A 57,671-nucleotide genomic window follows, 5' to 3' on the forward strand; every position below is an offset into this window, starting at 1 on the left:
TTCATCAGACAATCTGTGTGAGCACTACAAAGAACGTTTCTTTAAGGTAAGGAGGTGATCCAACCGCAGGTTCCCCTACGGTTACCTTGTTACGACTTCACCCCAGTCATGAATCACAAAGTGGTAAGCGCCCTCCCGAAGGTTAAGCTACCTACTTCTTTTGCAACCCACTCCCATGGTGTGACGGGCGGTGTGTACAAGGCCCGGGAACGTATTCACCGTGGCATTCTGATCCACGATTACTAGCGATTCCGACTTCATGGAGTCGAGTTGCAGACTCCAATCCGGACTACGACATACTTTATGAGGTCCGCTTGCTCTCGCGAGGTCGCTTCTCTTTGTATATGCCATTGTAGCACGTGTGTAGCCCTACTCGTAAGGGCCATGATGACTTGACGTCATCCCCACCTTCCTCCAGTTTATCACTGGCAGTCTCCTTTGAGTTCCCGGCCGAACCGCTGGCAACAAAGGATAAGGGTTGCGCTCGTTGCGGGACTTAACCCAACATTTCACAACACGAGCTGACGACAGCCATGCAGCACCTGTCTCAGAGTTCCCGAAGGCACCAAAGCATCTCTGCTAAGTTCTCTGGATGTCAAGAGTAGGTAAGGTTCTTCGCGTTGCATCGAATTAAACCACATGCTCCACCGCTTGTGCGGGCCCCCGTCAATTCATTTGAGTTTTAACCTTGCGGCCGTACTCCCCAGGCGGTCGACTTAACGCGTTAGCTCCGGAAGCCACGCCTCAAGGGCACAACCTCCAAGTCGACATCGTTTACGGCGTGGACTACCAGGGTATCTAATCCTGTTTGCTCCCCACGCTTTCGCACCTGAGCGTCAGTCTTTGTCCAGGGGGCCGCCTTCGCCACCGGTATTCCTCCAGATCTCTACGCATTTCACCGCTACACCTGGAATTCTACCCCCCTCTACAAGACTCTAGCCTGCCAGTTTCGGATGCAGTTCCCAGGTTGAGCCCGGGGATTTCACATCCGACTTGACAGACCGCCTGCGTGCGCTTTACGCCCAGTAATTCCGATTAACGCTTGCACCCTCCGTATTACCGCGGCTGCTGGCACGGAGTTAGCCGGTGCTTCTTCTGCGAGTAACGTCAATCACTGCGGTTATTAACCACAATGCCTTCCTCCTCGCTGAAAGTACTTTACAACCCGAAGGCCTTCTTCATACACGCGGCATGGCTGCATCAGGCTTGCGCCCATTGTGCAATATTCCCCACTGCTGCCTCCCGTAGGAGTCTGGACCGTGTCTCAGTTCCAGTGTGGCTGGTCATCCTCTCAGACCAGCTAGGGATCGTCGCCTAGGTGAGCCGTTACCCCACCTACTAGCTAATCCCATCTGGGCACATCCGATGGCAAGAGGCCCGAAGGTCCCCCTCTTTGGTCTTGCGACGTTATGCGGTATTAGCTACCGTTTCCAGTAGTTATCCCCCTCCATCGGGCAGTTTCCCAGACATTACTCACCCGTCCGCCACTCGTCACCCAAGGAGCAAGCTCCTCTGTGCTACCGTTCGACTTGCATGTGTTAGGCCTGCCGCCAGCGTTCAATCTGAGCCATGATCAAACTCTTCAATTTAAGTTTGATGCTCGTGAATTAAACTTCGTAATGAATTACGTGTTCACTCAGAGACTTGGTATTCATTTTTCGTCTTGCGACGTTAAGAATCCGTATCTTCGAGTGCCCACACAGATTGTCTGATAAATTGTTAAAGAGCAGTGCCGCTTCGCTTTTTCTCAGCGGCGCGGGGTGTGCATATTACGCCATCCCGCTACAGAGTCAAGCGTTTATTTTCGCCTTTCTCCGCTGACCCGGCGGTTTGTAATCCGTTGTTCCGTGTCAGTGGAGGCGCATTATAGGGAGTTATTTCAGGCTGACAAGGGGAAATTTAAAATAACTTTCCGAATGCGTGTTTTTTCAGCAAAACCACCATTAACATGCCATAAAATAAGCAAATTGCCGCTTTTGCAGCCGCAATAACGCTTCCAGGTGGCATACTAATGAATAGGAAATAAAGTAAGGAAAACCATTCATGCCGTTAAATGCCCAACAGCTAGCCGCACAGAAAAACCTGTCCTACGTTCTGGCCGAAAAGCTGGCTCAGCGAATATTAAAAGGTGAATACGCACCGGGCGCTATATTGCCTGGCGAAATAGAGCTGGGCGATCAGTTTGGCGTGAGTCGTACCGCGGTAAGAGAAGCGGTAAAGACGTTAACGGCAAAAGGTATGGTATTACCGCGCCCGCGTATTGGTACACGCGTCATGCCGCAGGCAAACTGGAACTTCCTCGACCAGGAGCTGCTCACCTGGTGGATGACAGAAGATAATTTCTCTCAGGTCATTAAACATTTTCTGGTGATGCGTATCAGCCTGGAGCCTCAGGCGTGTTTACTGGCGGCGACTATAGGTACGGCAGAACAGAAAGCGCATCTCAACACGCTGATGGAAGAAATGGTCGAGCTGAAAAGAAACTTCAGACGCGAGCGTTGGATTGAGGTTGATATCGCCTGGCATGAACACATCTATGAAATGAGTGCGAACCCGTTCCTTATCTCCTTCGCGTCACTCTTCCATTCCGTTTACCAGACCTACTTTACCTCTATTACCTATAACGACGTGGTCAAGCTGGATTTACACCAGGCCATTGTCGACGCAATAGATGAGAGCGATGGCGATCGCGCCTTCGCTGCCTGTCAGGCATTGCTGATAGCACCGAACGTGCTACCGGATAAATAATATGTCAGAAAAGAAATCACGCAGTATGGCCGGGCTACCGTGGATAGCAGCCATGGCCTTTTTTATGCAGGCACTAGACGCCACGATCCTCAATACCGCCTTACCCGCAATAGCACACAGCCTTAACCGCTCTCCGCTCGCCATGCAGTCAGCCATTATCAGTTACACCCTGACGGTCGCGATGCTGATCCCGGTGAGTGGATGGCTGGCAGACAGGTTTGGTACCCGGCGCGTCTTTATGATAGCTGTTAGCCTGTTTACGCTGGGTTCGCTGGCCTGTGCGCTGTCCAGCTCCCTAAGCGAACTGGTGATTTTCCGCATCATTCAGGGCATTGGCGGCGCTATGATGATGCCCGTTGCCCGTCTGGCATTATTGCGTGCTTACCCCCGCAGCGAACTGCTTCCCGTGCTTAACTTCGTAACCATGCCTGGACTTGTGGGGCCGATTTTAGGTCCGGTATTGGGCGGTGTACTGGTCACGTGGGCCAGTTGGCACTGGATCTTCCTGATTAATATTCCAATTGGGGTTGCCGGTATCTTCTATGCCCGCAAATATATGCCGAACTTCACCACGCCGCGCCGCGGTTTTGATATGACCGGTTTCTTTCTGTTTGGTTTGAGCCTGGTGTTGTTTTCCAGCGGGGTAGAGCTGTTCGGTGAGAAGCTTGTCGAGACCTGGATAGCGCTCAGCATTATTCTTGCCAGCATTCTGTTACTGCTCGCCTACATTCGCCACGCGCGTCGTCACCCAACGCCGCTAATATCGCTTCCTATATTTAAGACCCGAACTTTTTCCGTCGGGATCGCCGGAAACCTTGCCACTCGTCTGGGTACAGGGTGCGTGCCCTTCTTAATGCCGCTGATGTTGCAGGTAGGCTTTGGATACCCGGCGCTGATAGCCGGTTGCATGATGGCGCCAACGGCGCTGGGATCAATCCTGGCAAAATCAATGGTGACGCAGGTGTTGCGCCGGCTCGGCTACAGAACCACACTGGTGGGTGTTACGGTATTTATCGGCCTGATGATTGCGCAGTTCGCATTGCAATCTCCCGCCATGCCGGTCTGGATGTTGATCCTGCCGTTGTTCATTTTGGGTATGGCGATGTCCACCCAGTTTACCTCCATGAATACCATTACTCTGGCGGACCTGACCGATGAAAACGCCAGCAGCGGCAACAGTGTGCTGGCCGTTACTCAGCAGTTATCAATCAGTTTAGGGGTCGCCATCAGCGCAGCCGTTCTGCGTATCTATGAAGGTATGGAAGGAACCAATACGGTCGAGCAGTTCCACTACACCTTTATGACGATGGGCGCTATCACGGTAGTGTCTGCGCTGATGTTCATGCTGCTAAAAGCAAAAGATGGACGTAATCTGATTAAAGAGCGACATAATCCTAAACCGACCCCCGCTCCATCAAAACAGGAGTAAGTTGCAGGCGCTGTTGCTGTAATGCGGGCTGCGCCATCCGGTGGATTAATACATCGATGGCCAGTTCGCCCAGTTCATCTTTTGGTTGATGGATGGTCGTCAGCGGCGGCGTCATATAGCGCGCCAGCTCGATATCATCATAACCCACCACCGCCATATCCTGCGGAATGCGCAATCCCGATTGGTACAGTGCCTGATACGCGCCAACCGCCATGGCATCATTGCCGGTAAAAACGGCCTGCGGTCGCTGTTTATGCGACAGCAACGTTTGCATAGCTTCAAAGCCGCCGCCGAACTCAAAGTCACCGGTAATCTCGTAACCTTCCGGGACCGGCAACCCCGCCCGCTTCATTGCCGCCCGATATCCTTCCAGACGCAAACGCGCCGGAGTTTTATCCAGCGGCCCGGTGATGCAGGCAATGCGCGTAAAACCTTTTTCGATAAGATGTTGAGTGGCTAAATCCCCGCCCAACAGGGAGTTATCCTGGATCAGATCGCTTTCACCATCAAAAGGCGACCAGTCCATCATGACGGTCGGTATAGAAGGATAGCGTTGCATGATCTCCCTGGAAGGTTGATGTGTTTCCGTGCAGAGCAGCAGCAAGCCGTCCACCCGTTTTTGCATTAACGTTTCCAGATTACGGTTCATGCGCTGTTCATCACCTTCAGTGTTGCACAGCACCAGGCTGTAGCCGCGTTCAAAACAACTACGTTCAACGCCGCGCACCAGCTCGGAATAAAAGGGGTTGGTACTGGCAGTGATTAACATGCCAATAGTGTGGGTCTGGTTTAACTTGAGACTACGCGCCAGCGCTGAGGGCGCGTAGTTAAGCTCTTTAATCGCCGCTTCAACTTTGTCAGTGACAGACTCACTGACAAAGCGATCTTTATTAATGACGTGAGAAACCGTCGACGTGGAAACCCCCGCCAGGCGGGCGACGTCCTTCATTGTAGCCAAGCGTTACCTCTGTTGACCTAAAAACGCTTCTATTTCTTCGCGCCATGGAACGGAAGGCTGTGCGCCCTTACGGGTGACCGCAATCGCCGCAGCGGCATGTGCAAATCGGATCGCTTCAGGCAGCGGAGTCTCTTCCAGTAACGCTGTAATTAACGCGCCGTTAAAGGTATCCCCAGCAGCGATGGTATCAACGGCGTCCACTTTAAACCCTGGCACACGCTGACCTTCACCATTTACGCTGGCCCACACCCCGCGACTGCCTAAGGTAATCAGTACAGTATGGATCCCCTTCGCGTGCAATGCCTGCGCAGCTTTGGCCGCGTCTTCATCGTTTTCAACCCGGATCCCCGTGAGCTTTTCAGCCTCGGTTTCATTCGGGGTAATAATATCCACCAGCGCCAGCAGTTCGTCAGAAAGTTCACGTGCCGGGGCCGGGTTAAGGGCTACCGTGGTCTTATTTTGATGTGCAATCTTTGCCGCAGCCAGTACGCTTTCGATCGGCGACTCTAACTGCATCAGTAAGGCAGACGCCTGGGCAATACGCTCATGCTGAGCTTCCACCAGCGCAGGCGAAAGTGCCGCGTTCGCACCAGCATGAATGCCGATGACGTTCTCACCTTCACCATTCACAAAAATCAACGCCACACCGGTCGATTCCCCCGAAATTACGCTAATCGGCGCAATATCGATATTATCTTTAGCTAACTGTTTACGAACACTTTCGCCAATATCATCATCACCCGTACAGGCAATAAATGCGATATTCGCGCCACTACGCCCCGCAGCAACAGCCTGATTCGCGCCTTTACCACCAAATGCGACCTGATAATGGTTACCGGTTACGGTTTCACCAGGTGTCGGGAAAGAGTTAAGGTTGAGGATGTGATCGGCATTGATACTGCCAAGAACAACGAGGTTGCCTGCGGTTTTCATATTTGGTGTTCCAAGTCAAAGTGCGCCACCGGATTAGGGTGGCGCGTGCCCTGCTTTTCTTTTTACGCTTTCATCCCCAAAACCCGATACGGGGATGGCGTCTTTATGTCTCCATCAGGCCGCGAGCGACCTGAATCGGTATTACTGCTTGATGACCAGCTTCAGGTCAACCGGATATTTAGCCTGAACCTTCTCGCCTTTCAGGACTTTATCCGCAGTCTCAACGCCTTTCGCGCCGATCTGATCCGGCAACTGAGCAATGGTCGCAGCCAGTTTGCCATCATTTACTGCTTTTTCGCCATCTGGAGTACCGTCAAATCCAACCACCATCACATCAGATTTACCCGCAGTTTGCAGTGCGCGCAGCGCACCCAACGCCATTTCATCGTTCTGGGCAAATACGGCCTGCACGTCAGGATGCGCGGTAAGCAGGTTCTGCATGACGTTCAGACCTTTGGTGCGGTCGAAGTCGGCCGGCTGGCTGGCCAGTACGTTAAATTTGTGTGCCGCAACAGCCTGCTGGAAACCTTCACCACGCTCACGCGCCGCTGAAGTACCGGCAATACCCTGCAGTTCGATAACTTTCGCGCCTTCACCCGCTTTCTTCGCGATGTAATCGCCCGCAATCTTACCGCCCAGCACGTTATCAGATGCAATATGGCTTACCACTTCGCCTTTGGACGCAACGCGGTCCAGGGTGATAACCGGAATTTTCGCCTGGTTAGCCATCTTCACAGCGTTACCAACAGCATCGGAGTCCGTCGGGTTAATCAGCAGAATTTTAGTTCCACGAACCGTTAAATCCTGAACGTTAGCCAGCTCTTTCGCCGGGTTGTTCTGTGAATCCAGAATCACCAGGTTGTAGCCCAGCTTATCAGCCTCTTTTTGCGCCCCGTCCTTCAAAGAAACAAAGAACGGGTTGTTGAGGGTGGAGACCACCAGCGCAATGGTATCTTTCGCCATCGCATTCGCGCTCACGGTGGCGCTCAGCGCAACAGCAGAAACTAGGGTAGCCAGTTTTTTCATGTTCATATTTAAGATGTCCTGTAATCGTTGTTACTGCTTTTTGTTGTCTACCAGTACCGCCAGCAAAATCACCACCGCTTTGACGATCATCTGGTAATAGGAGGATACACCTAACAAATTCAAACCATTATTGAGGAAACCAAGAATCAATGCGCCGATCAGCGTCCCAACAATACGTCCTTTACCGCCCGCCAGGCTGGTACCACCTAACACCACCGCGGCGATAGCATCCAGCTCATAGCCAGTACCTGCCGTCGGTTGCGCAGAGGAGAGGCGCGCTACTTCAATGATGCCCGCCAGCGATGCCAGCAGACCACACAGGGAGTAAACGATAATTTTGATTTTACTTACGCTGATACCGGACAGGCGCGTTGCCGCTTCGTTACCGCCCAGCGCATAGATATAACGACCCAGACGAGTGTGGTGCAGCATGTACCACGCCGCGAGGAAGACAATCCCCATAATCCACACAGGCGTAGGGACGCCTAACGGACGACCAATACCAAACCAGCCAAACAGATCGGCATTGTCAGTAAACCCGGTATTAACCGGACTGCCGTTGGTGTATACCATGGTCACACCACGCAGCAGCAGCATCATCACCAGGGTCGCGATAAACGCCTGTACCCGGCCTTTCGCGACAATCACCCCGGTTACCGCGCCAATAGCAGCACCGAGCGCCAGGGCCGCAGCGACAGCCACCAGCGCATTGACTTCAATCCCTACAATGGAAGCCGCAACCGCACCGGTAAGCGCCAGCAAAGAACCGACAGACAGATCGATCCCCGACGTCAGGATAACCAGCGTCATGCCAACGGCCATGATGGCGTTCACCGACGTTTGCTGGAGGATGTTGAACAGGTTATTAACGGTAAAAAAGTTAGGGCTCATGGTGGAAACAATCGCGATCAGCACTAACAGAGCGATGAGCGACTTTTGCTCCAGAAGCCATGCTTTAGTGAAATAACGGCGACCAGAAACAGCCTGGGTAGTCATCTTTTTTACTCCTGATTCACGCGATTAAGCTTGCCCACAGCGGCAGCCATTAATACTTCCTGAGTGGCCTGCTCGCGAGTGAACTCACCGCCGAGATGCCCTTCATGCATAACGATAATTCGATCGCTCATGCCCAATACTTCTGGCATCTCAGAGGAGACCAGAATGATGCTCAGCCCATCGGCCTTAAACTGGTTGATAAGCTGATAGATTTCTTTCTTAGCCCCAACGTCAACGCCGCGCGTTGGTTCATCGAGGATCAGGACTTTTGGTCGGGTCATCAGACCGCGCGCAATCGCCACTTTCTGCTGATTACCGCCAGAAAGCAGGCCGATAGCCTGTTCCATCGATGGCGTTTTAACATTGAACAGACGAATAAAATCACCTACCGCCTGCTGCTCGTCTTTATGTTTAAGGCTTCCACCAGCGCGACTGAAATAACGCAGCGCGGTTAGTGACATGTTCTCTTTCACCGACATGCCCAGCACTAAACCATCGCGTTTACGGTCTTCAGAAATATAGACGATGCCGTTAGCCAACCCATCCTGCGGCGAACGGGTGACCACTTCATGGCCATCAAGCGTGACGTAACCGCTGGTGCGCGGCAATGCGCCGTACAACACTTTCATCAGCTCGGTACGTCCGGCACCCATCAGCCCCGATACGCCAAGGATCTCGCCTTTACGTAGCGTGAATGAAACATCGTTTACGCCAGGGCCGCACAGGTTATCGACCTTCAGGCGAATATCACCCGGCGCTTTTTCCAGGCGCGGGTATTGATCTTCCAGCTTACGTCCCACCATCATTTCAATCAGCGAGTCTTCGGTCAGCGAGGCGACTTCACGCTCGGCAATAAACTGCCCGTCGCGAAAAACGGTCACGTCGTCACAAATCTCGAAGATCTCTTTCATGCGGTGAGAAATATAGACAATACCGCGTCCCTGGGATTTCAGTTCGCGAATGACGCGGAACAGGGATTCGGTTTCGGTATCAGTGAGCGCATCCGTCGGTTCATCCATAATGATGACCTTCGATTCAAAGCTCAGCACTTTGGCAATTTCAACCATCTGCTGATCGCCAATCGACAGTTCACCGACCAGTCTGTCGCTTTTAAAGCGCAGATTCAGTTTGGCAAGCAGCAGATCGGCTTCGGCGTACATCTTCTTCCAGTCAATTTTGCCAAAGCGATTAACGAACTCACGGCCAAGAAAAATGTTCTCGGCGATAGTGAGTTGCGGGATCAAATTCAGCTCCTGGTGGATGATACCGATTCCGGCTTCCTGGGAGGATTTAGGGCCGTTAAAGGTGGTATCTTTTCCCAACCACAATAAAGAACCGGCATCACGGGTATAGATCCCGGTCAGCACTTTCATCATGGTGGATTTGCCCGCGCCGTTTTCGCCCACCAGCGCCATTACGCGGCCTGGGTAGACATTCAGCGCGGCGCCGGATAGCGCTTTTACGCCCGGGAACGCTTTATCGATCCCTTTGAGTTGCAGTAATGCGTTCATGATGGCCTCAGAACGTGACGCCAGCACAGAGAATGATATTCGCATACGGAGAACACTCTCCGCTGCGAATTACCGCCTGACTGTCTGCGGTTTGTTTTTTGAATTGTTCATGCGTGGTGTAACGAATTTCTATGGTGTTTCCCTGGTGTTGTTGCAGTTGCTCAATGTGGCTGAGCAACGTTTCGTGGAGTTGCGGATTATGTTGTTTAATTTCCGTCGCGAGAATGGCCGCCTCGACCTGCATTTCACGTGTCACCACATCCAGTACCTGCATAAAAGAAGGTACGCCCTGGGTTAATGCCATATCGATACGCGTTGTGCTATTCGGGATGGGTAAACCTGCATCACACACCACCAGCGTATCGGTATGCCCCAGACGGGAGATCACCGATGAAATTTCAGAGTTGAGTACCGTGCCTTTCTTCATTTTCTTTCCCCACTAGCGAAACGTTTCGCTGAAGATAAGTGTAGAGCGAAGAGTGGAGATAAAACCACCGCGAAGTTATGAAAATGTGATCGTCATCGAAACGTTTCGCAAGGATTATCATTCGATGAAATGAAAACTGGGAGGGACAAAACAAAACGCCCCCTTTCGCGATGAAAGAGGGCGTCGATGAGATTAAATCTCGACCTGAGTACCGAGCTCAATAACCCGGTTCGGTGGGATTTCAAACTGGTCCGGGGCGCGCAGCGCATTGCGTTGTAGTAGCAGATACAGCTTGCCACGCAGACGCAGATACCATGGTCGTTTTCCAACAATCAACGACTCGTGCGACATGAAGAACGAGGTTTCCATCATCCGACAGCTTAAGCCTTCCAGACCGCAGCGATGGAACACTTCTTCAACGTTCGGCGTTTCGCGCCAACCGTAGCTGGCCACCACGCGCCAGAAGGTGGGCGATAACTGCTCAATCTGCACCCTACGCACATTGTGAACATATGGCGCATCTTCCGTGCGCAGCGTCAGCAGAATAACGCGTTCATGCAGGACCTTGTTATGTTTGAGGTTATGCAGTAGCGCAAACGGGATGACGTTCAATGCACGAGACATGTACACCGCCGTTCCCGGCACGCGTACCGGTGGTGATTTCTCCAGAGAGGCAATCATCGCCTCCAGAGAGTTGCCGTGCTCATGCATGCGACGCAGCAGACGGAAACGCTCGCTTTTCCAGGTGGTCATGATGGTGAACATCACCAGACCCAGCGTCAGAGGCAGCCAACCGCCGGAAATCAGTTTATCGAGGTTCGCGGAGAACAGCGGAACATCGACGCACAAGAACGCCACCAGGATCAGGAAGACGAAGTATTTATTCCAGTGCCAGTTTTTGCGCGCCACGGTGGTCGACAGAATTGAGGTCAGCACCATCGTCCCCGTCACCGCAATCCCGTACGCCGCAGCCAGATTGCTGGAGTGTTCAAAGCTCACAATCACAATAACCACTGCGAAATAGAGCATCCAGTTAACGAAAGGAATGTAGATCTGGCCCGATTCCATTTCCGAGGTATGGATTATACGCATCGGCGATAAATACCCCAGACGCACGGCCTGACGCGTCAGTGAGAAGACGCCGGAGATAACCGCCTGTGAAGCGATAACCGTTGCCAGCGCGGCGAGGATCAGGAGCGGTATCAACGCCCAGTCCGGTGCCAGCAGGAAGAACGGGTTTTTAATCGCTTCAGGATGCTTTAACAGCAACGCCCCCTGACCAAAATAGTTCAGTACCAGCGAAGGCAATACCACGGAGAACCATGCCAGGCGAATCGGCAACTTACCGAAGTGGCCCATATCCGCATACAGCGCTTCAACACCGGTAATCGACAACACCACCGCACCCAGCGCAATAAAGGACAACGTTTTGAATTCGAGGAAGAAATGCACCGCCCAATATGGATTGAGCGCCTGCAGCACTTCCGGATTGCCAATAATACTGCGCACGCCTAACACCGCCAGCGTCAGGAACCACAACAGCATAATCGGCGCAAACAGCTTACCGACCATGCCGGTACCGTGTTTTTGAATCAAAAACAGCAGGGTCAGTACGATTATCGAGAGCGGAACAATCCAGGTATCCAGTTGCGGGGCAATGATCTCCAGACCTTCAATCGCCGACATCACCGAGATAGCAGGCGTTATCACCACTTCTCCATAGAAGAAGCTGCCGCCAATCAACCCCATAATCACCAGCATGGAGGTTGTTCGTGCTGAAGTATTACGCCCGGCCAATGACATCAGCGTCAGGATCCCGCCTTCTCCGGCGTTATCCGCGCGCATGACAAACGTCAGGTATTTAATGGAGACAACAAAGATCAGCAGCCAGAAAATCAGCGAGAGAAAGCCAAATACAGCATCACGTTCAACGCCAAAACCAAACTGGCCGGACAAACATTCACGAAGCGTATAAAGTGGGCTGGTACCAATATCACCGTAGACAACCCCAATGGCCGCAAGGGTAATCGCAGACAATGATTGTTTATTATCAGTGCTCATAGACTCGTCTTTCGTTTATACACATCATCTTTCAAGCCACCTCCGCGTGGGCTGCATTCGTTATTCCCCCCATCCCAGAAGAAAACTCCATTGCCGCCTTGGTGCAGCTTGATTGATTTGGTGTATATATAAGAAATGTGTGCGTCGTCCCTTGGCCCACAAAAAGGCGCACAGTATGCACGATTAATCGCAAAATCGTACCCCTAAATGAGACCAGATTAATCTGGCTCAAAGAAAAATAAGCGCACCTTCAGTCTATTACTGCACTGGTGTGAAGCATCTATACTCGCTGTTTATGCAGTACATTTGGCGAAAGGACGCCACTTCATTATGGCTCACCCACATTTATTAGCGGAAAGAATTTCCCGTCTGAGCAATGCGCTGGAAAAGGGACTTTATGAACGTAGCCACGCCATTCGTCTGTGTCTGCTGGCTGCACTTAGCGGCGAGAGCGTTTTCTTATTAGGCCCTCCCGGGATCGCGAAAAGCTTAATTGCCCGCAGACTGAAATTTGCCTTTCAAAATGCTCGCGCCTTCGAATATCTGATGACGCGCTTCTCTACGCCGGAAGAGGTTTTCGGCCCGCTGTCCATTCAGGCGTTAAAAGACGAAGGTCGCTATGAACGCTTAACGGCAGGCTATCTCCCTGAAGCTGAAATCGTCTTTCTCGATGAAATCTGGAAAGCGGGACCGGCGATTCTTAACACCCTGCTGACCGCCATCAACGAACGCCACTTCCGCAACGGCGCGCATGAAGAGAAAATCCCGATGCGCCTGCTGGTGGCAGCCTCCAACGAACTGCCTGAAGCAGACAGCAGCCTGGAAGCGCTGTACGACCGTATGCTGATTCGTCTGTGGCTGGATAAAGTCCAGGACAAGGCCAACTTCCGCTCGATGCTGTTAAGTCAGCAGGATGAAAGCGACAATCCGGTCCCGGCATCGTTACAGGTAACGGATGAAGAGTATTACCAGTGGCAAAAGGACATTGGCGCCATCACGCTTCCCGATCGCGTGTTTGAGCTTATTTTCATGTTGCGCCAGCAGCTGGGCACGCTACCGAATGCCCCCTACGTGTCCGATCGTCGCTGGAAAAAAGCCATTCGTTTACTCCAGGCCAGCGCCTTCTTTAGCGGACGTGATGCGGTAGTTCCCATCGACCTGATCCTGCTGAAAGATTGCCTGTGGTACGACGCACAAAGCCTGAATCTAATGCAGCAGCAGCTGGAAATATTGATGACCGGACACGCATGGCAACAGCAAGCCATGCTGACCCGTCTGGGCAGTATTGTGCAGCGCCGCATTCAGCTCCAGCAGCAGCAAAGCGATAAAACAGCATTCACCGTGATCCGTCAGGGCGGCATGTTCAGCCGTCGTCCTCATTATGATTTACCGCCGGAGGCCACGTCTTCCGTCGTGACATTACTACTGCAAAAGCCTTTAAAGCTGCATGATATGGAAGTAATCCATATTGCTTTCGAACGTAGCGCGCTCGAACTGTGGTTAACCAAAGGCGGTGAGATCCGCGGAAAATTAAACGGCATCGGTTTTGCCCAGACGCTGAACATGGAAGTGGATAGCGCGCAGCACCTGGTTGTACGCGACGTCAGCTTACAAGGCTCTCGCCTGGCATTGCCCGGTACATCACAAGAGAGTATGCCCGCTGAAATAAAACAGGAGCTTGAAGCGCTCGATAACGAGTGGCATCAGCAGCACAGCGCATTTAGCGAGCAGCAAAAATGTCTGTTTATTCATAGCGACTGGTTAGGCCGCATTGAGGCCAGCCTGCAGGATGTCGGGGCGCAAATCCGCCAGGCGCAACAATGCTGACCCTTGATACGCTCAACATCATGCTGGCAGTCAGTGAAGAAGCGATGATCGAAGAGATGATCGTCGCCCTGCTGGCTTCTCCAAAGATGGTGGTATTTTTTAACAAATTCCCTCGCCTTAAAAAAGCGATCACTGACGATATTCCCCGCTGGCGTGAATCTTTGCGTAGCCGCCTCAAAGATACCCATGTACCGCCGGAGTTAGCGGAAGAGGTTATATGCTATCAACAAAGCCAGCTCCTCTCTCATGCGCAGTTTATCGTCCAGCTACCGCAAATATTGTCGCTATTACACCACCTCCATTCGCCATGGGCCGGACAAGCGCAGCAACTGGTCAATGACAACAGCGCGTTTACGCCTGCCCTACATACGCTTTTTCTCCAGCGCTGGCGCCTGAGCCTGGTGGTGCAAACCACAACGCTGAATCAGCAACTGCTGGAAGAAGAGCGCGAGCATTTGCTCAGTGAAGTACAGGAACGGATGACCCTCAGCGGGCAACTGGAACCCGTACTGGCAGAAAATGACAACGCCGCAGGCCGGTTGTGGGATATGAGCGCAGGTCAAATCAAGCGCGGTGATTATCAGTTGATGGTGAAATATGGCGAATTCCTGACGCAACAACCTGAACTCCAGCGTCTGGCTGAGCAGTTAGGCCGTTCCAGAGAAGCGAAATCCGTACCGCGTAAAGATGCGCCAATGGAAACCTTCCGCACCCTGGTGCGCGAACCGGCAACCGTCCCGGAGCAAGTAGATGGCATCCAGCAAAGCGACGATATCCTGCGCCTGCTGCCGCCGGAACTGGCCACGCTGGGCATTACCGAACTGGAATACGAGTTCTACCGACGACTGGTGGAAAAGCAGCTGTTGACCTATCGCCTGCACGGCGAAGCATGGCGTGAGAAAGTCACGGAACGCCCCGTAGTGCATCAGGATTTTGACGAGCAACCGCGCGGACCTTTTATCGTCTGCGTTGATACTTCGGGATCGATGGGCGGGTTTAATGAGCAGTGTGCGAAAGCCTTTTGCCTGGCGCTAATGCGCGTCGCCCTTGCCGATAACCGACGCTGTTTCATCATGCTGTTTTCAACAGAAGTAGTGCGCTATGAGCTATCCGGCCCGGAGGGCATTGAACAGGCGATCCGTTTTTTAAGTCAGCGTTTTCGCGGCGGTACCGATATTGCCAGCTGTTTTCGCGCCATTACTGAGCGCATGCAGGGTCGGGAATGGTTTGATGCTGATGCGGTGGTGATCTCAGATTTTATCGCTCAGCGATTGCCCGATGAGGTTGTCAGCAAAGTGGGGGAATTACAGCGGGTGCACCAACACCGTTTTCACGCGGTGGCGATGTCAGCACATGGTAAACCCGGCATCATGCGCATTTTCGATCATATCTGGCGCTTTGATACCGGGATGCGAAGCCGCCTGCTCAGACGCTGGCGGCGTTAATTCTTACAACAGAGAGGCGACGCTTTCACGTACCTGTGCCGGCCATACGCCACACTGAACCTGACCAATGTGTGGTAATTGCAGCAACAGCATGGTCAGACGCGACTGCCCAATTCCTCCACCAATCGTCTGTGGCATTTCACCGCGCAGCAGCGCCTGGTGCCATTCCAGACTCAGACGATCTTCATCTCCGGTCAGAGACAGCTGATGTTTCAGAGCGTCAGCATCCACACGGATCCCCATAGAAGACAGCTCAAACGCATCCTCCAGTACCGGGTTCCAGACCAAAATATCACCGTTCAGACCGGCGTGACCCAGCTCGGACGCTGAACTCCAGTCATCATAATCCGGCGCACGTACATCATGGCGGTGACCGTCGCTGAGCTTGCCGCCGATCCCCACCAGGAATACCGCGCCCAACTCTTTAGCAATCGCACGTTCACGACCTTTTGCGTCAAGACCAGGATAACGAGATAACAGTTCCTGGCTATGAACAAAGTGAATCTGCTCTGGCAGGAACGGTGCCAGACCAAACTCTTTGCTCACCGCAGCTTCGGTAGCCTTAATTCCCGCCCAGATAGCCTCTACCGTGCTTTTCAGAGTGGAGAATTGACGCTCGCCGTCGCCCATCACGCGCTCCCAGTCCCACTGGTCAACATACACTGAGTGCAGCGGGGAAAGGCGATCTTCATCGGGACGCAGGGCCTTCATATGCGTGTACAGCCCTTCGCCTGCGCTAAAGTCGTGTTGTCCTAATGTTTGACGCTTCCACTTCGCCAGTGAATGAACCACTTCGAATTGAGCGTCTGGCAATGCTTTAACCTTCACCTGCACCGCTTTTTCACAGCCCGACAAGTTATCTTGCGTGCCATCTCCTACGCGGCTGAGGATCGGAGCCTGAACTTCGATCAGACCTAAACGCTCTTCCAGCTGACGAGAAAAATGAGATTTTACGAAGCTAATTTGACGTTGTTTGGCAATGTAAGCGGTTTTCATTATGTGTACTCCTGTGTCCTGTTGCCTATGATTAAGCAACAGAATGTAGGTAATATTCAATAATCAACAAACAAAAAGCCGTCTTCGATTTTGATTCGTTAAAATTAACGTCTAAAATAGAGGGAATCATTAATCTACATAAGAAAAACCTATGGAAAATTATCAGATCGACAATCTGGACCGCGGCATTCTTGACGCCCTGATGGAAAATGCCCGAACGGCCTATGCCGAATTGGCCAAACAGTTCGGCGTGAGCCCGGGGACAATTCACGTTCGCGTAGAGAAGATGAAGCAGGCCGGGGTTATTACCGGCGCGCGGATTGATGTTAGTCCCAAACAGTTGGGCTATGACGTCGGTTGCTTTATCGGCATCATCCTGAAAAGTGCGAAAGACTATCCGTCAGCGTTGGCCAGACTGGAAAGCCTCGATGAGGTGACCGAAGCGTATTACACCACCGGGCACTACAGCATCTTTATAAAGGTGATGTGCAAGTCGATCGACGCGTTACAGCAGGTACTTATCAACAAGATCCAAACAATTGATGAAATTCAGTCCACGGAGACCCTGATCGTCCTGCAAAACCCGATCATGCGTACCATCAAGCCATGATCGCTTTTTTTAATCCCCTATTTTTCCACAGGTAGATCCCAGCTCGCTCACAGCGTACAATACGCCCTCTTTATAAAGGTGGGCGATCATGGCAGAAATCACTCTTATCAGCGGCAGCACGCTTGGCAGTGCGGAATATGTAGCAGAGCATCTGGCTGAAAAACTGGACGACGCGGGTTTTTCCAGCGAAATACTGCATGGGCCAATGCTTGAAGAGGTCCCGACTGATGGGATCTGGCTGATTATTAGCTCCACGCACGGTGCGGGAGACATTCCTGACAACCTGCAGCCTTTATATGATGCCTTATGCGAGCAAAAACCGGACTTTTCACAAGTGCATTTTGGTGCAATCGGGATCGGCAGTCGTGAATATGACACCTTTTGCGGCGCAATCGACAAGCTGGAAGCCGAACTGAAAGCCTGCGGGGCAAAACAGATCGGCGAAACGCTCAGGATCAACGTACTGGAACATGAAATTCCGGAAGATCCGGCTGAAATTTGGCTGGGATCCTGGCATCCATTGCTCAGAGATTTGTAAAGATCGTACTTTTTTATGTGGATAACTCTGGTTAAAAGCTTGGATCAACCGGTAGTTATCCCAAGAACAACCGTTGTTCAGTTTTTGAGTTGTGTATAACCTTTCATTCTGCTCCCAGCTTATACGGGCCAGGATCACCGATCATTCACAGCTAATGATCCTCAACAACCTGTTGATCTTATTCAAAGGATCGCCCTTATCCACAGAAAGTTGCGATCCTAATAAGAGATCACAATAAAACAGATCTCTAAATAAAAAGATCTTCTTTTTAATACCCAGGATCCCAGGGCTTTCTCGATCGACTAAAGTTGAGTAGAATCCACGGCCCGGGCTTCAATCCACTTTCACACCGCGTTATGCGAGGCAATTACCATGTTTTATCAGGATCCTTTTGACGTCATCATCATTGGCGGGGGTCATGCAGGCACCGAGGCCGCAATGGCCGCGGCGCGAATGGGTCAACAGACTCTGCTTTTGACACACAATATCGACACACTGGGACAGATGAGTTGCAACCCGGCGATCGGCGGTATTGGGAAGGGACACCTGGTAAAAGAAGTGGATGCGCTTGGTGGGTTGATGGCAAAAGCGATCGACCATGCAGGTATCCAGTTTAGGATACTAAACGCCAGCAAAGGGCCAGCCGTTCGTGCTACCCGAGCTCAGGCCGACCGTGTGCTCTATCGCCAGGCTGTACGCACCGCACTCGAGAATCAACCCAATCTGATGATCTTCCAACAGGCGGTTGAAGATCTGATTGTTGAAAACGATCGTGTTGTGGGTGCAGTGACCCAAATGGGACTGAAGTTCCGTGCCAAAGCGGTTGTATTAACCGTAGGGACTTTTCTTGACGGCAAAATTCATATTGGTCTGGACAACTACAGCGGCGGCCGTGCTGGCGATCCGCCGTCTATCCCGCTGTCACGCCGTCTGCGTGAACTGCCGTTACGCGTCAGCCGCCTGAAAACCGGTACGCCGCCGCGTATCGATGCACGCACTATTGATTTCAGCGTGCTCGGCCAGCAAAACAGCGATAACCCGATGCCGGTCTTCTCATTCCTGGGCGATGCTTCTCAACATCCGCGTCAGATGCCGTGTTACATCACGCATACCAATGAGAGAACCCATGACGTGATCCGCAATAACCTCGATCGTAGCCCGATGTACGCAGGCGTGATCGAAGGTATCGGTCCGCGCTACTGCCCGTCGATCGAAGACAAAGTGATGCGCTTTGCCGATCGTAATCAGCATCAGATCTTCCTCGAGCCGGAAGGACTGACGTCTAACGAAATTTATCCGAATGGTATCTCCACCAGCTTGCCGTTCGATGTGCAGATGCAAATTGTCCGCTCCATGCAGGGAATGGAAAATGCCAGAATCGTCCGTCCTGGCTACGCGATTGAGTATGATTTCTTCGATCCGCGCGACCTGAAACCCACTCTGGAAAGCAAATTCATCCAGGGTCTGTTCTTTGCGGGCCAGATTAACGGTACTACCGGTTACGAAGAAGCTGCCGCGCAAGGGATGTTGGCGGGTCTGAACGCCGCACGCTTGTCTGCTGAGAAAGACGGCTGGGCACCGCGTCGCGATCAGGCTTATCTTGGTGTACTGGTGGACGATCTGTGTACGCTTGGCACCAAAGAACCGTATCGCATGTTCACCTCACGCGCAGAATACCGTTTGATGCTGCGCGAAGATAACGCCGACCTGCGTCTAACCGAAATTGGTCGTGAACTGGGTCTGGTGGACGACGAGCGCTGGGCTCGTTTCAACGAGAAGCTAGAGCGTATCGAACAGGAACGTCAGCGTCTCAAATCAACCTGGGTAAATCCGTTAGCGGAATCTGCAGCAGAAGTGAATGCTCACCTGGCTACGCCTTTGTCACGTGAAGCCAGCGGTGAAGATCTCCTGCGCCGCCCGGATATGACCTATGCTCAGTTGACCTCTTTATCTGCGTTTGCACCAGCGCTTGACGATGCTCAGGCCGCGGAACAGGTTGAGATTCAGGTGAAATACGAAGGGTATATCGCCCGTCAGCAGGAAGAAATCGAAAGACAACAGCGTAATGAGAACACCCTGTTGCCTGCAACGCTGGATTATCGTCAGGTCTCAGGCTTGTCGAATGAAGTTATCGCCAAGCTGAACGATCACAAACCGGTATCGATCGGCCAGGCATCGCGTATTTCTGGCGTAACGCCTGCCGCCATTTCCATTCTGCTGGTATGGCTGAAGAAACAAGGTATGCTGCGCCGCAGCGCTTGATAACACTATTTTGGCGGCGGGCGCTTCGCCTGCCCGCCCTACCAATTTGTAGTCCCGATAAGCTATAGCGCATCGGGAAATTGATTATGAACAGGTAACGACCGTGCTCAACAAACTCTCTCGTCTGCTGGCTGATGCTGGTATTTCTCTTACCGATCACCAGAAAAATCAGCTGATTGCGTATGTCGATATGCTGCACAAATGGAACAAAGCGTACAACTTGACGTCGGTACGGGATCCCAACGAAATGCTGGTGCGCCATATTCTGGACAGTATTGTCGTCGCGCCGTATCTGAAGGGGGAGCTTTTTATCGACGTGGGTACGGGACCGGGCCTGCCGGGTATTCCTCTCTCTATCGTGCGCCCAGAAGCGCATTTCACACTGCTGGATAGTCTGGGAAAACGCGTCCGTTTCTTGCGTCAGGTGCAGCATGAGCTTGCGCTTACTAACATCACTCCTGTGCAAAGTCGCGTTGAAGAATTCCCTTCAGAGCCGCCGTTCGATGGGGTCATTAGCCGTGCGTTCGCGTCACTTACTGATATGGTGAGTTGGTGCCATCATTTGCCTGGACTGGATGGGCGTTTTTATGCGCTAAAAGGGCAGTTGCCTGAAGATGAAATTGCTTCGTTGCCTGCAGAATTCAGCGTCGAGTCGGTCGAAAAATTACGCGTTCCGCAACTGGATGGTGAACGTCATCTGGTGGTTATTAAGCCAAACAAAATTTAATTTTTATCAAAAAAAATAGAAAAAAAACGGCTATTCAGGTGTTAAAAGTCATAGGGAATAGTGTGGTTAAATGTCGTTACAATTCACTAGCGCCTTACGGTTTTGCATCATAACTATAACGTACCGTTTTTTGTTAAAAGCGAAACAAGTCAGCTGTGAAAATATCAGTCTGCTAAAAATAGAACGTAAGAACCACCCGTTGTGTTAATTTTTTATTATAAATGTCAATGCGTGGTTTTTTTGTTGTTAGCTGTTGTTTTTGAAATAGTGGCTATTTTTACGCTTAAATATCAAAAAGATGAAAAGGCATCATTTGCCACGTAAATAAATTATGCGAAGGTGAATATGTTCAATATGTGATCTGGTGCACGCTTTGCCGCCAGTATTTACGCGGCATTTGCAGTTTTGCATGATCGTTCACAGTTTGCTTAAAAGTGATAAATGTGGGGTAGCGAAAAATATTTAAACATTTATTCACTTTTTAGCTACTTATTGTTTGAAATCACGAAGGCGCACCGTATAATTTGACCGCTTTTTGATGCTTGACTCTAAGCCATAAAGAACGTTTTATACGACACGCGGCATACCTCGAAGGGAGCAGGAGTAAAAACGTGATGTCTATGTCGCTCTTGAGTCGAAACGTTGCTCGTAAGCTTTTGCTCACACAGTTTCTGGCGGTAATAGCAAGTGGATTGCTGTTTAGCCTCAAAGACCCTTTCTGGGGCATCTCCGCATTGTGCGGTGGATTGGCAGTGTTACTGCCTAATGTGTTGTTTATGATATTTGCCTGGCGTCACCAGGCGCATACACCAGCTAAAGGCCGAGTAGCCTGGACGTTCGCCTTCGGCGAAGCCTTCAAGGTGTTAGCTATGCTGGTTTTGCTGGTGGTGGCGTTGGCTGTTTTGAAAGCGGTATTCATGCCGCTGATCGTTACGTGGGTTTTGGTGCTGGTGGTTCAGATACTGGCGCCGGCTGTAATTAACAACAAAGGGTAAAGGCATCATGGCTTCAGAAAATATGACGCCGCAGGATTACATAGGACACCATCTGAATAACCTTCAGTTGGACCTACGTACATTCTCGCTGGTGGATCCGCACAACCCCCCAGCCACCTTCTGGACGCTCAATATTGACTCCATTTTCTTCTCGGTGGTTCTGGGTCTGTTGTTCCTGCTTATGTTCCGTAGCGTAGCTAAAAAGGCGACCAGCGGCGTACCAGGTAAATTTCAGACCGCGATTGAGCTGGTAATCGGCTTTGTGCATGGTAGCGTGAAAGACATGTACCATGGCAAAAGCAAGCTGATTGCTCCGCTGGCCCTGACGATTTTCGTCTGGGTATTCCTGATGAACTTGATGGATTTACTGCCTATCGACCTGCTGCCGTACATCGGTGAGCATATCTTTGGCCTGCCGGCTCTGCGTGTGGTTCCGTCTGCTGACGTAAACATCACCCTGTCGATGGCGCTGGGCGTATTTATCCTCATTCTGTTCTACAGCATCAAAATGAAAGGCATCGGCGGCTTCGCGAAAGAGTTGACGCTGCAGCCGTTCAATCACTGGGCGTTCATCCCTGTCAACTTAATCCTTGAAGGGGTAAGCCTGCTGTCCAAACCAATTTCTCTTGGTCTGCGACTGTTCGGCAACATGTATGCCGGTGAGCTGATTTTCATTCTGATTGCTGGTCTGTTGCCGTGGTGGTCACAGTGGATCCTGAATGTGCCATGGGCCATTTTCCACATACTGATTATCACGCTGCAAGCCTTCATATTTATGGTTCTGACGATTGTCTATCTGTCGATGGCATCTGAAGAGCATTAATTTACCAACACTACTACGTTTTAACTGAAACAAACTGGAGACTGTCATGGAAAACCTGAATATGGATCTGCTGTACATTGCTGCCGCTGTGATGATGGGTCTGGCGGCAATCGGTGCTGCGATCGGTATCGGCATCCTCGGGGGTAAATTCCTGGAAGGCGCAGCGCGTCAACCGGATCTGATTCCTCTGCTGCGTACTCAGTTCTTTATCGTTATGGGTCTGGTGGATGCAATCCCAATGATCGCTGTAGGTCTGGGTCTGTACGTGATGTTTGCTGTCGCGTAGTAAGCGTTGCTTGAATTAAGAGCAATATCAGAACGTTAACTAGATAGAGGCATTGTGCTGTGAATCTTAACGCAACAATCCTCGGCCAGGCCATCGCGTTTGTCCTGTTCGTTCTGTTCTGCATGAAGTACGTATGGCCGCCTTTAATGGCTGCCATCGAAAAACGTCAAAAAGAAATTGCTGACGGCCTTGCTTCTGCAGAACGAGCACATAAGGATCTTGACCTTGCAAAGGCCAGCGCGACCGACCAGCTGAAAAAAGCGAAGGCGGAAGCTCAGGTAATCATTGAGCAGGCGAACAAACGCCGTGCTCAGATCCTGGACGAAGCTAAAACTGAAGCAGAGCAGGAACGTACTAAAATCGTGGCACAGGCGCAGGCGGAAATTGACGCCGAGCGTAAACGTGCTCGCGAAGAGCTGCGTAAGCAAGTTGCTATCCTGGCTGTTGCTGGCGCCGAGAAGATCATCGAACGTTCCGTGGATGAAGCTGCTAATAGCGACATCGTGGACAAACTTGTCGCTGAACTGTAAGGAGGGAGGGGCTGATGTCTGAATTTATTACGGTAGCTCGCCCCTACGCCAAAGCAGCTTTTGACTTTGCCGTTGAGCACCAAAGCGTTGACCGTTGGCAGGATATGCTGACGTTTGCCGCTGAGGTGACGAAAAACGAACAAATGGCAGAGCTTCTCTCTGGCGCGCTGGCGCCGGAAACGCTCGCTGAGTCGTTTATCGCCGTGTGCGGTGAGCAGCTGGACGAAAGCGGCCAAAACCTGATTAGGGTAATGGCTGAAAATAACCGTCTGAATGCGCTCCCGGATGTTCTTGAGCAGTTTATTCATCTGCGTGCAGCCAGTGAGGCTATCTCTGAGGTAGAAGTCACTTCTGCCAATGCACTGAGTGATGAACAGCTTACGAAGATTAGTGCAGCGATGGAAAAACGTCTGTCACGCAAAGTTAAGCTGAATTGCAAAATCGATAAGTCTGTAATGGCTGGCGTAATCATCCGAGCGGGTGATATGGTCATTGATGGCAGCGTACGCGGCCGTCTTGAGCGCCTTGCAGACGTCTTGCAGTCTTAAGGGGACTGGAGCATGCAACTGAATTCCACCGAAATCAGCGAACTGATCAAGCAGCGCATTGCTCAGTTCAATGTTGTGAGCGAAGCTCACAACGAAGGTACTATTGTTTCTGTAAGTGACGGTGTTATCCGCATTCACGGCCTGGCCGATTGTATGCAGGGTGAGATGATTTCCCTGCCGGGTAACCGTTACGCTATCGCACTGAACCTGGAGCGCGACTCCGTAGGTGCCGTTGTGATGGGTCCATACGCTGACCTCGCCGAAGGCATGAAGGTTAAGTGTACGGGTCGTATTCTGGAAGTTCCGGTTGGCCGTGGCCTGCTGGGTCGTGTGGTGAACACTCTGGGTTCCCCAATTGACGGTAAAGGTCCGGTTGATAACGATGGCTTCTCGCCAATCGAAGTTATCGCACCAGGCGTAATCGAACGTCAGTCCGTCGACCAGCCAGTACAGACAGGTTATAAATCTGTTGATGCCATGATCCCAATCGGTCGTGGCCAGCGTGAGCTGATCATCGGTGACCGTCAGACAGGTAAAACTGCGATGGCAATCGATGCCATCATCAACCAGCGTGATTCCGGTATCAAATGTGTGTACGTGGCTATCGGCCAGAAAGCGTCCACCATTTCTAACGTGGTTCGTAAACTGGAAGAACACGGCGCACTGTCCAACACCATCGTTGTTGTGGCGACCGCGTCTGAATCTGCTGCTCTGCAATACCTGGCGCCATATGCCGGTTGCGCAATGGGCGAATACTTCCGTGACCGCGGTGAAGACGCGCTGATCGTTTACGATGACCTGTCTAAACAGGCTGTTGCTTACCGTCAGGTTTCCCTGCTGCTCCGTCGTCCACCAGGACGTGAAGCATTCCCGGGCGACGTATTTTACCTCCACTCCCGTCTGCTGGAGCGCGCATCCCGCGTAAACGCGGAATACGTTGAGAAGTTCACCAATGGTGAAGTTAAAGGTAAAACCGGCTCCCTGACCGCTCTGCCGATTATCGAAACCCAGGCGGGTGACGTTTCTGCGTTCGTTCCGACCAACGTAATTTCCATTACAGATGGTCAGATCTTCCTGGAAACCAACCTGTTCAACTCCGGTATTCGTCCGGCAGTTAACCCGGGTATCTCCGTATCTCGTGTAGGTGGCGCAGCGCAGACCAAGATCATCAAGAAACTGTCCGGTGGTATTCGTACCGCACTGGCGCAGTATCGTGAATTGGCAGCGTTTTCTCAGTTCGCTTCCGACCTGGATGAAGCTACTCGTAAGCAGCTGAGCCACGGTCAGAAAGTAACTGAACTGCTGAAGCAGAAACAGTATGCCCCAATGTCTGTAGCACAGCAGGGTGTGGTGCTGTTTGCGGCTGAACGCGGTTACCTCGAAGATGTGGAACTGGCGAAAATCGGTAGCTTTGAAGCCGCTCTGCTGGCTTACGTTGACCGTGACCACGCTCCGCTGATGCAAGAGATCAACCAGTCCGGTGGCTATAACGATGAAATCGAAGGTAAGCTGAAAGCTATCCTCGATTCCTTCAAGGCAACCCAGTCCTGGTAACGTCTGGCGGTCTGCTTTAGGGCGGACCGCAAGGCATTGAGGAGAAGCTCATGGCCGGCGCAAAAGAGATACGTAGTAAGATCGCAAGCGTCCAGAACACGCAGAAGATCACTAAAGCGATGGAGATGGTCGCCGCTTCCAAAATGCGTAAATCGCAGGATCGCATGGCGGCCAGCCGTCCTTATGCAGAGACCATGCGCAAAGTGATTGGTCACCTTGCGAATGGTAATCTGGAATATAAGCACCCTTACCTGGAAGAACGCGACGTTAAGCGCGTGGGCTACCTGGTGGTGTCGACCGACCGTGGTCTGTGCGGTGGCTTGAACATTAACCTGTTCAAAAAGCTGCTGGCGGATATGAAAGCATGGTCCGATAAAGGCGTTCAGTGCGATATCGCAATGATCGGCTCTAAGGGCGTGTCTTTCTTTAACTCCGTTGGCGGTAATGTGATTGCTCAGGTAACCGGTATGGGGGATAACCCTTCCCTGTCCGAACTGATCGGTCCGGTTAAAGTGATGCTGCAGGCCTACGATGAAGGTCGTCTGGACAGACTGTACGTTGTTAGCAACAAATTTATTAACACCATGTCTCAGACGCCAACCATCACCCAACTGCTGCCTCTGCCGGCATCAGATGATGATGAATTGAAGCGTAAATCCTGGGATTACCTGTATGAGCCAGACCCGAAAGCGCTGCTGGATACCCTGCTGCGTCGTTATGTCGAGTCTCAGGTTTATCAGGGCGTGGTAGAAAACCTGGCCAGCGAGCAGGCCGCACGTATGGTGGCGATGAAAGCCGCGACCGACAATGGCGGCAGCCTGATTAAAGAGCTGCAGTTGGTATACAACAAAGCTCGTCAGGCCAGCATTACTCAGGAACTCACCGAAATCGTCGGTGGTGCATCCGCGGTATAACCAGGTTAATTCGTAGAGGATTCAAGATGGCTACTGGAAAAATTGTCCAGGTAATCGGCGCCGTGGTTGACGTCGAATTCCCTCAGGATGCCGTACCGCGCGTGTACGATGCTCTTGAGGTTATGAATGGTAAAGAGAGCCTGGTGCTGGAAGTTCAGCAGCAGCTCGGCGGCGGTATCGTACGTACCATCGCCATGGGTTCTTCCGACGGTCTGCGTCGTGGTCTGGAAGTCAAAGATCTCGAGCACCCGATCGAAGTCCCGGTAGGTAAAGCAACTCTGGGTCGTATCATGAACGTCCTGGGTCACCCGATCGACATGAAAGGCGATATCGGTGAAGAAGAGCGTTGGGCTATCCACCGCGCGGCACCTTCCTATGAAGAGCTGTCCAGCTCTCAGGAACTGCTGGAAACCGGCATCAAAGTTATCGACCTGATGTGTCCGTTCGCTAAGGGCGGTAAAGTTGGTCTGTTCGGTGGTGCGGGTGTAGGTAAAACCGTAAACATGATGGAGCTGATCCGTAACATCGCGATCGAACACTCCGGTTACTCCGTGTTTGCGGGTGTGGGTGAACGTACTCGTGAGGGTAACGACTTCTACCACGAAATGACTGACTCCAACGTTCTGGACAAAGTATCCTTGGTATATGGCCAGATGAACGAGCCGCCGGGAAACCGTCTGCGCGTTGCTCTGACCGGTCTGACCATGGCAGAGAAGTTCCGTGACGAAGGTCGTGACGTTCTGCTGTTCGTTGATAACATCTATCGTTACACCCTGGCCGGTACAGAAGTATCCGCACTGCTGGGTCGTATGCCATCAGCGGTAGGCTACCAGCCGACCCTGGCGGAAGAGATGGGTGTTCTTCAGGAACGTATCACCTCTACCAAAACCGGTTCTATCACCTCCGTTCAGGCGGTATACGTACCTGCGGATGACTTGACTGACCCATCCCCAGCAACCACCTTTGCTCACTTAGATGCAACCGTGGTACTGAGCCGTCAGATCGCATCTCTGGGTATCTACCCGGCAGTTGACCCGCTGGACTCCACCAGCCGTCAGCTGGATCCGCTGGTTGTTGGTCAGGAACACTACGACACCGCGCGTGGCGTACAGTCTCTGCTGCAGCGTTATCAGGAACTGAAAGACATCATCGCCATCCTGGGTATGGATGAACTGTCTGAAGAAGACAAACTGGTGGTAGCACGCGCACGTAAAATTCAGCGCTTCCTGTCCCAGCCGTTCTTCGTTGCGGAAGTATTCACCGGTTCTCCGGGTAAATACGTATCCCTGAAAGACACCATCCGTGGCTTTAAAGGTATCATGGAAGGCGAATACGACCACCTGCCAGAGCAGGCGTTCTACATGGTTGGTTCTATCGACGAAGCCGTGGAAAAAGCCAAAAAACTTTAACGCCTTAATCGGAGGGTGATATGGCAATGACTTACCACCTGGACGTCGTCAGCGCAGAGCAGCAAATGTTCTCTGGTCTGGTCGAAAAAATCCAGGTAACGGGTAGTGAAGGTGAACTGGGTATTTTCCCGGGTCACGCACCGCTGCTCACCGCCATTAAGCCTGGTATGATCCGCATCGTTAAACAGTTCGGTCATGAAGAGTTTATCTATCTGTCTGGCGGCATTCTCGAAGTGCAGCCTGGCAGCGTGACCGTTCTGGCTGATACCGCGATTCGCGGACAGGATCTCGATGAAGCGAGAGCCCTGGAAGCGAAGCGTAAGGCTGAAGAGCACATTAAGAGCTCTCATGGTGACGTGGATTACGCTCAGGCATCTGCGGAACTGGCCAAAGCGATCGCGAAACTGCGCGTTATCGAGTTGACCAAAAAAGCGATGTAACACCGGCTTGAAAAGCACAAAAGCCAGTCTGGTTGCCAGGCTGGCTTTTTTTATGGTTTTGTTTCAGTGAAAGTGGAACTAAAAAGCTGTTTTATTATTTTGTGATTTGTGTCACAAAAATATTGATCGGTTAAAAAATGAGGCGTAGACTATTTTTTGTGTGATGTGTATCACATAATTAACTCAGATAAAAACAGGATAGCAACATGAAACTGATTAATAAAATCATCGCCCTTTTCAGCAGCATGGAAGTTTAGTCTTCCCGACCTGCTCTGTGGCGCGATGCTTCATACGGTTATCAGCACGCGCCAGCTGTTATTAAATCCCCCTCCTCCGCTTTATCGTTTGTCCTCTTCCCTTTTAAAACTCTATTTTCCCTGTCTGTTTTTTCTGCTTCTCGCTGAATCATATTAATAAAATTATACTTTTCTTTTGTAACTCTTTATTCATGCAGTAAAAAAATAGCAAAAACATTAACCTAGGCTTTAATAAGAGCAGTCTCCTGGTTTTTGGGAGACAAAAGACGCCGAAATAGACGAAAATAGAGAGTTATCAGAGGGGAAATTTCCCCGATTGAACGTTTTATCTTCGGTCCATTTCACGATGAAAAAAATGTAGTATTTTCAATGTGAAACGGTATAAATTCGTTCTCAAATTACAGTCAGGACGTGTATGTTGAATAATGCTATGAGCGTCGTGATCCTTGCCGCAGGCAAAGGCACGCGTATGTATTCCGATCTCCCTAAAGTGCTGCATACCCTCGCAGGAAAGCCGATGGTTCAGCATGTCATTGATGCCGCTAATGAATTAGGTGCGACTCACGTACATCTGGTCTACGGGCACGGTGGTGATTTGCTTAAGCAGACGCTGAAAGATGGCAATCTAAACTGGATTCTGCAGGCAGAGCAGTTGGGGACCGGCCATGCAATGCAGCAGGCAGCGCCATTCTTTGGTGATGACGAAGACATTTTAATGCTCTATGGCGATGTGCCGCTGATCTCTACCGATACCTTACGTAGCCTGCGTGATGCTAAACCGCAGGGCGGCATCGGCCTGTTAACGGTAAAACTGGATGATCCATCCGGCTATGGGCGTATTACGCGTGAGAACGGTAACGTCACCGGTATCGTCGAGCATAAAGATGCAACTGACGAGCAGCGCCAAATCCAGGAAATCAACACCGGTATTCTGATTGCCAATGGTGCTGATATGAAGCGCTGGCTGTCCAAACTCACCAATAACAATGCGCAGGGTGAATACTACATCACCGATATCATTGCGATGGCGTATCAGGAAGGACGCGAAATTGCTGCGGTACATCCGGCACGTATTAGCGAAACAGAAGGGGTGAATAACCGTCTTCAGTTATCCCGTCTGGAGCGTGTTTATCAGTCCGAGCAAGCAGAGAAACTGCTGCTGGCGGGCGTGATGCTGCGCGATCCTGCACGTTTTGATCTTCGCGGTACGCTTATTCACGGGCGCGATGTTGAAATTGATACTAACGTTATCATTGAAGGTAACGTAACCGTTGGGGATCGCGTCAAGATTGGTGCTGGCTGTATCATCAAAAACAGCGTGATTGGTGAAGGTTGTGAGCTTAGCCCATACAGTGTGGTGGAAGATGCCCATCTGGAAGCCGCTTGCACCATCGGTCCATTCGCGCGTCTGCGCCCGGGTGCTGAGCTGCAGGAAGGCGCGCACGTGGGTAACTTCGTCGAAATGAAAAAAGCGCGTCTGGGTAAAGGTTCTAAAGCTGGTCATCTGACCTATCTGGGCGATGCGGAAATTGGCGATAATGTGAATATCGGCGCGGGTACGATTACCTGCAACTACGATGGTGCCAATAAGTTTAAAACCATTATTGGTGATGATGTGTTTGTGGGTTCTGATACTCAGTTGGTGGCGCCTGTCACCGTGGGTAAAGGTGCCACCATCGCTGCTGGCACTACCGTAACGCGTAATGTCGCCGATAACGAATTGGTATTAAGCCGTGTACCTCAGGTCCATAAACAGGGCTGGCAGCGTCCGGTGAAGAAGAAGTAAGTGATTTTTGCCGGATGGCGGCCTACGTGCGGTGACGTTCTGTAGGCCTGATAAGCGTAAGCGCCATCAGGCAGACAAGAGATGAGGGGATAACATAATCCTCCGCTCAACAAGCAGTACCATAAAAATAACCCCACTCTCTACAAGGCTCGGGGCGCCCGGAAAGGGCAAATACAGGTCAGCGACAACGACAGGCAAATGCCTAAATTCGGAATCAAAAAATATGTGTGGAATTGTTGGCGCTATCGCGCAGCGTGATGTAGCTGAAATCCTTCTCGAAGGTTTACGTCGTCTGGAATATCGTGGTTATGACTCTGCTGGTCTGGCCGTTGTCGATGCTGAAGGCAACATGACCCGTCTGCGTCGTCTGGGTAAAGTGCAGATGCTGACTGCTGCTGCGGAAGAACATCCGCTGCATGGTGGTACAGGTATCGCTCATACCCGTTGGGCGACACACGGTGAACCTTCAGAAGCGAACGCGCATCCCCATGTTTCTGAACACATTGTTGTGGTGCATAACGGCATCATTGAAAACCATGAACCTCTGCGTGAACTACTGAAAACCCGTGGTTATACCTTTGTTTCTGAAACCGACACCGAAGTGATTGCTCACTTGGTGCATTGGGAACTGGAACAGGGTGGTACGCTGCGTGAAGCCGTACTGCGTACTATTCCACAGTTGCGCGGTGCCTATGGCACGGTGATCATGGATACCCGTAACCCGGAAACTCTGCTGGCGGCCCGTTCAGGTAGCCCGCTGGTGATTGGTCTGGGGATGGGGGAAAACTTTATCGCTTCCGATCAGCTGGCGTTGCTGCCGGTAACCCGTCGCTTTATCTTCCTGGAAGAAGGTGACATCGCAGAAGTGACCCGTCGTTCTGTCTCTATTTTCGACAAGTCTGGCGCACAAGTGAAGCGTCAGGATATCGAATCGAATCTGCAGTATGACGCGGGCGAAAAAGGTATTTATCGCCACTACATGCAGAAAGAGATCTACGAACAGCCGAATGCAATTAAAAATACGCTGACCGGTCGCATTAGTCACGGTGAAGTGGATTTAAGCGAGCTGGGTTCACGTGCCAACGAGTTGCTGTCTCAGGTTGAGCATATCCAGATTATCGCCTGCGGTACGTCCTACAACTCCGGTATGGTGTCCCGCTACTGGTTTGAATCGCTGGCTGGTATTCCTTGTGATGTCGAAATCGCTTCCGAGTTCCGCTATCGCAAATCCGCCGTGCGTCGTAACAGTCTGATGATTACCCTTTCCCAGTCCGGTGAAACGGCGGATACCCTGGCGGGTCTGCGCTTATCTAAAGAGCTGGGCTATCTGGGCTCGCTGGCTATTTGTAACGTACCGGGATCTTCTCTGGTGCGCGAATCCGACCTGGCGATGATGACCAATGCCGGTACCGAAATCGGTGTGGCCTCGACGAAAGCATTTACTACCCAACTGACCGTTCTGCTGATGCTGGTGGCGAAACTGTCTCGTCTGAAAGGCCTGGATGCGTCTATCGAGCAGGAGATCGTTCATGGTCTGCAGGCGCTGCCGAGCCGTATTGAGCAGATGCTGTCTCAGGACAAACGCATTGCCGCTCTGGCGGAAGGTTTCTCAGATAAACACCATGCGCTGTTCCTGGGGCGTGGCGATCAGTACCCGATTGCGCTGGAAGGCGCGCTGAAGCTGAAAGAGATCTCTTATATTCACGCTGAAGCATATGCTGCAGGTGAACTGAAACACGGTCCGCTGGCGCTGATTGATGCCGATATGCCGGTTATCGTAGTTGCACCGAACAACGAACTGTTGGAAAAACTGAAATCCAACATTGAAGAAGTTCGCGCCCGTGGCGGTCAGTTGTACGTCTTTGCGGACCAGGATGCTGGCTTTACCAGCAGCGAAAACATGCACATCATTGAGATGCCGCATGTGGAAGAGGTGATTGCACCGATCTTCTACACCGTTCCGCTGCAGTTGCTGGCGTATCACGTGGCGCTGATTAAAGGCACCGACGTGGACCAGCCGCGTAACCTGGCAAAGTCGGTTACCGTAGAGTAATCCGTACTTAACTGAACTGAAAATGCCCTGCTGCAAGCGGGGCCTTTTTTTAGCGTGTTCTGTTTTTAATCAATTATCCCGCCTGTTTTATGTGACAAACCGTCATCTTCAACTACTGTTTTCAGTGTCATAAAAAGAAAATTTCAGCGAAATGTTATTGTCATGATGGTGATTAACATTCTGTTTTAAATGTATTTTTAGATAAAAAACTTCCCAAGTTTTTCATTGTCATAAAACTGTCATATTTCGTACATTTAACTGTCACCTGTTTGTCCTATTTTGCTCACAGTAGCAACTCAAACAACGATTTACGAAAACCGTGCAGGAGACATTATGAAAGTTATGCGTACCACTGTCGCAACTGTTGTCGCCGCGACCTTATCCATGAGCGCGTTTTCTGCGTTTGCAGCAGCGAGCCTGACAGGTGCAGGTGCAACCTTCCCTGCGCCAGTGTATGCCAAATGGGCAGATACCTATCAGAAAGAGACCGGTAGCAAAGTAAACTACCAGGGTATCGGCTCCTCCGGTGGTGTAAAACAAATTACGGCCAATACCGTTGATTTCGGCGCCTCTGACGCACCGTTGTCTGACGAGAAACTGGCGCAAGAAGGCCTGTTCCAGTTCCCGACTGTTATCGGTGGTGTGGTGCTGGCGGTGAACATCCCTGGCCTGAAATCCGGCGAACTGGTGCTGGACGGTAAAACGCTGGGCGACATCTACCTCGGTAAAATTAAGAAGTGGGATGATGAAGCCATCACCAAACTGAACCCGGGTCTGAAACTGCCTTCTCAGAATATCGCCGTTGTGCGTCGTGCTGACGGTTCCGGTACTTCATTCGTTTTCACCAGCTACCTGGCGAAAGTGAACGAAGAGTGGAAATCTAAAATTGGTTCCGGCTCTACTGTTAACTGGCCGACCGGTCTGGGCGGTAAAGGTAACGACGGTATCGCTGCGTTCGTACAGCGTCTGCCGGGTTCTATCGGCTACGTTGAGTACGCTTACGCTAAGCAGAACAACCTGGCGTACACCAAGCTGGTCTCTGCTGATGGCAAATCGGTAAGTCCGACCGAAGAAAACTTTGCCAACGCTGCAAAAGGCGCTGACTGGAGCAAAACCTTCGCTCAGGATCTGACTAACCAGAAAGGTGACGATGCGTGGCCGATCACTTCCACCACCTTCATCCTGGTGCATAAAGAGCAGAAGAAACCTGAGCAGGGCGCTGAAGTGCTGAAGTTCTTCGATTGGGCGTACAAAAATGGCGGCAAACAGGCTAATGACCTGGATTACGCCAGCCTGCCGGACAGCGTGGTTGAGCAGATTCGTGCTGCATGGAAGACCAACGTGAAGGACAGCAACGGTAAAGCGCTGTACTAAATACCCGTCATACTTCGAGCCGCAGTTGTGTTGGCTGTGCTTGTTCACCCCAGTCACATAGTGAATCTATGTGACTGGGTATTCACAAGCTTGCCGCCTTGCTGCAACTCGAATTATTTAGGGTATGGCATTACGTTAGCCGGGAAGCACGATAAAATGCGTGCTTCCTGGCCCAAACTTAAAGAGTGATTTATGGCTGCAACCAAGCCTGCTTTGAACCCACCGGGTAAAAAAGGTGACATGATATTCAGCGCGCTGGTAAAACTGGCTGCGCTGATTGTGCTATTGATGTTGGGTGGCATTATTGTCTCTCTAGTTATCTCCTCCTGGCCAAGCATTCAGAAATTTGGCTTCTCCTTTCTGTGGACTAAAGAATGGGATGCGCCAAACGATATCTACGGTGCATTAGTACCGATTTACGGTACGCTGGTCACCTCGCTTATCGCACTGCTGATCGCCGTTCCGGTGAGTTTTGGCATAGCCTTATTCCTGACTGAACTTGCTCCTGGCTGGCTGCGTCGCCCGCTGGGTATCGCTATTGAATTGCTGGCGGCAATTCCGAGTATCGTGTACGGCATGTGGGGCCTGTTTATCTTTGCCCCGCTGTTTGCGACTTACTTCCAGGAACCGGTCGGGAACATCCTTTCCAACATTCCGTTTGTTGGCGCGCTGTTTGCGGGTCCGGCATTTGGTATCGGTATTCTGGCCGCTGGCGTGATCCTCGCCATCATGATCATCCCGTACATTGCGGCGGTTATGCGCGATGTGTTCGAACAAACGCCGGTGCTGATGAAAGAGTCAGCCTACGGCATCGGTTGTACTACCTGGGAAGTTATCTGGCGCATCGTCCTGCCGTTCACCAAAAACGGCGTGATCGGCGGCGTGATGCTCGGTCTGGGCCGCGCGCTGGGTGAAACCATGGCGGTGACGTTCATCATCGGTAACACCTACCAGCTCGATAGTGCCTCGCTGTACATGCCGGGCAACAGTATTACTTCTGCGCTGGCGAATGAATTCGCCGAAGCGGAATCAGGACTGCACGTTGCCGCGTTGATGGAACTGGGCCTGATTCTGTTTGTGATTACCTTCATCGTGCTGGCGGCGTCTAAGTTCATGATCATGCGCCTTGCGAAGAACGAGGGGGCACGCTAATGGCTACGCTTGAAATGCAAAACACCGCTGCGCTTGCGGAATCCCGCCGTAAAATGCAGGCGCGTCGTCGTCTGAAGAACCGCATCGCGCTGACGCTCTCTATGGCGACCATGGCATTCGGTCTGTTCTGGCTTATCTGGATCCTGATGTCCACGATCACCCGCGGTATTGACGGTATGTCACTGGCGCTGTTCACCGAAATGACACCTCCGCCGAATACGGCTGGTGGTGGTCTGGCGAATGCCCTGGCCGGTAGCGGACTGTTAATTCTGTGGGCGACCGTGTTTGGTACACCGCTTGGTATTATGGCGGGCATCTACCTGGCAGAGTACGGACGTAAGTCCTGGCTGGCTGAGGTGATCCGCTTTATCAACGACATCCTGCTTTCTGCGCCATCAATCGTGGTCGGTCTGTTCGTTTACACCATCGTGGTAGCAAAAATGGAGCACTTCTCCGGCTGGGCGGGCGTTATCGCGCTGGCGCTGCTGCAGGTGCCCATTGTTATTCGTACCACGGAGAACATGCTCAAACTGGTACCGGATAGCCTGCGTGAAGCCGCCTATGCGCTGGGTACGCCGAAATGGAAGATGATTTCTGCAATCACCCTGAAGGCGTCTGTCTCAGGCATCATTACAGGCGTTTTACTGGCTATTGCACGTATCGCAGGTGAAACGGCTCCGCTGCTGTTTACGTCGCTCTCCAATCAGTTCTGGAGCACCGACATGATGCAGCCTATCGCCAACCTGCCGGTCACTATCTTTAAGTTTGCAATGAGCCCGTTTGCTGAGTGGCAGCAACTGGCCTGGGCCGGGGTACTGATTATTACCCTGTGCGTACTGCTGCTGAACATTCTGGCGCGCGTCATTTTCGCGAAGAAGAAACACGGTTAAGACGAAGTGCCGGATGGCGGCGTAAACGCCTTATCCGGCCTACGATTGAAGACATTTGTAGGCCTGAAAGCTGCGCGCCATCAGGCATGATGAGGAAAAGATTGAAATGAGTATGGTTGATACTGCCCCGGGTAAGATTCAGGTTCGTGATTTGAACTTCTACTATGGCAAGTTCCATGCCCTGAAGAACATCAACCTGGATATTGCCAAAAACCAGGTAACGGCGTTTATCGGGCCGTCAGGCTGTGGTAAATCGACGTTGCTGCGTACGTTCAATAAAATGTTTGAACTGTATCCGGAACAGCGTGCGGAAGGCGAAATCCTGCTGGATGGCGACAATATTCTCACCAACACTCAGGATATCGCTCTGCTGCGTGCCAAAGTGGGCATGGTATTCCAGAAGCCGACGCCGTTCCCGATGTCCATCTACGACAACATCGCTTTTGGCGTGCGTCTGTTTGAGAAACTCTCTCGTGCGGATATGGACGAGCGTGTGCAGTGGGCATTGACCAAGGCCGCACTGTGGAACGAAACCAAAGATAAATTACACCAGAGTGGGTACTCTCTCTCCGGTGGTCAGCAGCAGCGTCTGTGTATTGCGCGTGGGATCGCCATTCGCCCGGAAGTGCTTCTGCTTGATGAGCCGTGTTCAGCGCTCGACCCTATTTCTACCGGGCGTATCGAAGAGCTGATCACTGAGCTGAAAGAGGATTACACCGTCGTTATCGTTACCCACAACATGCAGCAGGCTGCGCGTTGTTCCGATCACACGGCATTTATGTACCTGGGCGAGTTGATTGAGTTCAGTAACACGGACGATCTGTTCACCAAGCCCGCGAAGAAACAAACTGAAGACTACATCACCGGTCGTTACGGCTGATTCAGGAGCTTGTTGTGGATAATCTTAACCTTAATAAACATATTTCCGGCCAGTTCAATGCAGAGCTGGAAAGCATCCGTACCCAGGTGATGACCATGGGCGGCATGGTCGAGCAACAGCTTTCTGATGCGATTACCGCCATGCACAATCAGGACAGTGAGCTGGCGAAGCGCGTCATTGAGGGCGATAAGAACGTCAATATGATGGAAGTGGCGATCGACGAGGCCTGCGTGCGTATCATTGCCAAGCGTCAGCCGACCGCCAGTGACTTGCGTCTGGTGATGGCGATTATCAAAACGATCGCTGAGCTGGAACGTATTGGCGACGTTGCGGATAAAATTTGCCGCACCGCGCTGGAGAAATTTTCTCAACAGCATCAGCCGCTGCTGGTAAGCCTGGAATCACTGGGTCGCCACACCGTACAAATGCTGCATGACGTGCTGGATGCGTTTGCGCGTATGGATCTTGACGAAGCGGTACGTATTTATCGCGAAGATAAGAAAGTCGACCAGGAGTATGAAGGTATCGTGCGTCAGCTGATGACCTACATGATGGAAGATCCGCGTACCATTCCAAGCGTGCTGACCGCGCTGTTCTGCGCGCGCTCCATCGAGCGTATCGGTGACCGTTGCCAGAATATCTGCGAATACATCTTCTACTTCGTGAAGGGACAAGACTTCCGTCACGTGGGCGGTGATGAGCTGGATAAGCTGCTGGCGGGCAAAGATCCGAAAGAGTGATGTTTGTGGCGGGTGGCGCTAACGCTTACCCGCTCTACGAGACATGCAGGCCGGATCAGCGTTAGCGCCATCCGGCCTTTCAGTTATCGCGTAATATTCCAACCCCGCGCCTTCCATAACGCTGGCAACTGCGCCAGATCGGTAAACGTCGTCACTTTTGGATGATCGATTGGTTTGTTATGCGGATCGGCGCAGAAGTAAAACACTTCCATCCCTGCAGCAATCCCCGCCTGGGCACCTGCGCTGGAGTCATCAACCAGAATGCAGTTCTCAACGTTAACATCCATCGCTTTCGCCGCATGGAACATCAGGGCCGGATCGGGTTTCCAGCGTTGAATATCGTAGCCGCTGAACAGCAAATCAGGGAAATGGTGCAACATACCCAGCTTACCCAGCGAGTGCTGCATTTTGCTGACCGGACCGTTAGATACCACGCTCATAGGGACGGTCATGCTGTCCAGCAGCGCATTAGCACCGGCAATCACCTCCAGTTCCGTATCGAACAGACGTGCGACCTCTGCGCGGTAAACCGGTTCTAATTCGGCTTTTGCCAGTTCGACACCGTGCTCTTCGTTGATAATGTCGATGATCTCGTACAGCTTTACCCCCTTGAAGCGTTTAAAAGTTTCTTCAAGATCGAGCGTAATGCCGAACGCCTGGAACATGCTGACATACGCGCGAGAACAAATCACTTCACTGTCGACAAGGGTACCGTCACAGTCAAAAAATACGGCTTCTATCTGGGACATGTCATTTCCGTTTTAACAAGTTTAACGTTTTCGTAATGCATTATTGGGCGACGCAATCGTTGCCGTATAAGCAAAATCAATGAAAAAAGTTGCTCATAACCCAACCCTATTGTCGCATTTTGGTATAGGATAGCGACGAATTTTCCCTCCTTGTTCGGAAATTGATAATGAGTCAACAACACACAACCCAGGCTTCTGGCCAGGGGATGCTGGAACGCGTGTTCAAACTGCGCGAACATGGCACGACGGCACGGACCGAAGTGATCGCCGGTTTAACCACCTTCCTGACGATGGTGTATATCGTTTTTGTTAACCCGCAAATTCTTGGCGTGGCTGGCATGGATACCAGCGCCGTCTTTGTGACCACCTGCCTGATTGCTGCATTTGGTAGCATCCTGATGGGCCTGTTTGCCAACCTGCCGGTCGCACTTGCGCCTGCTATGGGTCTGAATGCGTTCTTCGCCTTCGTGGTCGTTGGCGCGATGGGCCTGTCATGGCAGATCGGTATGGGCGCAATCTTCTGGGGCGCGGTAGGTCTGCTGCTACTGACGATTTTCCGCGTACGTTACTGGATGATTGCCAACATCCCGGTTAGCTTGCGCGTGGGGATCACCAGCGGTATTGGTCTGTTCATCGGCATGATGGGGCTGAAAAACGCTGGTGTTATCGTCGCCAACCAAGACACCCTGGTGTCTATTGGCAACCTGACGTCCCACAGCGTACTGCTCGGTATTCTGGGTTTCTTTATCATCGCGATTCTGGCTTCACGTAACATCCATGCGGCGGTACTGATCTCTATCATTGTGACCACGCTGCTGGGTTGGATGCTGGGCGATGTCCATTACAACGGGATCGTCTCCGCGCCGCCGAGCGTAATGTCCGTTATCGGGCATGTTGATCTAGCTGGTTCGTTTAACATTGGTCTTGCGGGCGTAATTTTCTCGTTCATGCTGGTCAACCTGTTCGACTCCTCCGGTACGCTAATTGGCGTCACGGATAAAGCCGGTCTGGCGGATGCGAAGGGTAAGTTTCCGCGTATGAAGCAGGCGCTGTATGTGGATAGCGTGTCATCGGTTGCTGGTGCGTTTATCGGTACTTCTTCCGTTACCGCGTATATCGAGTCTTCTTCCGGGGTTTCTGTCGGTGGACGCACTGGCCTGACCGCGGTAGTTGTCGGCCTGCTGTTCCTGCTGGTTATCTTCCTGTCGCCGCTGGCGGGAATGGTACCGGGATATGCGGCCGCTGGTGCGCTGATTTACGTTGGCGTCCTGATGACATCAAGCCTGTCGCGCGTGAAGTGGGATGACCTGACTGAAGCCGTTCCGGCGTTTATTACCGCCGTGATGATGCCGTTTAGCTTCTCGATTACCGAAGGTATCGCGCTGGGCTTTATTTCCTACTGTGTGATGAAAATCGGTACCGGACGTTTCCGCGATCTCAGCCCGTGCGTCATCGTTGTCGCACTGCTGTTTGTGTTGAAGATTGTGTTTATCGACACGCATTAATTGCCGCTGAGACGGTGCTGCGCGAGGCGTGTAGACCTGATAAGCGCAGCGCCATCAGGTAAATTTGATAACCGGATACGGCCCGCCAGGCATTGCAGCCAGCGGGCTTTTTCTTTTAGGCTTTCACACGCTGGATGTAGTCGCCAAATGCGGTCAGCTGGCCGGTTAGATGGTCCAGCGTACTTTGGTCGATCACTTCACCTGTCTGCGGGTCCACTTTGTTCTGAATCACGCCGCCCATAAATTCCGGCTTATTCATTACCATGGCGTCGAGGAACACCAGGATCTGACGCAGATGGTACTGGCAGCGCGCGCCGCCAATGGCGCCCATGGAGCTGGTCTGGATCAGCACCGGCTTACCCGATAATGGCTGATCCGGCAGGCGGGACAGCCAGTCGATGGCGTTCTTCAGTCCGCCAGGCACGGAATAGTTATATTCCGGTGTCACGATGACGACACCGTCAGCCTTCCTGATTTGCTCTGCCAGCGCTTCTACGCTTGCCGGAAAACCTTCTTCCTGCTGGAGGTCGGCATCGTACAGTGGGATATCACCAATTGATGGCAACGCGTTGACTTCCATTCCTGCTGGAGCAATCTTGGGCAGCGTACGGGCAACCATTCCATTAAACGAACCTTTGCGTAGACTTCCCAGTAACGTAACAACATTCAATGTTTCTGACATGGTGACTCCTGTTTCATCATAAAGGTTAAATCAAAGCGTATGGCTCTTCGCTGCGCATAATTGAGAGAACCGGATCAGACGACCCGTAGGCTCATTGGCGCGGGTCTGGATATCCGGCAAACTTTTCCATTCCTGTTTACCATCAAACTCCCAAACCTTGAGTTTTTCAATGGTTGGCGTAACCGCAACCGACCACACCAGAACATCTTCCGCATCGCAAATGGCTTCAACCTGCGCAACATGGGCACATTTCAGACGTCCTGCGCCGGGTAAAAGCTGGAGTTCGTGCGGATCATCATTGCTTACATCGCCGGTGAGTTTGAGTACGCTCTGGCGCAACGTAATGAGCTGCGCGCGTGCTTCGTTGGGGTCGTTTTGGTTATTGATCCACAGATTTTCGTTGCTGGAGAAGCGCCATGTTTCCGTTGAATGCGGATGGTGAAAGCTGCGGGTAGCTCGCTGCAGTTCCATATCCAGCCCGCACGTTCCTTCAGTTGTTAGCGCAACGCCAACGATATTCCCGGCATAAGAAATCGAAAATCCCGGCAGGTTCTTATCGCGAAAAACGGGCTTACCTTTGGCCTGAGTAACAATCTCGGGCAGCGTACTGGTGCCGTAAAGCATAAACATTAGTTCAGCGAGTAAACTTCGGGAAGCCAGGAAACGTGTTCGGCGATGAGCGGGGAGATCTCTTGCTTCGATATGACATGGAGAAGGGAGGCGAGCTGAAACCAGGTGTCCCTCCGTAAGAATCCCTCTGGCAAAATGTGTCGCCATTTTTCGCTCCGTGATTAATGGTCCGTGATAATTACCAGAGTAACATTTACGCGGCATCCAGGCAGGCTTTGCTGCCCAAAAAGTAAGCTGAAATAGAATACATTACGCGATATTTACATTTCTGTTGCCAGAATAGTCGATTTAGCAACAAAGTGGCGGTGCAACGTCAGGACATATCGCGATAAAGCGCCTTGATGGTGTCTTTCAACCAGACGATCTTAGGATTATGACTGTTACGTTTGTGCCAAAGAAGGGTGAACGGTACGCGCATTTTTTCCAGCTGCGCGGCATCAAAAGGCATAGGACGCGCCACGAGCGGAAGCTGGTGGAGTTGGTTATAACGCTGGCAATAAACCGGAGCTGTGGCTATCAGCGCGTGATCCGGCTGGGCGGCCATAAACAGCGACTGCTCAAAACCGGGCAGACATAACGCAATATTGCGCGCGCGCCCCATCTCTTGCAGGACTTCATCCAGCGCCCAGGTATCGCTTTGCTCCCAGCTAATGCTGATGTGCGGATAGCGCAGAAATGTGTCCAGATTCCACTCTTCCTGCAATGCCGGATGATCTTCACGTAGCCAGACGCAGGGGAGATCGGAAAACAGCACTTCATGGTCGATCGACAACGGCAGCAAACTCAACAGTTCACGCGAACGCGGATGGCTTTCCCGGCCAGTAAAGCCGATATCCACTTCGCCGCGAATAATTGCATCCAGCGAATCATAGTCCCAGTTGCGTATTTTGATCGTCGCCTGGGGATAACGCTGATAGATCTGTCGGGAGAGCGCGTTAAACATGATCATCACCAGCGGCGTTTCGGCCACCAGATCAAACTTCAGCCCGCGCGGCGCTTCATGGTGTGGTTTATCCAGCAACTGGTTGCTCATCTGCATCCACTCTGCCAGATTCTGTTCCATGCTGACCATCAGCGGTGTTGGCGTTAGCCCCAGCGGGGTGTTTACAAACAGTGGATCGTCAAACCAGGCCCGCAGTTTCGACAGCGACTTGCTGACCGCCGACGGCGTGACGTTCATCCGTTTGGCAGTTTTGGTAACACTGCGTTCCTGCATCAACAGCTGCAGGCAGAGCAATAAATTAAGATCGAGACTGCTGAGGGATTTCTTCATGAGTTGGCGTGGACCGGTTAGGGGCAACAGTGATAATCAGCATGATACTCACTATGCTACAGCCAATCAGAATCCCGATCAGCATATTCAGCGCATCAAGACCGAGCACCGCCGCCAGCCATATCCACAGCGAGGAACCGCAAACCTGCGCAATACCTAACGCCGAGCTGGCAACGCCCGCACGCAGCGAGAAAGGTCCCAGCGCCTGGCTCATAGCGACACCGAAGCCGACCGAGAACCCGGCACAGATTAAGGTCAGCCCAAACAGCGTCACCATGTGCGAACTGGCAAGGGTTAACACCACGCCGGCAGACAGAAACAGCACTTGTGAGGTCAGCATCAGAACGCGAGGTTTAAACACGCTCAGGGCGAATGGCGTGGAGAACGAGACCGCCATACTGATGCCTGCGGTCATGGCCATCGTGGTGGCGTATTCTCCACGGTCAAAGCCCATCACTTCCATCAACAGCACCGGCGAAGTATTCACGAAGGTCAGGATCACCGACACGCTGAGAGTGGTGATGGCCAGGCGGCTTAAGAAAAAACGGTTCACCAGCGATTCAGATAGGTGGTTCTTCTCTGCAGATGCCGGGAGCGTCGCTGGGCGCGATTCTCGCAGGATAAACACTGACAGCAGGCAAACGGCCACCCCCATACCGATCATCGTGTAGAACAGGCTCTGCCACGGATATTTGAGCATAATCAGATGCCCCATCACCGGTGCCAGTACCGGCACGATACAGGTGATACCGTTCAACAGCGACAGTACCTTCGCCCGGCGGCGATCGTCGAGCGTATCGCGCAGGATGGCGAACGCCACCACATAGCAGCAGCCTGCGCCTACGCCCTGAATAAAGCGGCCTGTGAGAAACGGCGTACCGCTTTCGGCGAATGAACACAGCGCAGAGGCGAAAATAAAGATGAGGGCGCCGACAATAGCGACGGGTTTGCGTCCTGACTGGTCGGCAATTTTCCCGGCAAACAGCATCGCCGTCGCCATTCCCGCCAGATAAACCGAAAACGCGATATGCAGTTGCGCCTCGCTGGCCTGTAAATCGGCAGCAATACGGGGCAGCCCCACCAGATACATATCAATACCCGCGGGATAGAGTAACACCAGGGCGAAACTGCAGATTAGAAAGCGTGTCATAGCGACCTCATGAGGAATGTGGCGCTAAGCATACGGGCAGAGAGTCAACTGCACGAGTTGCCATTTGGACAACAGTGATTTCCATATGGGAAATTACTTGTAGCCGGATAGCCGCTTTGCTTTATCCGACTTACGGGTACTGTAGGCCCGGTAGGCATCGCACCACCGGGCAACACAACGTTACTTGCCAATACAGAAGCTGGAGAAAATCCTTCCCAGCAGATCGTCGGAGGTAAATTCCCCGGTGATCTCACTGAGGTTCTGCTGCGCCAGACGTAGTTCCTCTGCCAGCAATTCTCCGGCCCATGCTCCGAGCAGTTGGGCTTTACCCTGCTCGAGATGCTCCGCCGCTTCTGCCAGCGCCTGCAGGTGACGACGGCGCGCCAGGAAGCCGCCTTCCATATTGGTTTCAAAGCCCATGCTCTGTTTGAGATGGTTACGCAGCACGTCAACGCCTTCACCGGTACGCGCGGATAGGCGAACCAGTGAGTGGCCATTTACTTCGCTAAGGCCCAGCGTCTCACCGGTAATATCCGCTTTGTTACGCACCACGGTAATCGGCAGTTTGGCTGGCAGACGGGCAATAAAGTCTGGCCAGATGTCAGCCGGGTCCACGGCGTCGGTGGTGGTGCCATCAACCATAAACAGAACGCGGTCGGCCTGTTCAATTTCCTGCCACGCGCGTTCGATACCAATGCGTTCAACTTCATCGCTGGCATCGCGCAGACCGGCAGTGTCGATGATGTGCAGCGGCATACCGTCGATATGAATATGCTCACGCAGTACGTCGCGAGTCGTACCCGCAATGTCGGTCACAATGGCCGCCTCACGACCTGCCAGCGCGTTCAGTAGGCTTGATTTCCCGGCATTTGGGCGACCGGCAATGACTACCTTCATCCCTTCGCGCAGCAGGCTGCCCTGACGCGCTTCGGCACGAACGGCATCGAGATCGCTGATAACGTTGTTGAGCTGCGCTTCAATCTTGCCATCAGACAGGAAGTCGATTTCTTCATCCGGAAAGTCGATCGCCGCTTCCACGTAGATGCGCAGGTGAGTGAGCGCTTCCACAAGATGATTTACCCGTGCAGAAAATGCGCCCTGCAACGAGTTCAGCGCCGAGCGAGCGGCTTGCTCTGAGCTGGCATCGATCAGGTCGGCAATTGCCTCTGCCTGGGCCAGATCAAGCTTATCATTGAGAAACGCACGCTCGGAGAATTCACCCGGACTGGCAATGCGCAGCCCGGGAATGGTCAGAATACGTTTGAGCAGCAGATCGAGAATCACCGGACCGCCGTGGCCCTGAAGCTCTAAAACATCTTCACCGGTAAAGGAGTTCGGACCGGGGAACCACAGGGCAATTCCCTGATCCAGCGTGCTGCCATCCGCGTCTTTAAACGGAAGATAGTCGGCATAGCGCGGTTTTGGTAGTTTCCCCAGTACGGTTTCTGCAACCTCGCGCGCCTTCAGGCCGGAGATGCGCAGGATACCCACGCCACCACGTCCCGGTGGGGTGGCCTGAGCGACGATGGTGTCGTTATGGTTCATGATAGCTCTCTTGTAAATGTAAAAAAGGCGGTCTAATGACCGCCTTCTCTGGCATTAACTTTACCGTGAATACTCGAAATAATTCAAGTTGCAGGAAGGCGGCATGCAAATTCAGCCAACGCACCTGCGACTAGTATCAGGAGTTTTTCTTCTCGCGGCTATGCAGGCCACGTTTCTCCAGACCACGGTAAATCAGCTGCTGCTGAATAATGGTTACCAGGTTGCTGACGATATAGTACAGCACCAGACCTGACGGGAACCACAGGAAGAACACGGTGAAGATGACCGGCATAAAGGTCATGATCTTCTGCTGCATCGGGTCGGTCACGGTGGTCGGAGACATCTTCTGAATGAAGAACATCGTCACGCCCATCAGGATCGGCAGGATGTAGTACGGGTCCTGTGCAGACAGGTCATGGATCCACAGAGCGAACGGCGCATGACGCAGTTCAATGGAGCCCATCAGCATGTAGTACAACGCCAGGAAGATTGGCATCTGGATGATCAGCGGGAAGCAGCCGCCCAGCGGGTTAACCTTCTCAGCTTTGTACAGGGCCATCATTTCCTGGCTCTGACGCTGTTTGTCATCGCCCAGACGCTCACGCATAGCCTGAATCTTCGGCTGCAGCATACGCATCTTCGCCATGGAGGTGTACTGCGCTTTAGTCAGCGGGTACATGATGCCACGAACGATAAAGGTGATAACGATGATGGAGAAGCCCCAGTTACCCAGGAAGCTATGGATCCACTTCAGCAGTTTGAACAGCGGCTGAGAGATGAACCACAACCAGCCGTAATCCACGGTCAGATCCAGGTGCGGTGCAACTGCCGCCATTTTATCCTGAATTTCCGGGCCGACCCACAGGGTGCTGGTCATCGCGCCAGTCTGGCCAGGCTGAACCAGTACCGGCTGTGATTTATAGCCGATAGCGGCAATGCCGTTACCCAGATTAGCGGTATAGAAGTTGTTGGTGCCGTCGTTACGCGGAACCCATGCCGTTGCGAAATACTGTTGCAGCATTGCGACCCAGCCGTCTTTAGCATTGACGTTCAGGTTTTCGTTTTCAGCAATGGTGTCGAATTTGTATTTCTCATACTTCTCATCCGGCGTGGAGTACGCCGCGCCACGGAAGGTGTGCAGCGCAAAGTTGCTGCTACCGGTGTCGCGATGAGATGGCAGATTGATGGATTGCTTCAGCTGACCAAAGGTGGAGACTTCCAGCGGTTTTTCGCCGGCGTTCTGCACGCTGTAGTTAACGTTGACAGCATATTCACCGCGCTTGAGTACAAACGTTTTAGTGAATGTGTTACCCGCTGCGTCAGTATAGGTCATCGGGATCTGCAGTTCGTTCTGACCGTCAGCCAGTACAAACGCGTCTTTTTCGACGTTGTACAGCGGACGCGGGCCGTTAGCCGGGTTATCCGGGCCGTCACGACCTGTCAGGCCACTCTGTGCCTGGTAGATGAACTGTGGCGTGGTTTCCAGTAACTGGAACGGTTCGGTAGAACCGAGTTCTTTCGGGTAAGCTGGCAGTGAAGCCTGTTCCACATCACCACCACGGGTGTTGATGGTCAGATCAAGCACGTCAGTTTTAACCGTAATCAGTTTCCCCTGGCCACTGGCCGGTACGCCCTGGTCTGCGGCGCTACCCGCTGCGGTGGTCGTTGTCTGCGTGGTCTGTTGGGCCTGAGGTTGCGGGTTTTTATCCTGCTCCCAGGCTTGCCAGATCATGAAAGACACGAACAGCAAAGCGATGACTAAAAGATTGCGTTGCGAATCCATCGTTAGTGTTCTCTGGTATCAAATGGTCCGGGCGGGACGGGATCGTCACCACCAGGGTGTAAAGGGTGGCATTTTAATACGCGTTTCACCGTCAACCAACTGCCTTTTATCACTCCAAACCTGCGCAATGCCTCAATTCCGTAGCTCGAGCAGGTTGGAGTGAAACGGCAATGCGGCCCAAGCAGCGGACTGATCAGGCGTTGATAGACCCGAATAAGGGCTATCAGGACCCGCGAGCCAGGCGACAATGGCGACGCCATAATTTTTCCAACGCTTCCGAGAGAGCACGGTTATCGAGGTCAGCAACCCCTTTTTTCGCCACCACCACGAAATCCATTGCAGGAAGTTCGTGCTGACGTAAACGAAAGCTTTCACGTGTCAGACGTTTAATCCGATTGCGTTCATGCGCGCGTTTAACGTTTTTCTTGGCGACGGTAAGACCGATACGGGGATGCCCCAGCGAATTCAGGCGGCCGAGGATGGTGATTTGCGGCGTGCCAGCCCGTTGTGGCTGCTGGAAGACGAATGTGAAATGAGTGGGAGTTAACAAACGTAACTCCCTGGGAAATGCGAGCTTAACCACTCAGGGGCTAGCTTTTATTACTTAGAAACGGTCAGACGAGAACGGCCTTTAGCACGACGACGTGCCAGAACCTGACGACCATTTTTATTAGCCATACGAGCACGGAAGCCGTGAGAACGGTTGCGCTTCAGTACAGACGGTTGAAAAGTGCGTTTCATGGCGATTTCTACCTAAACTTGAATAAATTCACTGACTTTTGCGTATACCCGAACGAATTTCGAACGACTTACGCCACAGTGTGGGTGATTAAAGAGGCCGGATTGTAATAATTGTACACTCCGGAGTCAATTCTCTTTCCTTATTTCCCGCTTTTTTCCGCATGGTTTCGCGTATAAAACAGGCAGCGTTGACGCCGTAAGGCGACCGTTACTCGCTGGGGGTAAGAATTATACGGGCTGGCGGATAAAGCGCAAGGATCGCTCGGGATCTTTATTAGATCGTTTAAGCAGTAAAGCATCTTTACTCATTAATTTTTTCAATATGCGCGCTAAAACCTGCAGCACTTCTCCAGGATCGTTTACACTTAGCCGATTCTGGATCATCCTGTGGATAAATCGGGAAGAATCTGTGAGAAACAGAAGATCTCTTTCTCAGTTTACGCTATGATCCGCGGTCCTGATCGTTTCAATGGATCCTGATCGGGTAAAAATTGCAGATAGCAATTCGCACGTCACCCTTTGCATAGGGTCTTGTCGATGTGCGTCAACAATCATGAATGTTTCAGCCTTTGTCATTTATCGACTTTTGTTCGAGTGGAGTCCGCCGTGTCACTTTCGCTTTGGCAGCAGTGTCTTGCCCGATTGCAGGATGAGTTACCAGCCACAGAGTTCAGTATGTGGATACGCCCGTTGCAGGCGGAACTGAGCGATAACACGCTGGCTTTGTATGCGCCAAACCGTTTCGTGCTTGATTGGGTAAGGGATAAATACCTTAATAATATTAATGGATTACTCAATAACTTCTGTGGAGCGGATGCCCCGCAGCTGCGCTTTGAAGTCGGTACTAAACCCGTCACGCAAACGCTGAAAACGCCGGTGAACAACGTTGTTGCGCCCGCTTACGTGGCTCAGCAAGTGCAACCGCAACGTGCCGCTCCGGCGGCGCGCTCAGGCTGGGATAACGTCCCGGCACCGGCAGAACCTACCTATCGTTCTAACGTCAACGTCAAACACACGTTTGATAACTTCGTTGAAGGTAAATCTAACCAACTGGCGCGCGCGGCGGCACGTCAGGTGGCGGACAATCCTGGCGGCGCCTACAATCCGTTATTCCTTTATGGCGGTACGGGTCTGGGTAAAACCCACCTGTTGCACGCTGTCGGTAACGGTATTATGGCGCGTAAGCCAAACGCGAAAGTGGTGTATATGCACTCCGAACGTTTTGTGCAGGACATGGTTAAGGCCCTGCAAAACAACGCGATCGAAGAGTTTAAACGCTACTACCGTTCCGTGGATGCGCTGCTGATTGACGATATCCAATTCTTCGCGAATAAAGAACGATCGCAGGAAGAGTTTTTCCACACCTTTAACGCCCTGCTGGAAGGCAATCAGCAGATCATCCTGACTTCGGATCGCTATCCGAAAGAGATCAACGGCGTTGAAGATCGTCTGAAATCCCGCTTCGGCTGGGGACTGACTGTTGCGATCGAGCCGCCTGAGCTGGAAACGCGCGTCGCGATCCTGATGAAAAAAGCCGACGAAAACGACATTCGTCTGCCGGGTGAAGTGGCGTTCTTTATTGCCAAGCGTCTACGCTCTAACGTACGTGAGCTGGAAGGCGCACTGAACCGCGTGATCGCCAACGCTAATTTTACCGGCCGGGCGATTACCATCGATTTCGTGCGCGAAGCGTTGCGCGATCTGCTGGCTTTGCAGGAAAAGCTGGTCACCATCGACAATATTCAGAAGACGGTGGCGGAGTATTACAAAATCAAAATTGCGGATCTGCTTTCTAAGCGTCGATCTCGCTCGGTAGCTCGTCCGCGCCAGATGGCGATGGCGCTGGCAAAAGAGCTCACTAACCACAGTCTGCCGGAAATTGGCGACGCGTTTGGTGGGCGTGACCATACTACCGTGCTTCATGCCTGTCGCAAGATTGAGCAGTTGCGTGAAGAAAGCCATGATATTAAAGAAGATTTCTCCAATTTAATCAGAACATTATCTTCGTGACGCTATGAAATTTACCGTTGAACGTGAACATTTATTAAAACCGCTTCAGCAGGTCAGCGGCCCGCTGGGTGGACGTCCTACACTGCCTATTCTCGGAAATCTGCTGCTGCAGGTTGCTGACGGTGCGCTTTCTCTGACCGGTACCGATCTCGAAATGGAGATGGTGGCGCGCGTGGCGCTGATCCAGCCTCATGAACCTGGTGCGACCACCGTTCCGGCGCGTAAATTCTTCGATATTTGCCGTGGGTTGCCGGAAGGCGCGGAAATTGCCGTTCAACTGGAAGGCGATCGCATGCTGGTGCGGTCTGGCCGCAGTCGTTTCTCGCTGTCTACGCTGCCTGCCGCCGACTTCCCGAATCTGGACGACTGGCAGAGCGAAGTCGAATTCACTCTGCCGCAGGCCACGATGAAGCGCCTGATTGAAGCCACGCAGTTTTCGATGGCGCATCAGGACGTGCGTTACTACTTAAACGGCATGCTGTTTGAAACCGAAGGGGAAGAGCTGCGTACCGTGGCGACCGACGGTCACCGCCTGGCGGTCTGTTCAATGCCAGTCGGTCAGCAGTTACCCAGCCATTCGGTGATCGTTCCGCGTAAAGGCGTGATTGAACTGATGCGTATGCTCGACGGCGGCGACAACCCGCTGCGCGTGCAGATTGGCAGCAACAACATTCGTGCGCACGTGGGTGACTTCATCTTTACCTCCAAGCTGGTTGATGGCCGTTTCCCGGATTATCGCCGCGTATTGCCGAAGAATCCGGACAAACATCTGGAAGCCGGTTGCGATATCCTCAAACAGGCATTTGCTCGTGCGGCGATCCTCTCTAACGAGAAATTCCGCGGCGTGCGTCTGTATGTCAGTGAAAACCAGCTGAAAATCACCGCCAACAACCCGGAGCAGGAAGAAGCGGAAGAAATTCTGGATGTCTCCTATCCTGGTACCGAACTGGAAATCGGTTTTAACGTTAGCTACGTACTGGACGTACTGAACGCGCTGAAGTGCGAGAACGTTCGTATTCTGCTGACCGATTCCGTATCGAGCGTACAGATTGAAGATGCTGCCAGCCAGAGCGCGGCTTATGTTGTTATGCCAATGAGACTGTAATGTCGCTCACCCGTCTGTTGATCCGCGACTTTCGCAATATCGAAAGCGCGGATCTCGCTTTATCCCCTGGCTTTAACTTCCTGGTTGGCGCGAACGGCAGCGGCAAAACCAGCGTGCTGGAAGCCATCTATACGCTCGGCCACGGCCGGGCGTTTCGCAGTTTGCAGATTGGCCGCGTAATTCGCCACGAGCAGGAGTCGTTTGTTTTACACGGGCGTTTGCAGGGGGAAGAGCGTGAGACATCGATTGGCCTGACGAAAGACAAACTGGGCGACAGCAAAGTGCGCATTGACGGCACTGACGGGCACAAGGTCGCGGAACTGGCGCACCTGATGCCGATGCAGCTGATCACGCCAGAGGGGTTTACTTTACTCAATGGCGGCCCCAAATACAGAAGAGCATTCCTTGACTGGGGATGCTTTCACAATGAAGCCGGATTTTTCACCGCCTGGAGCAATCTGAAGCGACTGCTCAAGCAGCGCAACGCAGCCCTGCGCCAGGTGAGTCGTTATGAGCAACTGCGTCCGTGGGATAAAGAACTGATCCCGCTGGCGGAACAAATCAGCACCTGGCGCGCGGAGTACAGCGCCGGTATCGCGCAGGATATGGCGGATACCTGTCAGCAGTTTCTACCCGAATTTTCTCTCTCCTTCTCATTCCAGCGCGGCTGGGAGAAAGAGACCGATTATGCCGAAGTGCTGGAACGCAGTTTTGAACGCGATCGCATGTTGACCTACACCGCGCACGGTCCGCACAAAGCGGATTTTCGCATTCGCGCTGACGGTGCGCCGGTGGAAGACACGTTGTCGCGTGGGCAGCTAAAGCTGCTGATGTGCGCCTTACGTCTGGCGCAAGGGGAGTTCCTCACCCGCGAAAGTGGGCGGCGGTGTCTCTACCTGATAGATGATTTTGCCTCTGAACTTGATGATGCCCGTCGTGGGCTGTTAGCCAGCCGCTTAAAAGCGACGCAATCTCAGGTCTTTGTCAGCGCAATCAGCGCTGAACACGTTCTGGACATGTCGGACAAAAATTCGAAGATGTTCACCGTGGAAAAGGGTAAAATAACGGATTAACCCAAGTTTAAATGAGCGAGAAACGTTGATGTCGAATTCTTATGACTCCTCCAGTATCAAAGTCCTGAAAGGACTGGATGCGGTGCGTAAGCGCCCGGGTATGTATATCGGCGACACGGATGACGGCACCGGTCTGCACCACATGGTATTCGAGGTGGTAGATAACGCTATCGACGAAGCGCTCGCGGGTCACTGTAAAGATATCGTTGTAACGATTCACGCTGACAACTCCGTGTCCGTTACCGATGATGGCCGTGGTATCCCAACCGGTATTCACCCGGAAGAGGGCGTTTCGGCGGCGGAAGTTATCATGACCGTTCTGCACGCAGGCGGTAAATTCGATGATAACTCCTATAAAGTTTCCGGTGGTCTGCACGGCGTAGGTGTGTCCGTAGTAAACGCCCTGTCACAGAAACTGGAGCTGGTGATTCGTCGTGAAGGCAAAGTGCATCAGCAAACTTACGTGCACGGTGTGCCGCAGGCGCCGCTGGCGGTAACCGGCGAAACAGAAGCGACGGGTACTCAGGTACGTTTCTGGCCAAGCCACGAAACCTTTACCAACGTCGTTGAGTTTGAATACGAGATTCTGGCTAAGCGTCTGCGCGAGCTGTCGTTCCTGAACTCCGGCGTCTCTATCCGTCTGCGCGACAAGCGCGATGGTAAAGAAGACCATTTCCACTACGAAGGCGGCATCAAGGCGTTTGTTGAATACCTCAACAAAAACAAAACGCCGATCCACCCGAATATCTTCTACTTCTCCACCGAAAAAGACGGTATCGGCGTTGAAGTTGCGCTGCAGTGGAACGATGGTTTCCAGGAAAACATCTACTGCTTCACCAACAACATTCCGCAGCGTGACGGCGGTACTCACCTTGCAGGCTTCCGTGCGGCGATGACCCGTACCCTGAACGCCTACATGGACAAAGAAGGCTACAGCAAAAAAGCCAAAGTCAGCGCCACCGGTGATGATGCCCGTGAAGGCTTGATTGCCGTTGTTTCCGTGAAAGTACCGGATCCGAAGTTCTCCTCACAGACCAAAGACAAGCTGGTCTCCTCTGAGGTGAAATCGGCGGTAGAACAGCAGATGAACGAACTGCTGAGCGAATACCTGCTGGAAAACCCGTCTGACGCGAAAATCGTCGTTGGCAAAATTATTGATGCTGCACGTGCCCGTGAAGCGGCACGTCGCGCGCGTGAAATGACCCGTCGTAAAGGCGCGCTGGACTTAGCGGGTCTGCCGGGCAAGCTGGCGGACTGTCAGGAACGCGACCCGGCGCTGTCCGAACTGTACCTTGTGGAAGGGGACTCCGCGGGCGGTTCTGCGAAGCAGGGCCGTAACCGTAAAAACCAGGCGATTCTGCCGCTGAAGGGTAAAATCCTCAACGTCGAGAAAGCGCGCTTTGATAAAATGCTCTCTTCTCAGGAAGTGGCGACGCTGATCACCGCGCTCGGCTGTGGCATTGGTCGTGACGAGTACAACCCGGACAAACTGCGTTATCACAGCATCATCATCATGACCGATGCGGACGTCGACGGCTCGCATATTCGTACTCTGCTGTTGACCTTCTTCTATCGTCAGATGCCGGAAATCGTGGAACGCGGCCACGTTTACATTGCACAGCCACCGCTGTACAAAGTGAAAAAAGGCAAGCAGGAACAGTATATTAAAGATGACGAAGCGATGGATCAGTACCAAATTTCTATCGCTCTGGATGGCGCAACGCTACACACTAATGCCAGCGCACCTGCTCTTTCAGGTGAGTCGTTAGAAAAACTGGTTTCTGAATACAACGCGACGCAGAAAATGATTGGCCGTATGGAACGTCGTTTCCCGAAAGCGCTGCTGAAAGAACTGGTTTATCAACCGACGCTGCCGGAAGCTGATTTGGCGAACGAGCAGACCGTTACCCGCTGGGTTAATTCGTTGATTACCGAGCTGAACGAAAAAGAACAGCACGGCAGCCTGTGGAAGTTTGATATCCACCACAACGCAGAGCAGAACCTGTTTGAGCCGATTGTGCGCGTCCGTACTCACGGTGTGGATACCGACTATATTCTGGACCACGAGTTTGTTACCGGTGGCGAATACCGTCGTATTTGTACGCTCGGTGAGAAGCTGCGCGGGCTGATCGAAGACGATGCGTTTATCGAACGTGGCGAGCGCCGCCAGCCGGTTGCCAGCTTTGAGCAGGCGCTGGAATGGCTGCAGAAAGAGTCACGTCGCGGCCTCGCTATCCAGCGTTATAAAGGTCTGGGCGAGATGAACCCGGATCAGCTGTGGGAAACCACTATGGATCCGGAAAGCCGTCGTATGCTGCGCGTTACCGTGAAGGATGCGATTGCCGCCGACCAGCTCTTCACTACGCTGATGGGCGATGCCGTTGAACCGCGTCGCGCGTTTATCGAAGAAAACGCCCTGAAAGCGGCGAACATCGATATCTAACTTGCACCCAGCTCTACAACCGTCCTGCAAAAGGGGAATCTCGATTCCCCTTTCTATCCCCCTTTTCGTAGCTGTTTTTTGAGCGGAATCGCGTTAGCATGAGGACGGACTCATTTAATCCGGGGAACTCATGGCTATCAAACTTATTGCTATCGACATGGATGGCACACTTCTGCTGCCCGATCACACCATTTCACCCGCGGTCAAAACGGCGATTGCCGCAGCGCGCGCGCGTGGCGTAAATGTGGTGCTGACCACGGGGCGCCCGTATGCCGGCGTCCACAGCTATCTGAAAGAATTGCATATGGAAGAACCCGGTGACTACTGCATTACCTACAATGGCGCGCTAGTGCAGAAAGCAGGGGATGGCAGTACTGTCGCGCAAACCGCGCTGAGCTATGATGATTATCGTTATCTGGAGCAGCTCTCCCGGGACGTTGGTTCGCATTTCCACGCTCTCGATCGCAACACCCTGTATACCGCGAACCGTGATATCAGCTACTACACGGTGCATGAATCGTTTGTTGCGACGATTCCGCTGGTGTTCTGTGAAGCCGAGAAAATGGATCCCGCAACCCAGTTCCTGAAAGTGATGATGATTGACGAGCCGGAGATCCTCGATAAAGCTATCTCACGCATACCTGCGGAAGTAAAAGAGAAGTACACCGTGCTGAAAAGTGCGCCGTATTTCCTCGAAATCCTCGATAAACGCGTCAATAAAGGGACTGGCGTGAAATCGCTGGCCGATGCGTTGGGTATAAAAGCCGAAGAGGTGATGGCGATTGGCGATCAGGAAAACGACATCGCGATGATTGAATACGCAGGCGTGGGCGTTGCCATGGACAACGCTATTGGGTCAGTCAAAGAAATCGCCAACTTTGTGACGAAATCTAACCTTGAAGATGGCGTCGCGTATGCCATTGAGAAGTTTGCGCTGAAATAAGATGTTATGGGCAAATGCCTTGGCGCATTTGCCCTGTTTCAGCAATTAGTTGTGATACTGAGTGGTCACCTTGAGGAATATGCGCCACGCCGCTGCGCATTATCCATTTACGGGAAAACGCCGACGTCAGGGCCCGACTTTTCAGGATCTTGCCAAACAGTTTGAGACGTAACTTGCGGGTGGCTTTGCGGTAAGCGTGATTCATATCTGGTGCATCCCGCAACAATACAGATTTGAGCGCCTCCGCGCTGTCCAGCGCATAGCTAATCCCCTCCAGTGAGCTGGCGCTGATAAAACCGGCCGCTTCGCCAATCAAAAATGCGTTGTCCTTGCCACAGACGAAGTCTTTCCAGCGTGAAGGAAACAGCACCGTACATTTTTCACTTTTCACCGGTTTGCCGAACTGAAATTGGAACGCTTCCATTTTCGCTTTCAGCGCGTCAAAGCACGCCTGGCCGTCCTTCATCGGGTAGGCGCCGCCAAAGATAAAATAGCCATCTTTGCTGATACTCCAGGAATAACAGTCGGTTGCGTCGTTATCAAAAATGCAGGAATAGAACGGGACGGGATGCTTTTCCGCAAACCATTGTTGAATAGCAACATATTTACGGATCTGGTGCCGGGGATAGAGATGACGGCGTACCAGTGAGTTCGCGCCGTCGGCTCCCACCAGATAACGCGCGGTGATCTGCTGCTCCCAACCGTCGGCGCGGAAGATGACATGCCATTTATTGCCCTCGCGCCAGATTTTCCGACACAGGCTGTCGTGGTACACCTGTACATCATCAGGAATGAGAGATTTAAGCCATAAATCAAAAGCATGGCGGTTGATATTAATGTAGCTGCGCTGGTAGTTACGCGTCAAAGAGGCTGCAACATCAACCGTTTTAACGCTAAATATCTGTGGGTTAGCGATGACATCAACGGGTAAGGTTATCCCGTCGCGGATAAACGAACGCTGGGCATCCGGGGCTAACAGACCGCCGCAGGGTTTGGTGAAACCTTCGTTGCCACACTGGTGTTTTTTATCCAACGCGATCACGCGCATTTTTCCACTCAACTGCCGCGCCAGCGCTGCGCCTGCCGGGCCTAATCCGATAATGGCTACGTCAAAATGTTCCATCTTTCTGTCCGCAAAAATGAAGATGGCGATACGCTAAAGCCTGAAAGTGAAGTGCTTGTGAAGTATGATTGCTGAAATCGTCTTGTATCAGGGCATTCCATGAAGCAAATCACCTTTACGCCGCGTAATCATCAGCTTACCAATATCAATACCTGGACACCGGACAGCCAGTGGCTGGTCTTTGATGTGCGCCCTTCCGGTGCCTCTTTTACCGGCGACACAATTGAGCGCGTCAATATTCATACTGGCGAGCTGGAGGTGATTTATCGGGCCATGCAGGGATCGCACGTTGGCGTGGTGACCGTTCATCCAAAGTTGGAAAAATATGTGTTTATTCATGGGCCTGAAAATCCTGATGAAACATGGCATTACGACTTCCATCATCGGCGTGGGGTGATAGCTACGCAGGCAAAAGTGGAGAATCTGGATGCGATGGATATTACCGCCCCATATACGCCGGGCGCGCTGCGCGGCGGTAGTCATGTACATGTATTTAGCCCGAGCGGCGAGTTTGTCAGTTTCACCTATAACGACCATGTGCTGCATGAGCGCTCACCGGCGCTGGATTTACGCAATGTCGGTGTGGCTGCGCCCTATGGTCCGGTGACGGTCTCCGCGCAGCATCCCCGTGAGTACAGCGGGAGCCATTGGTGCGTGCTGGTAACCCAGACGACACCCACGCCTAAACCGGGTAGCGATGAGATTAACCGCGCCTATGAAGAGGGCTGGGTAGGGGAAAACAGACTGGCGTTTATCGGTGATACGTTATCAGTCACGGACGAGAAAGTGCCGGAGTTATTTATTGTTGATTTACCACAGGATGAAAGCGGCTGGAAACAGCCGGGCGACGCTCCGCTGGAGGGCACTGAGGCAACAATGCCTGCGCCGCCATTCGGTATTAATCAACGCCGCCTGACGTTTACTCATGCGCGCGCCTTTCCCGGTCTGGTAAATCAGCCGCGCCATTGGGTGCGCAGTAATCCAAAGGCATCTGATATTGCGTTTTTAATGCGTGATGACGTCGGCATTGTGCAACTGTGGCTGATTTCCCCACAAGGAGGGGAACCGCGTCAGCTTACCCGCTGCGCCACGGATATTCAGTCAGCATTCAACTGGCATCCTTCAGGGAAATGGCTGGGGTTTGTACTGGATAACAAAATTGCTTGTTGTGATGCTCAGACGGGAGAGGTTGATTTTCTAACGGACCGTCACGGCAACCCACCATCGGGCGATGCGATCATCTTCTCTCCTGATGGTCGACAGGTTGCGTGGATGGAAGACGTCGAGGGTTTCCGCCAGCTGTGGGTAACAGAGACAGGGCGTTAACTTAAGGAGCAGGCATTTCAGCCGGAGGGATAACGGCGTTCGTGGCCTGCGTTCTCTCCTCGCTTTTTTCTACACGGGATCTCACCGAGTTATCTTTGCGAAAGAGATCCCACGGAAGTAATACTGTATCCAGTACTGCGGTAAACGGCATATCCAGAATCGCCAGTGACTTGGTTCCCCAGTTTGTATCACTTTCGCTAATCATTGTGGCGCTGGCGCGCGTGCCAGGATACGTCCCTTCTTTGCCTCCGGTATGCGACATAATGCTGGAACAGCCGCTCACAAACGCCATCCCGCTGCACATTGTCAGTGTTACCAACATTTTTTTTATCATCATTTTTTTCATCTGTATTTATTGTGTTTGCATGGTGAGTTAAAGCGATCCGTTGCGAAAATAACATCACCATTTCGTCACACTGTGGCGGCTATCGCGATTTAACGATAACAACTGCTCACACCAGTGTA

At 52.3% G+C, this 57,671-nt stretch carries 52 protein-coding genes and 1 rRNA gene; 31 read left to right on the forward strand and 22 right to left on the reverse strand.

Annotation, left to right across the window (positions count from 1 at the left end; genetic code table 11):
- Nucleotides 1–47: 47 nt before the first annotated feature.
- A 16S ribosomal RNA gene (locus OGW44_RS06470) occupies nt 48–1,589 on the reverse strand.
- Nucleotides 1,590–2,043: 454 nt separating this feature from the next.
- On the opposite strand from OGW44_RS06470, the gene OGW44_RS06475 reads away from it, so the two are divergent.
- Entirely contained in the window at nt 2,044–2,748 is a 705-nt protein-coding gene (locus OGW44_RS06475; protein ID WP_016157828.1) for a FadR/GntR family transcriptional regulator, read from the forward strand.
- A 1-nt stretch (nt 2,749) separates the two neighbouring features.
- Entirely contained in the window at nt 2,750–4,177 is a 1,428-nt protein-coding gene (gene mdtD, locus OGW44_RS06480; protein WP_016157827.1) for a multidrug transporter subunit MdtD, read from the forward strand.
- On the opposite strand, the gene rbsR is transcribed toward mdtD, so the two are convergent.
- From rbsR to kup, 7 genes are all read right to left on the reverse strand, one after another.
- Nucleotides 4,143–5,135, reverse strand: a complete 993-nt coding sequence (gene rbsR, locus OGW44_RS06485) for a ribose operon transcriptional repressor RbsR (protein WP_016155093.1) — start codon at nt 5,133–5,135, stop codon at nt 4,143–4,145. The genes mdtD and rbsR overlap by 35 nt on opposite strands.
- Nucleotides 5,136–5,138: 3 nt before the next feature.
- Nucleotides 5,139–6,068, reverse strand: a complete 930-nt coding sequence (gene rbsK, locus OGW44_RS06490; protein ID WP_185654884.1) for a ribokinase — start codon at nt 6,066–6,068, stop codon at nt 5,139–5,141.
- Nucleotides 6,069–6,209: 141 nt separating this feature from the next.
- Entirely contained in the window at nt 6,210–7,100 is an 891-nt protein-coding gene (gene rbsB / locus OGW44_RS06495) for a ribose ABC transporter substrate-binding protein RbsB (RefSeq protein WP_003023760.1), read from the reverse strand.
- A gap of 24 nt (nt 7,101–7,124) precedes the next feature.
- The gene (gene rbsC / locus OGW44_RS06500) at nt 7,125–8,090 is read right to left on the reverse strand and encodes a ribose ABC transporter permease (protein ID WP_003023762.1); all 966 of its coding nucleotides are present in this window, start codon (nt 8,088–8,090) and stop codon (nt 7,125–7,127) included.
- Nucleotides 8,091–8,095: 5 nt separating this feature from the next.
- Nucleotides 8,096–9,601, reverse strand: coding sequence for a ribose ABC transporter ATP-binding protein RbsA (gene rbsA, locus OGW44_RS06505; RefSeq protein WP_185654885.1), 1,506 nt, complete (start codon nt 9,599–9,601; stop codon nt 8,096–8,098).
- A gap of 7 nt (nt 9,602–9,608) precedes the next feature.
- Nucleotides 9,609–10,028 carry a D-ribose pyranase gene (rbsD, locus tag OGW44_RS06510; RefSeq protein WP_016155090.1) on the reverse strand — a complete coding sequence of 140 codons (420 nt, stop codon included), beginning with the start codon at nt 10,026–10,028 and terminating at the stop codon, nt 9,609–9,611.
- A 192-nt stretch (nt 10,029–10,220) separates the two neighbouring features.
- Nucleotides 10,221–12,089: a low affinity potassium transporter Kup gene (gene kup, locus OGW44_RS06515; protein WP_003023768.1), complete on the reverse strand. Its 1,869-nt coding sequence runs from the start codon at nt 12,087–12,089 to the stop codon at nt 10,221–10,223.
- Between the two features lie 330 nt (nt 12,090–12,419).
- Here kup and ravA point away from each other — a divergent pair, with 330 nt between their 5' ends.
- Together ravA and viaA are read left to right on the forward strand one after the other, a co-directional pair.
- Nucleotides 12,420–13,916: an ATPase RavA gene (gene ravA / locus OGW44_RS06520; RefSeq protein WP_185654886.1), complete on the forward strand. Its 1,497-nt coding sequence runs from the start codon at nt 12,420–12,422 to the stop codon at nt 13,914–13,916.
- Nucleotides 13,910–15,361 (forward strand): ATPase RavA stimulator ViaA, encoded by a 1,452-nt coding sequence (gene viaA / locus OGW44_RS06525; RefSeq protein WP_016155088.1) that lies wholly within the window; start codon nt 13,910–13,912, stop codon nt 15,359–15,361. Before ravA ends, viaA begins: the two co-directional genes overlap by 7 nt.
- Nucleotides 15,362–15,364: 3 nt before the next feature.
- On the opposite strand, the gene asnA is transcribed toward viaA, so the two are convergent.
- The gene (gene asnA, locus OGW44_RS06530; protein WP_016155087.1) at nt 15,365–16,357 is read right to left on the reverse strand and encodes an aspartate--ammonia ligase; all 993 of its coding nucleotides are present in this window, start codon (nt 16,355–16,357) and stop codon (nt 15,365–15,367) included.
- A 151-nt stretch (nt 16,358–16,508) separates the two neighbouring features.
- On the opposite strand from asnA, the gene asnC reads away from it, so the two are divergent.
- From asnC to phoU, 20 genes are all read left to right on the forward strand, one after another.
- Nucleotides 16,509–16,967, forward strand: coding sequence for a transcriptional regulator AsnC (asnC, locus tag OGW44_RS06535; protein ID WP_185654887.1), 459 nt, complete (start codon nt 16,509–16,511; stop codon nt 16,965–16,967).
- Nucleotides 16,968–17,055: 88 nt separating this feature from the next.
- Nucleotides 17,056–17,505: an FMN-binding protein MioC gene (gene mioC / locus OGW44_RS06540; protein WP_185654888.1), complete on the forward strand. Its 450-nt coding sequence runs from the start codon at nt 17,056–17,058 to the stop codon at nt 17,503–17,505.
- 372 nt (nt 17,506–17,877) lie between these two features.
- Complete coding sequence (mnmG, locus tag OGW44_RS06545) at nt 17,878–19,767, forward strand: tRNA uridine-5-carboxymethylaminomethyl(34) synthesis enzyme MnmG (protein WP_016155085.1); 1,890 nt, start codon at nt 17,878–17,880, stop codon at nt 19,765–19,767.
- Nucleotides 19,768–19,870: 103 nt separating this feature from the next.
- Nucleotides 19,871–20,494: a 16S rRNA (guanine(527)-N(7))-methyltransferase RsmG gene (gene rsmG / locus OGW44_RS06550; RefSeq protein WP_080859242.1), complete on the forward strand. Its 624-nt coding sequence runs from the start codon at nt 19,871–19,873 to the stop codon at nt 20,492–20,494.
- Between the two features lie 614 nt (nt 20,495–21,108).
- Nucleotides 21,109–21,489: a F0F1 ATP synthase subunit I gene (gene atpI, locus OGW44_RS06555; RefSeq protein ID WP_003023790.1), complete on the forward strand. Its 381-nt coding sequence runs from the start codon at nt 21,109–21,111 to the stop codon at nt 21,487–21,489.
- Nucleotides 21,490–21,496: 7 nt separating this feature from the next.
- Nucleotides 21,497–22,312: a F0F1 ATP synthase subunit A gene (gene atpB / locus OGW44_RS06560; RefSeq protein ID WP_003023792.1), complete on the forward strand. Its 816-nt coding sequence runs from the start codon at nt 21,497–21,499 to the stop codon at nt 22,310–22,312.
- Nucleotides 22,313–22,358: 46 nt separating this feature from the next.
- Nucleotides 22,359–22,598: a F0F1 ATP synthase subunit C gene (gene atpE, locus OGW44_RS06565; protein ID WP_003023794.1), complete on the forward strand. Its 240-nt coding sequence runs from the start codon at nt 22,359–22,361 to the stop codon at nt 22,596–22,598.
- A gap of 59 nt (nt 22,599–22,657) precedes the next feature.
- Nucleotides 22,658–23,128, forward strand: coding sequence for a F0F1 ATP synthase subunit B (gene atpF, locus OGW44_RS06570; protein ID WP_003827022.1), 471 nt, complete (start codon nt 22,658–22,660; stop codon nt 23,126–23,128).
- A 14-nt stretch (nt 23,129–23,142) separates the two neighbouring features.
- Nucleotides 23,143–23,676 (forward strand): F0F1 ATP synthase subunit delta, encoded by a 534-nt coding sequence (gene atpH, locus OGW44_RS06575; RefSeq protein WP_006687767.1) that lies wholly within the window; start codon nt 23,143–23,145, stop codon nt 23,674–23,676.
- Between the two features lie 12 nt (nt 23,677–23,688).
- The gene (gene atpA / locus OGW44_RS06580; RefSeq protein WP_003023802.1) at nt 23,689–25,230 is read left to right on the forward strand and encodes a F0F1 ATP synthase subunit alpha; all 1,542 of its coding nucleotides are present in this window, start codon (nt 23,689–23,691) and stop codon (nt 25,228–25,230) included.
- 50 nt (nt 25,231–25,280) lie between these two features.
- Nucleotides 25,281–26,144, forward strand: a complete 864-nt coding sequence (gene atpG / locus OGW44_RS06585) for a F0F1 ATP synthase subunit gamma (RefSeq protein ID WP_016155083.1) — start codon at nt 25,281–25,283, stop codon at nt 26,142–26,144.
- A 26-nt stretch (nt 26,145–26,170) separates the two neighbouring features.
- Nucleotides 26,171–27,553 (forward strand): F0F1 ATP synthase subunit beta, encoded by a 1,383-nt coding sequence (gene atpD, locus OGW44_RS06590; RefSeq protein WP_003023806.1) that lies wholly within the window; start codon nt 26,171–26,173, stop codon nt 27,551–27,553.
- A 20-nt stretch (nt 27,554–27,573) separates the two neighbouring features.
- Nucleotides 27,574–27,993, forward strand: a complete 420-nt coding sequence (locus OGW44_RS06595) for a F0F1 ATP synthase subunit epsilon (RefSeq protein ID WP_003023809.1) — start codon at nt 27,574–27,576, stop codon at nt 27,991–27,993.
- Between the two features lie 672 nt (nt 27,994–28,665).
- The gene (gene glmU / locus OGW44_RS06600) at nt 28,666–30,036 is read left to right on the forward strand and encodes a bifunctional UDP-N-acetylglucosamine diphosphorylase/glucosamine-1-phosphate N-acetyltransferase GlmU (protein WP_019077996.1); all 1,371 of its coding nucleotides are present in this window, start codon (nt 28,666–28,668) and stop codon (nt 30,034–30,036) included.
- A 223-nt stretch (nt 30,037–30,259) separates the two neighbouring features.
- Nucleotides 30,260–32,089: a glutamine--fructose-6-phosphate transaminase (isomerizing) gene (gene glmS, locus OGW44_RS06605; RefSeq protein WP_016155081.1), complete on the forward strand. Its 1,830-nt coding sequence runs from the start codon at nt 30,260–30,262 to the stop codon at nt 32,087–32,089.
- 333 nt (nt 32,090–32,422) lie between these two features.
- The gene (pstS, locus tag OGW44_RS06610) at nt 32,423–33,463 is read left to right on the forward strand and encodes a phosphate ABC transporter substrate-binding protein PstS (RefSeq protein ID WP_185654889.1); all 1,041 of its coding nucleotides are present in this window, start codon (nt 32,423–32,425) and stop codon (nt 33,461–33,463) included.
- A gap of 192 nt (nt 33,464–33,655) precedes the next feature.
- Nucleotides 33,656–34,615, forward strand: a complete 960-nt coding sequence (pstC, locus tag OGW44_RS06615; RefSeq protein WP_016155078.1) for a phosphate ABC transporter permease PstC — start codon at nt 33,656–33,658, stop codon at nt 34,613–34,615.
- The gene (gene pstA, locus OGW44_RS06620; protein ID WP_016155077.1) at nt 34,615–35,505 is read left to right on the forward strand and encodes a phosphate ABC transporter permease PstA; all 891 of its coding nucleotides are present in this window, start codon (nt 34,615–34,617) and stop codon (nt 35,503–35,505) included. The genes pstC and pstA overlap by 1 nt, the downstream gene beginning before the upstream one ends.
- Nucleotides 35,506–35,611: 106 nt before the next feature.
- A complete protein-coding gene (gene pstB, locus OGW44_RS06625) occupies nt 35,612–36,385 on the forward strand; it encodes a phosphate ABC transporter ATP-binding protein PstB (RefSeq protein ID WP_003023821.1) in 774 nt (257 codons plus the stop codon).
- Nucleotides 36,386–36,399: 14 nt separating this feature from the next.
- Nucleotides 36,400–37,125 carry a phosphate signaling complex protein PhoU gene (gene phoU / locus OGW44_RS06630; protein WP_003023824.1) on the forward strand — a complete coding sequence of 242 codons (726 nt, stop codon included), beginning with the start codon at nt 36,400–36,402 and terminating at the stop codon, nt 37,123–37,125.
- Nucleotides 37,126–37,208: 83 nt separating this feature from the next.
- Here phoU and yieH read toward each other — a convergent pair whose 3' ends face one another.
- A complete protein-coding gene (yieH, locus tag OGW44_RS06635) occupies nt 37,209–37,874 on the reverse strand; it encodes a 6-phosphogluconate phosphatase (RefSeq protein WP_016155076.1) in 666 nt (221 codons plus the stop codon).
- Nucleotides 37,875–38,041: 167 nt separating this feature from the next.
- On the opposite strand from yieH, the gene OGW44_RS06640 reads away from it, so the two are divergent.
- Nucleotides 38,042–39,379, forward strand: coding sequence for an NCS2 family permease (locus OGW44_RS06640; RefSeq protein WP_181546998.1), 1,338 nt, complete (start codon nt 38,042–38,044; stop codon nt 39,377–39,379).
- Between the two features lie 115 nt (nt 39,380–39,494).
- On the opposite strand, the gene OGW44_RS06645 is transcribed toward OGW44_RS06640, so the two are convergent.
- The 10 genes from OGW44_RS06645 to OGW44_RS25775 all read right to left on the reverse strand — a co-directional run bounded on the left by OGW44_RS06645 (nt 39,495) and on the right by OGW44_RS25775 (nt 47,567).
- The gene (locus tag OGW44_RS06645; RefSeq protein ID WP_003827046.1) at nt 39,495–40,061 is read right to left on the reverse strand and encodes an NADPH-dependent FMN reductase; all 567 of its coding nucleotides are present in this window, start codon (nt 40,059–40,061) and stop codon (nt 39,495–39,497) included.
- A gap of 30 nt (nt 40,062–40,091) precedes the next feature.
- Entirely contained in the window at nt 40,092–40,838 is a 747-nt protein-coding gene (locus OGW44_RS06650; RefSeq protein ID WP_101700893.1) for a 4'-phosphopantetheinyl transferase family protein, read from the reverse strand.
- Between the two features lie 166 nt (nt 40,839–41,004).
- Nucleotides 41,005–41,964, reverse strand: a complete 960-nt coding sequence (yidZ, locus tag OGW44_RS06655) for an HTH-type transcriptional regulator YidZ (RefSeq protein ID WP_016155073.1) — start codon at nt 41,962–41,964, stop codon at nt 41,005–41,007.
- Nucleotides 41,933–43,114, reverse strand: coding sequence for an MFS transporter (locus tag OGW44_RS06660; protein ID WP_049271660.1), 1,182 nt, complete (start codon nt 43,112–43,114; stop codon nt 41,933–41,935). The genes yidZ and OGW44_RS06660 overlap by 32 nt, the downstream gene beginning before the upstream one ends.
- A 180-nt stretch (nt 43,115–43,294) precedes the next feature.
- A complete protein-coding gene (gene mnmE, locus OGW44_RS06665) occupies nt 43,295–44,659 on the reverse strand; it encodes a tRNA uridine-5-carboxymethylaminomethyl(34) synthesis GTPase MnmE (protein WP_047415666.1) in 1,365 nt (454 codons plus the stop codon).
- 136 nt (nt 44,660–44,795) lie between these two features.
- Nucleotides 44,796–46,442: a membrane protein insertase YidC gene (yidC, locus tag OGW44_RS06670; RefSeq protein ID WP_003023844.1), complete on the reverse strand. Its 1,647-nt coding sequence runs from the start codon at nt 46,440–46,442 to the stop codon at nt 44,796–44,798.
- A gap of 2 nt (nt 46,443–46,444) precedes the next feature.
- Nucleotides 46,445–46,702, reverse strand: a complete 258-nt coding sequence (gene yidD, locus OGW44_RS06675) for a membrane protein insertion efficiency factor YidD (RefSeq protein WP_003023846.1) — start codon at nt 46,700–46,702, stop codon at nt 46,445–46,447.
- Complete coding sequence (gene rnpA, locus OGW44_RS06680) at nt 46,666–47,025, reverse strand: ribonuclease P protein component (RefSeq protein WP_003844432.1); 360 nt, start codon at nt 47,023–47,025, stop codon at nt 46,666–46,668. The genes yidD and rnpA overlap by 37 nt, the downstream gene beginning before the upstream one ends.
- Nucleotides 47,026–47,042: 17 nt before the next feature.
- Nucleotides 47,043–47,183 carry a 50S ribosomal protein L34 gene (gene rpmH / locus OGW44_RS06685; RefSeq protein ID WP_003023858.1) on the reverse strand — a complete coding sequence of 47 codons (141 nt, stop codon included), beginning with the start codon at nt 47,181–47,183 and terminating at the stop codon, nt 47,043–47,045.
- A 228-nt stretch (nt 47,184–47,411) separates the two neighbouring features.
- A complete protein-coding gene (locus OGW44_RS25775) occupies nt 47,412–47,567 on the reverse strand; it encodes a hypothetical protein (protein ID WP_418135004.1) in 156 nt (51 codons plus the stop codon).
- A gap of 222 nt (nt 47,568–47,789) precedes the next feature.
- Between OGW44_RS25775 and dnaA the strand changes: the two genes are divergently transcribed.
- The 5 genes from dnaA (at nt 47,790) to yidA (ending at nt 54,757) form a co-directional block, all read left to right on the forward strand.
- The gene (dnaA, locus tag OGW44_RS06690; protein WP_016155069.1) at nt 47,790–49,193 is read left to right on the forward strand and encodes a chromosomal replication initiator protein DnaA; all 1,404 of its coding nucleotides are present in this window, start codon (nt 47,790–47,792) and stop codon (nt 49,191–49,193) included.
- A 4-nt stretch (nt 49,194–49,197) separates the two neighbouring features.
- Nucleotides 49,198–50,298, forward strand: coding sequence for a DNA polymerase III subunit beta (gene dnaN / locus OGW44_RS06695; RefSeq protein WP_016155068.1), 1,101 nt, complete (start codon nt 49,198–49,200; stop codon nt 50,296–50,298).
- On the forward strand, nt 50,298–51,371 hold the full coding sequence (recF, locus tag OGW44_RS06700) for a DNA replication/repair protein RecF (RefSeq protein ID WP_016155067.1): 1,074 nt from the start codon (nt 50,298–50,300) through the stop codon (nt 51,369–51,371). Before dnaN ends, recF begins: the two co-directional genes overlap by 1 nt.
- Nucleotides 51,372–51,399: 28 nt before the next feature.
- A complete protein-coding gene (gyrB, locus tag OGW44_RS06705) occupies nt 51,400–53,814 on the forward strand; it encodes a DNA topoisomerase (ATP-hydrolyzing) subunit B (protein ID WP_016157816.1) in 2,415 nt (804 codons plus the stop codon).
- Nucleotides 53,815–53,944: 130 nt separating this feature from the next.
- Nucleotides 53,945–54,757: a sugar-phosphatase gene (gene yidA / locus OGW44_RS06710; RefSeq protein WP_016155065.1), complete on the forward strand. Its 813-nt coding sequence runs from the start codon at nt 53,945–53,947 to the stop codon at nt 54,755–54,757.
- Between the two features lie 4 nt (nt 54,758–54,761).
- On the opposite strand, the gene cbrA is transcribed toward yidA, so the two are convergent.
- The gene (cbrA, locus tag OGW44_RS06715) at nt 54,762–55,880 is read right to left on the reverse strand and encodes a colicin M resistance lipid reductase CbrA (protein WP_185654890.1); all 1,119 of its coding nucleotides are present in this window, start codon (nt 55,878–55,880) and stop codon (nt 54,762–54,764) included.
- Nucleotides 55,881–55,979: 99 nt separating this feature from the next.
- Between cbrA and OGW44_RS06720 the strand changes: the two genes are divergently transcribed.
- Nucleotides 55,980–57,206 carry a YidR family protein gene (locus OGW44_RS06720; protein WP_185654891.1) on the forward strand — a complete coding sequence of 409 codons (1,227 nt, stop codon included), beginning with the start codon at nt 55,980–55,982 and terminating at the stop codon, nt 57,204–57,206.
- Nucleotide 57,207: 1 nt separating this feature from the next.
- On the opposite strand, the gene OGW44_RS06725 is transcribed toward OGW44_RS06720, so the two are convergent.
- On the reverse strand, nt 57,208–57,540 hold the full coding sequence (locus OGW44_RS06725) for a YceK/YidQ family lipoprotein (RefSeq protein WP_165500175.1): 333 nt from the start codon (nt 57,538–57,540) through the stop codon (nt 57,208–57,210).
- Between the last annotated feature and the right edge of the window lie 131 nt (nt 57,541–57,671).

This window comes from Citrobacter sp. Cb023, from assembly GCF_030336805.1.
Taxonomy (GTDB): domain Bacteria; phylum Pseudomonadota; class Gammaproteobacteria; order Enterobacterales; family Enterobacteriaceae; genus Citrobacter; species Citrobacter braakii.

Coding starts and splice junctions, on each gene's coding strand:
- atpI (WP_003023790.1), top strand. CDS start 21,109: ATGTCTATGTCGCTCTTGAGTCGAAACGTTGCTCGTAAGCTTTTGCTC.
- OGW44_RS06640 (WP_181546998.1), top strand. CDS start 38,042: ATGAGTCAACAACACACAACCCAGGCTTCTGGCCAGGGGATGCTGGAA.
- ravA (WP_185654886.1), top strand. CDS start 12,420: ATGGCTCACCCACATTTATTAGCGGAAAGAATTTCCCGTCTGAGCAAT.
- mnmE (WP_047415666.1), bottom strand. CDS start 44,659: ATGAACCATAACGACACCATCGTCGCTCAGGCCACCCCACCGGGACGT.
- rbsC (WP_003023762.1), bottom strand. CDS start 8,090: ATGACTACCCAGGCTGTTTCTGGTCGCCGTTATTTCACTAAAGCATGG.
- OGW44_RS06595 (WP_003023809.1), top strand. CDS start 27,574: ATGGCAATGACTTACCACCTGGACGTCGTCAGCGCAGAGCAGCAAATG.
- rbsB (WP_003023760.1), bottom strand. CDS start 7,100: ATGAACATGAAAAAACTGGCTACCCTAGTTTCTGCTGTTGCGCTGAGC.
- glmU (WP_019077996.1), top strand. CDS start 28,666: ATGTTGAATAATGCTATGAGCGTCGTGATCCTTGCCGCAGGCAAAGGC.
- atpA (WP_003023802.1), top strand. CDS start 23,689: ATGCAACTGAATTCCACCGAAATCAGCGAACTGATCAAGCAGCGCATT.
- gyrB (WP_016157816.1), top strand. CDS start 51,400: ATGTCGAATTCTTATGACTCCTCCAGTATCAAAGTCCTGAAAGGACTG.
- OGW44_RS06725 (WP_165500175.1), bottom strand. CDS start 57,540: ATGATAAAAAAAATGTTGGTAACACTGACAATGTGCAGCGGGATGGCG.
- dnaN (WP_016155068.1), top strand. CDS start 49,198: ATGAAATTTACCGTTGAACGTGAACATTTATTAAAACCGCTTCAGCAG.
- OGW44_RS06650 (WP_101700893.1), bottom strand. CDS start 40,838: ATGGCGACACATTTTGCCAGAGGGATTCTTACGGAGGGACACCTGGTT.
- OGW44_RS06475 (WP_016157828.1), top strand. CDS start 2,044: ATGCCGTTAAATGCCCAACAGCTAGCCGCACAGAAAAACCTGTCCTAC.
- mdtD (WP_016157827.1), top strand. CDS start 2,750: ATGTCAGAAAAGAAATCACGCAGTATGGCCGGGCTACCGTGGATAGCA.
- glmS (WP_016155081.1), top strand. CDS start 30,260: ATGTGTGGAATTGTTGGCGCTATCGCGCAGCGTGATGTAGCTGAAATC.
- pstC (WP_016155078.1), top strand. CDS start 33,656: ATGGCTGCAACCAAGCCTGCTTTGAACCCACCGGGTAAAAAAGGTGAC.
- pstB (WP_003023821.1), top strand. CDS start 35,612: ATGAGTATGGTTGATACTGCCCCGGGTAAGATTCAGGTTCGTGATTTG.
- OGW44_RS06660 (WP_049271660.1), bottom strand. CDS start 43,114: ATGACACGCTTTCTAATCTGCAGTTTCGCCCTGGTGTTACTCTATCCC.
- OGW44_RS06645 (WP_003827046.1), bottom strand. CDS start 40,061: ATGTCAGAAACATTGAATGTTGTTACGTTACTGGGAAGTCTACGCAAA.
- pstS (WP_185654889.1), top strand. CDS start 32,423: ATGAAAGTTATGCGTACCACTGTCGCAACTGTTGTCGCCGCGACCTTA.
- yidZ (WP_016155073.1), bottom strand. CDS start 41,964: ATGAAGAAATCCCTCAGCAGTCTCGATCTTAATTTATTGCTCTGCCTG.
- asnC (WP_185654887.1), top strand. CDS start 16,509: ATGGAAAATTATCAGATCGACAATCTGGACCGCGGCATTCTTGACGCC.
- atpD (WP_003023806.1), top strand. CDS start 26,171: ATGGCTACTGGAAAAATTGTCCAGGTAATCGGCGCCGTGGTTGACGTC.
- atpG (WP_016155083.1), top strand. CDS start 25,281: ATGGCCGGCGCAAAAGAGATACGTAGTAAGATCGCAAGCGTCCAGAAC.
- mioC (WP_185654888.1), top strand. CDS start 17,056: ATGGCAGAAATCACTCTTATCAGCGGCAGCACGCTTGGCAGTGCGGAA.
- rbsK (WP_185654884.1), bottom strand. CDS start 6,068: ATGAAAACCGCAGGCAACCTCGTTGTTCTTGGCAGTATCAATGCCGAT.
- cbrA (WP_185654890.1), bottom strand. CDS start 55,880: ATGGAACATTTTGACGTAGCCATTATCGGATTAGGCCCGGCAGGCGCA.
- yidD (WP_003023846.1), bottom strand. CDS start 46,702: ATGGCGTCGCCATTGTCGCCTGGCTCGCGGGTCCTGATAGCCCTTATT.
- yidC (WP_003023844.1), bottom strand. CDS start 46,442: ATGGATTCGCAACGCAATCTTTTAGTCATCGCTTTGCTGTTCGTGTCT.
- asnA (WP_016155087.1), bottom strand. CDS start 16,357: ATGAAAACCGCTTACATTGCCAAACAACGTCAAATTAGCTTCGTAAAA.
- atpE (WP_003023794.1), top strand. CDS start 22,359: ATGGAAAACCTGAATATGGATCTGCTGTACATTGCTGCCGCTGTGATG.
- rpmH (WP_003023858.1), bottom strand. CDS start 47,183: ATGAAACGCACTTTTCAACCGTCTGTACTGAAGCGCAACCGTTCTCAC.
- pstA (WP_016155077.1), top strand. CDS start 34,615: ATGGCTACGCTTGAAATGCAAAACACCGCTGCGCTTGCGGAATCCCGC.
- recF (WP_016155067.1), top strand. CDS start 50,298: ATGTCGCTCACCCGTCTGTTGATCCGCGACTTTCGCAATATCGAAAGC.
- atpB (WP_003023792.1), top strand. CDS start 21,497: ATGGCTTCAGAAAATATGACGCCGCAGGATTACATAGGACACCATCTG.
- yidA (WP_016155065.1), top strand. CDS start 53,945: ATGGCTATCAAACTTATTGCTATCGACATGGATGGCACACTTCTGCTG.
- atpH (WP_006687767.1), top strand. CDS start 23,143: ATGTCTGAATTTATTACGGTAGCTCGCCCCTACGCCAAAGCAGCTTTT.
- OGW44_RS06720 (WP_185654891.1), top strand. CDS start 55,980: ATGAAGCAAATCACCTTTACGCCGCGTAATCATCAGCTTACCAATATC.
- rbsD (WP_016155090.1), bottom strand. CDS start 10,028: ATGAAGAAAGGCACGGTACTCAACTCTGAAATTTCATCGGTGATCTCC.
- rbsA (WP_185654885.1), bottom strand. CDS start 9,601: ATGAACGCATTACTGCAACTCAAAGGGATCGATAAAGCGTTCCCGGGC.
- kup (WP_003023768.1), bottom strand. CDS start 12,089: ATGAGCACTGATAATAAACAATCATTGTCTGCGATTACCCTTGCGGCC.
- viaA (WP_016155088.1), top strand. CDS start 13,910: ATGCTGACCCTTGATACGCTCAACATCATGCTGGCAGTCAGTGAAGAA.
- OGW44_RS25775 (WP_418135004.1), bottom strand. CDS start 47,567: ATGATCCAGAATCGGCTAAGTGTAAACGATCCTGGAGAAGTGCTGCAG.
- mnmG (WP_016155085.1), top strand. CDS start 17,878: ATGTTTTATCAGGATCCTTTTGACGTCATCATCATTGGCGGGGGTCAT.
- yieH (WP_016155076.1), bottom strand. CDS start 37,874: ATGTCCCAGATAGAAGCCGTATTTTTTGACTGTGACGGTACCCTTGTC.